Origin of the sequence: Pseudarthrobacter raffinosi (assembly GCF_023913735.1) — a bacterium.
In the GTDB taxonomy this organism is placed as follows: Bacteria; Actinomycetota; Actinomycetes; order Actinomycetales; family Micrococcaceae; genus Arthrobacter; species Arthrobacter raffinosi.
Genome location: NZ_JAMXBH010000012.1, coordinates 111,549 through 167,314 on the forward strand (window position 1 = coordinate 111,549; position 55,766 = coordinate 167,314).

General features: G+C 65.4%; 55 protein-coding genes (2 of these 55 cut by a window edge). 20 read left to right on the top strand and 35 right to left on the bottom strand.

All coding sequences use genetic code 11. The features are described 5' to 3' along the window. From NG698_RS12915 to NG698_RS12960, 10 genes are all read right to left on the bottom strand, one after another. A protein-coding gene (locus tag NG698_RS12915; protein ID WP_252610250.1) for a DsbA family oxidoreductase crosses the window boundary here: on the bottom strand, positions 1-282 show its 5' portion. 426 nt of this gene lie to the left of the window's left edge; 282 of the gene's 708 nt are visible here — the first part of the coding sequence; the start codon lies at positions 280-282; its stop codon lies beyond the left edge, outside the window. Positions 283-451: 169 nt separating this feature from the next. Next, positions 452-982: a GNAT family N-acetyltransferase gene (locus NG698_RS12920; RefSeq protein WP_252610150.1), complete on the bottom strand. Its 531-nt coding sequence runs from the start codon at positions 980-982 to the stop codon at positions 452-454. A gap of 22 nt (positions 983-1,004) precedes the next feature. Continuing rightward, positions 1,005-2,006 carry a sugar phosphate isomerase/epimerase family protein gene (locus tag NG698_RS12925; RefSeq protein WP_252610152.1) on the bottom strand — a complete coding sequence of 334 codons (1,002 nt, stop codon included), beginning with the start codon at positions 2,004-2,006 and terminating at the stop codon, positions 1,005-1,007. Positions 2,007-2,058: 52 nt separating this feature from the next. Next, complete coding sequence (locus NG698_RS12930) at positions 2,059-2,382, bottom strand: putative quinol monooxygenase (RefSeq protein ID WP_252610155.1); 324 nt, start codon at positions 2,380-2,382, stop codon at positions 2,059-2,061. A 100-nt stretch (positions 2,383-2,482) separates the two neighbouring features. Beyond that, positions 2,483-3,655: a levoglucosan dehydrogenase gene (locus tag NG698_RS12935; protein WP_252610157.1), complete on the bottom strand. Its 1,173-nt coding sequence runs from the start codon at positions 3,653-3,655 to the stop codon at positions 2,483-2,485. Between the two features lie 10 nt (positions 3,656-3,665). Next, entirely contained in the window at positions 3,666-4,502 is an 837-nt protein-coding gene (locus tag NG698_RS12940) for a sugar phosphate isomerase/epimerase family protein (RefSeq protein ID WP_252610160.1), read from the bottom strand. Continuing rightward, entirely contained in the window at positions 4,502-5,662 is a 1,161-nt protein-coding gene (locus NG698_RS12945) for a Gfo/Idh/MocA family protein (RefSeq protein ID WP_252610162.1), read from the bottom strand. The genes NG698_RS12940 and NG698_RS12945 overlap by 1 nt, the downstream gene beginning before the upstream one ends. Positions 5,663-5,670: 8 nt before the next feature. Next, a complete protein-coding gene (locus NG698_RS12950) occupies positions 5,671-6,660 on the bottom strand; it encodes an ABC transporter permease (protein ID WP_252610164.1) in 990 nt (329 codons plus the stop codon). Between the two features lie 2 nt (positions 6,661-6,662). Then, on the bottom strand, positions 6,663-8,171 hold the full coding sequence (locus tag NG698_RS12955; RefSeq protein ID WP_252610166.1) for a sugar ABC transporter ATP-binding protein: 1,509 nt from the start codon (positions 8,169-8,171) through the stop codon (positions 6,663-6,665). Positions 8,172-8,225: 54 nt separating this feature from the next. Then, entirely contained in the window at positions 8,226-9,380 is a 1,155-nt protein-coding gene (locus NG698_RS12960) for a substrate-binding domain-containing protein (RefSeq protein WP_252610168.1), read from the bottom strand. A gap of 355 nt (positions 9,381-9,735) precedes the next feature. Here NG698_RS12960 and NG698_RS12965 point away from each other — a divergent pair, with 355 nt between their 5' ends. Together NG698_RS12965 and NG698_RS12970 are read left to right on the top strand one after the other, a co-directional pair. Then, on the top strand, positions 9,736-10,827 hold the full coding sequence (locus tag NG698_RS12965) for an ROK family protein (protein WP_252610253.1): 1,092 nt from the start codon (positions 9,736-9,738) through the stop codon (positions 10,825-10,827). Then, positions 10,742-11,179, top strand: coding sequence for an ROK family protein (locus tag NG698_RS12970; protein WP_252610170.1), 438 nt, complete (start codon positions 10,742-10,744; stop codon positions 11,177-11,179). The genes NG698_RS12965 and NG698_RS12970 overlap by 86 nt, the downstream gene beginning before the upstream one ends. On the opposite strand, the gene NG698_RS12975 is transcribed toward NG698_RS12970, so the two are convergent. Further along, positions 11,176-12,144 (bottom strand): D-2-hydroxyacid dehydrogenase family protein, encoded by a 969-nt coding sequence (locus tag NG698_RS12975; RefSeq protein WP_252610172.1) that lies wholly within the window; start codon positions 12,142-12,144, stop codon positions 11,176-11,178. The genes NG698_RS12970 and NG698_RS12975 overlap by 4 nt on opposite strands. Positions 12,145-12,312: 168 nt before the next feature. Between NG698_RS12975 and NG698_RS12980 the strand changes: the two genes are divergently transcribed. Next, the gene (locus NG698_RS12980; protein ID WP_252610175.1) at positions 12,313-13,509 is read left to right on the top strand and encodes an MFS transporter; all 1,197 of its coding nucleotides are present in this window, start codon (positions 12,313-12,315) and stop codon (positions 13,507-13,509) included. A gap of 264 nt (positions 13,510-13,773) precedes the next feature. On the opposite strand, the gene aceB is transcribed toward NG698_RS12980, so the two are convergent. Both aceB and aceA read right to left on the bottom strand, forming a co-directional pair. Beyond that, on the bottom strand, positions 13,774-15,426 hold the full coding sequence (gene aceB, locus NG698_RS12985; protein ID WP_252610178.1) for a malate synthase A: 1,653 nt from the start codon (positions 15,424-15,426) through the stop codon (positions 13,774-13,776). Between the two features lie 92 nt (positions 15,427-15,518). Next, on the bottom strand, positions 15,519-16,835 hold the full coding sequence (gene aceA / locus NG698_RS12990) for an isocitrate lyase (protein ID WP_252610181.1): 1,317 nt from the start codon (positions 16,833-16,835) through the stop codon (positions 15,519-15,521). 153 nt (positions 16,836-16,988) lie between these two features. Here aceA and NG698_RS12995 point away from each other — a divergent pair, with 153 nt between their 5' ends. Next, positions 16,989-18,503 carry an XRE family transcriptional regulator gene (locus NG698_RS12995; RefSeq protein WP_252599823.1) on the top strand — a complete coding sequence of 505 codons (1,515 nt, stop codon included), beginning with the start codon at positions 16,989-16,991 and terminating at the stop codon, positions 18,501-18,503. A 165-nt stretch (positions 18,504-18,668) separates the two neighbouring features. Here the strand turns inward: NG698_RS12995 and NG698_RS13000 are convergent, their stop codons facing one another. Genes NG698_RS13000 through NG698_RS13010 form a run of 3 tightly spaced genes read right to left on the bottom strand, consistent with a single transcriptional unit; the run spans position 18,669 to position 21,839 of the window. After that, positions 18,669-19,670, bottom strand: coding sequence for a TAXI family TRAP transporter solute-binding subunit (locus NG698_RS13000; RefSeq protein ID WP_256471063.1), 1,002 nt, complete (start codon positions 19,668-19,670; stop codon positions 18,669-18,671). 34 nt (positions 19,671-19,704) lie between these two features. After that, entirely contained in the window at positions 19,705-21,174 is a 1,470-nt protein-coding gene (locus tag NG698_RS13005; protein WP_252599822.1) for a sensor histidine kinase, read from the bottom strand. Then, positions 21,171-21,839 (bottom strand): response regulator transcription factor, encoded by a 669-nt coding sequence (locus tag NG698_RS13010; RefSeq protein ID WP_252610184.1) that lies wholly within the window; start codon positions 21,837-21,839, stop codon positions 21,171-21,173. Before NG698_RS13010 ends, NG698_RS13005 begins: the two co-directional genes overlap by 4 nt. A gap of 251 nt (positions 21,840-22,090) precedes the next feature. Here NG698_RS13010 and NG698_RS13015 point away from each other — a divergent pair, with 251 nt between their 5' ends. Both NG698_RS13015 and NG698_RS13020 read left to right on the top strand, forming a co-directional pair. Next, positions 22,091-23,482, top strand: a complete 1,392-nt coding sequence (locus tag NG698_RS13015) for an MFS transporter (RefSeq protein WP_252610186.1) — start codon at positions 22,091-22,093, stop codon at positions 23,480-23,482. 304 nt (positions 23,483-23,786) lie between these two features. Beyond that, positions 23,787-25,097, top strand: coding sequence for a serpin family protein (locus tag NG698_RS13020; RefSeq protein ID WP_252610189.1), 1,311 nt, complete (start codon positions 23,787-23,789; stop codon positions 25,095-25,097). 26 nt (positions 25,098-25,123) lie between these two features. Here NG698_RS13020 and NG698_RS13025 read toward each other — a convergent pair whose 3' ends face one another. Next, complete coding sequence (locus NG698_RS13025) at positions 25,124-25,285, bottom strand: hypothetical protein (protein ID WP_252599818.1); 162 nt, start codon at positions 25,283-25,285, stop codon at positions 25,124-25,126. A gap of 249 nt (positions 25,286-25,534) precedes the next feature. On the opposite strand from NG698_RS13025, the gene NG698_RS13030 reads away from it, so the two are divergent. Continuing rightward, positions 25,535-26,071, top strand: a complete 537-nt coding sequence (locus tag NG698_RS13030) for a TetR/AcrR family transcriptional regulator (protein WP_252610191.1) — start codon at positions 25,535-25,537, stop codon at positions 26,069-26,071. Here NG698_RS13030 and NG698_RS13035 read toward each other — a convergent pair. After that, entirely contained in the window at positions 26,068-26,964 is an 897-nt protein-coding gene (locus NG698_RS13035) for a hydroxymethylpyrimidine/phosphomethylpyrimidine kinase (protein WP_252599816.1), read from the bottom strand. The genes NG698_RS13030 and NG698_RS13035 overlap by 4 nt on opposite strands. Positions 26,965-27,090: 126 nt before the next feature. On the opposite strand from NG698_RS13035, the gene NG698_RS13040 reads away from it, so the two are divergent. Beyond that, positions 27,091-27,819, top strand: a complete 729-nt coding sequence (locus NG698_RS13040; protein ID WP_252599815.1) for a queuosine precursor transporter — start codon at positions 27,091-27,093, stop codon at positions 27,817-27,819. A gap of 144 nt (positions 27,820-27,963) precedes the next feature. Here the strand turns inward: NG698_RS13040 and tgt are convergent, their stop codons facing one another. The 5 genes from tgt to NG698_RS13065 form a co-directional block, all read right to left on the bottom strand. Further along, positions 27,964-29,310, bottom strand: a complete 1,347-nt coding sequence (gene tgt, locus NG698_RS13045; RefSeq protein ID WP_252610193.1) for a tRNA guanosine(34) transglycosylase Tgt — start codon at positions 29,308-29,310, stop codon at positions 27,964-27,966. Positions 29,311-29,343: 33 nt separating this feature from the next. After that, complete coding sequence (locus NG698_RS13050; protein ID WP_252599814.1) at positions 29,344-30,069, bottom strand: SRPBCC family protein; 726 nt, start codon at positions 30,067-30,069, stop codon at positions 29,344-29,346. A 61-nt stretch (positions 30,070-30,130) separates the two neighbouring features. After that, positions 30,131-31,183: a DUF6707 family protein gene (locus tag NG698_RS13055; protein WP_252599813.1), complete on the bottom strand. Its 1,053-nt coding sequence runs from the start codon at positions 31,181-31,183 to the stop codon at positions 30,131-30,133. A gap of 86 nt (positions 31,184-31,269) precedes the next feature. Next, on the bottom strand, positions 31,270-31,809 hold the full coding sequence (locus NG698_RS13060; protein WP_056349560.1) for an NUDIX hydrolase family protein: 540 nt from the start codon (positions 31,807-31,809) through the stop codon (positions 31,270-31,272). 146 nt (positions 31,810-31,955) lie between these two features. Further along, a complete protein-coding gene (locus NG698_RS13065) occupies positions 31,956-32,723 on the bottom strand; it encodes a VOC family protein (RefSeq protein WP_252599812.1) in 768 nt (255 codons plus the stop codon). 77 nt (positions 32,724-32,800) lie between these two features. Between NG698_RS13065 and NG698_RS13070 the strand changes: the two genes are divergently transcribed. Then, positions 32,801-33,400 carry a YdeI/OmpD-associated family protein gene (locus NG698_RS13070; protein ID WP_252610196.1) on the top strand — a complete coding sequence of 200 codons (600 nt, stop codon included), beginning with the start codon at positions 32,801-32,803 and terminating at the stop codon, positions 33,398-33,400. Positions 33,401-33,444: 44 nt separating this feature from the next. Here NG698_RS13070 and NG698_RS13075 read toward each other — a convergent pair whose 3' ends face one another. From NG698_RS13075 to NG698_RS13090, 4 genes are all read right to left on the bottom strand, one after another. Then, a complete protein-coding gene (locus NG698_RS13075; protein ID WP_252610198.1) occupies positions 33,445-34,611 on the bottom strand; it encodes an ABC transporter ATP-binding protein in 1,167 nt (388 codons plus the stop codon). Then, a complete protein-coding gene (locus NG698_RS13080; RefSeq protein WP_252610255.1) occupies positions 34,608-36,146 on the bottom strand; it encodes an ABC transporter permease in 1,539 nt (512 codons plus the stop codon). The genes NG698_RS13075 and NG698_RS13080 overlap by 4 nt, the downstream gene beginning before the upstream one ends. A gap of 39 nt (positions 36,147-36,185) precedes the next feature. Continuing rightward, positions 36,186-37,238, bottom strand: coding sequence for an iron ABC transporter substrate-binding protein (locus NG698_RS13085; RefSeq protein WP_252610200.1), 1,053 nt, complete (start codon positions 37,236-37,238; stop codon positions 36,186-36,188). A 169-nt stretch (positions 37,239-37,407) separates the two neighbouring features. Further along, a complete protein-coding gene (locus NG698_RS13090; RefSeq protein ID WP_252610203.1) occupies positions 37,408-38,571 on the bottom strand; it encodes a glycoside hydrolase family 76 protein in 1,164 nt (387 codons plus the stop codon). A 103-nt stretch (positions 38,572-38,674) separates the two neighbouring features. Between NG698_RS13090 and NG698_RS13095 the strand changes: the two genes are divergently transcribed. Both NG698_RS13095 and NG698_RS13100 read left to right on the top strand, forming a co-directional pair. Then, positions 38,675-39,499 (top strand): SDR family NAD(P)-dependent oxidoreductase, encoded by an 825-nt coding sequence (locus NG698_RS13095; protein WP_252599807.1) that lies wholly within the window; start codon positions 38,675-38,677, stop codon positions 39,497-39,499. Continuing rightward, entirely contained in the window at positions 39,496-40,761 is a 1,266-nt protein-coding gene (locus NG698_RS13100) for an acyl-CoA dehydrogenase family protein (RefSeq protein ID WP_252599806.1), read from the top strand. The genes NG698_RS13095 and NG698_RS13100 overlap by 4 nt, the downstream gene beginning before the upstream one ends. Positions 40,762-40,826: 65 nt before the next feature. Here the strand turns inward: NG698_RS13100 and NG698_RS13105 are convergent, their stop codons facing one another. Then, positions 40,827-41,663 carry a DUF1684 domain-containing protein gene (locus tag NG698_RS13105; protein ID WP_252599805.1) on the bottom strand — a complete coding sequence of 279 codons (837 nt, stop codon included), beginning with the start codon at positions 41,661-41,663 and terminating at the stop codon, positions 40,827-40,829. Between the two features lie 212 nt (positions 41,664-41,875). On the opposite strand from NG698_RS13105, the gene NG698_RS13110 reads away from it, so the two are divergent. Both NG698_RS13110 and ppc read left to right on the top strand, forming a co-directional pair. Next, positions 41,876-42,595 carry an NADPH-dependent F420 reductase gene (locus NG698_RS13110; RefSeq protein ID WP_252610206.1) on the top strand — a complete coding sequence of 240 codons (720 nt, stop codon included), beginning with the start codon at positions 41,876-41,878 and terminating at the stop codon, positions 42,593-42,595. 112 nt (positions 42,596-42,707) lie between these two features. Next, the gene (gene ppc / locus NG698_RS13115) at positions 42,708-45,530 is read left to right on the top strand and encodes a phosphoenolpyruvate carboxylase (protein ID WP_252610208.1); all 2,823 of its coding nucleotides are present in this window, start codon (positions 42,708-42,710) and stop codon (positions 45,528-45,530) included. 51 nt (positions 45,531-45,581) lie between these two features. Here the strand turns inward: ppc and NG698_RS13120 are convergent, their stop codons facing one another. Continuing rightward, positions 45,582-46,088: a hypothetical protein gene (locus tag NG698_RS13120; protein ID WP_252610210.1), complete on the bottom strand. Its 507-nt coding sequence runs from the start codon at positions 46,086-46,088 to the stop codon at positions 45,582-45,584. A 202-nt stretch (positions 46,089-46,290) separates the two neighbouring features. Here NG698_RS13120 and NG698_RS13125 point away from each other — a divergent pair, with 202 nt between their 5' ends. Next, positions 46,291-46,596 (top strand): hypothetical protein, encoded by a 306-nt coding sequence (locus tag NG698_RS13125; RefSeq protein WP_252610212.1) that lies wholly within the window; start codon positions 46,291-46,293, stop codon positions 46,594-46,596. Between the two features lie 15 nt (positions 46,597-46,611). Here the strand turns inward: NG698_RS13125 and NG698_RS13130 are convergent, their stop codons facing one another. From NG698_RS13130 to NG698_RS13145, 4 genes are all read right to left on the bottom strand, one after another. Then, complete coding sequence (locus NG698_RS13130) at positions 46,612-47,229, bottom strand: DedA family protein (protein ID WP_252610214.1); 618 nt, start codon at positions 47,227-47,229, stop codon at positions 46,612-46,614. A gap of 88 nt (positions 47,230-47,317) precedes the next feature. Next, entirely contained in the window at positions 47,318-47,995 is a 678-nt protein-coding gene (locus NG698_RS13135; RefSeq protein ID WP_252610217.1) for a hypothetical protein, read from the bottom strand. A 30-nt stretch (positions 47,996-48,025) separates the two neighbouring features. After that, positions 48,026-48,739 carry an AfsR/SARP family transcriptional regulator gene (locus NG698_RS13140; RefSeq protein ID WP_252599799.1) on the bottom strand — a complete coding sequence of 238 codons (714 nt, stop codon included), beginning with the start codon at positions 48,737-48,739 and terminating at the stop codon, positions 48,026-48,028. Between the two features lie 208 nt (positions 48,740-48,947). After that, entirely contained in the window at positions 48,948-49,151 is a 204-nt protein-coding gene (locus tag NG698_RS13145; protein WP_252599798.1) for a hypothetical protein, read from the bottom strand. Between the two features lie 212 nt (positions 49,152-49,363). Between NG698_RS13145 and NG698_RS13150 the strand changes: the two genes are divergently transcribed. The 4 genes from NG698_RS13150 (at position 49,364) to NG698_RS13165 (ending at position 52,943) form a co-directional block, all read left to right on the top strand. Beyond that, positions 49,364-49,558, top strand: coding sequence for a hypothetical protein (locus NG698_RS13150; RefSeq protein WP_205630648.1), 195 nt, complete (start codon positions 49,364-49,366; stop codon positions 49,556-49,558). A gap of 60 nt (positions 49,559-49,618) precedes the next feature. Next, positions 49,619-49,819: a hypothetical protein gene (locus NG698_RS13155; RefSeq protein WP_157768951.1), complete on the top strand. Its 201-nt coding sequence runs from the start codon at positions 49,619-49,621 to the stop codon at positions 49,817-49,819. A gap of 88 nt (positions 49,820-49,907) precedes the next feature. Further along, positions 49,908-52,379 carry a MinD/ParA family ATP-binding protein gene (locus NG698_RS13160; RefSeq protein ID WP_252610219.1) on the top strand — a complete coding sequence of 824 codons (2,472 nt, stop codon included), beginning with the start codon at positions 49,908-49,910 and terminating at the stop codon, positions 52,377-52,379. A gap of 30 nt (positions 52,380-52,409) precedes the next feature. Further along, positions 52,410-52,943, top strand: coding sequence for an O-acetyl-ADP-ribose deacetylase (locus tag NG698_RS13165; RefSeq protein WP_252610221.1), 534 nt, complete (start codon positions 52,410-52,412; stop codon positions 52,941-52,943). On the opposite strand, the gene NG698_RS13170 is transcribed toward NG698_RS13165, so the two are convergent. After that, positions 52,928-53,938 carry an RluA family pseudouridine synthase gene (locus NG698_RS13170; protein ID WP_252599834.1) on the bottom strand — a complete coding sequence of 337 codons (1,011 nt, stop codon included), beginning with the start codon at positions 53,936-53,938 and terminating at the stop codon, positions 52,928-52,930. The two genes, NG698_RS13165 and NG698_RS13170, sit on opposite strands and share 16 nt — an antisense overlap. Positions 53,939-54,145: 207 nt before the next feature. Between NG698_RS13170 and NG698_RS13175 the strand changes: the two genes are divergently transcribed. Both NG698_RS13175 and NG698_RS13180 read left to right on the top strand, forming a co-directional pair. Continuing rightward, positions 54,146-54,823 carry a winged helix-turn-helix domain-containing protein gene (locus tag NG698_RS13175; RefSeq protein WP_252599795.1) on the top strand — a complete coding sequence of 226 codons (678 nt, stop codon included), beginning with the start codon at positions 54,146-54,148 and terminating at the stop codon, positions 54,821-54,823. After that, a complete protein-coding gene (locus NG698_RS13180; protein ID WP_252610223.1) occupies positions 54,816-55,508 on the top strand; it encodes an SRPBCC family protein in 693 nt (230 codons plus the stop codon). Before NG698_RS13175 ends, NG698_RS13180 begins: the two co-directional genes overlap by 8 nt. 122 nt (positions 55,509-55,630) lie before the next feature. On the opposite strand, the gene NG698_RS13185 is transcribed toward NG698_RS13180, so the two are convergent. After that, positions 55,631-55,766 carry the end of a TetR-like C-terminal domain-containing protein gene (locus tag NG698_RS13185; protein ID WP_252610226.1) on the bottom strand. 449 nt of this gene lie beyond the right edge of the window, so 136 of the gene's 585 nt are visible here — the last part of the coding sequence; its start codon lies beyond the right edge, outside the window; the stop codon is at positions 55,631-55,633.

The window sequence follows — 55,766 nt, forward strand, 5'->3', positions numbered from 1 at the left end:
CACCACCTGGTCGAACCGGTAGTTCAGGCCCTCGCCCTTGGCCTGCTCGGTGACGTGGTCAAACATCTGCAAGACCTGCGCCTGGGCCATGCCCTTGCGCGTGCTCAGATACTCCAGTTCGGTGCCGTCATAGTGCTCGGGAAGGGTGGGGTCCAGCTGGTAGCTGCGCCACTTCACCTCAACAGCGTCGCGGTGCGGGAACTCGGCCAGGGCGGCCTCGAACCGGCGCTTGCCGATGTAGCACCACGGACACGCGACGTCTGACCAGATCTCAATCTTCATGCTTGCCACAACCCCGCCTGCCCCGGGGCCATTCCGCGGCGGGGTGTCAGATTGGTCACCATTGAGCGCGAACAGACACTTGAGGCCCTCAGCCGCGCGGCCTCAAGTGTCCCTTCGCGCTGGGTATTCGCGCTGGGTGTGGGCGGTGGGTGTGTCGCGTTGGGTGGGGTCAGACGGCGCGTTCGAGGACGAAGTCGTGCTCCACGGTGGTTCCCAGCCGGAAGGACTTGCTGCCCACCTTGTGGAAGCCGGACTTTTCGTAGAACCGGATGGCCCGGGCGTTCCGGCTGTTGACCCCCAGCCATACTCCGGCCGCGCCCGCTTCTGCCGCCGCCCGGAGGCTGGCGTGCATCAGTTCGCCGGCCGCGCCCAGGCCGTGGTGTTCGGGGTGGACGTAGCATTTGCTGAGCTCCACGGAGGGCAGGACTTTCAGCGCCGCCGCGACATCCGGATCCTCTGCTGGCCGGTTCAACAGCAGGCTGTAGCCGCGGAGCGCCCCGTCCGCGTCAATGACCAGGATGGTGACATCAGGATCCGCCAGGTACTCCCGGAAGTGCCGTTCGCTGAGCGTGTTGGCCAAGTGCGCGGCAATGTCCTCGGGTGACGACGACGGCGGGCACGCCAGCGGGAAGGTGACGGCCGCCAGGTCGGCGAGCCGGCCGGCGTCGTCCGTTGTTGCCTTTCGAATCGTGTGGGTCATGCAGGGATTCTACGTGCGCTTCCTAGGGCTTCGTGCTGAAGGCGGCGTCAAAGCTGGTCTGGGAGGCGGGGAAGTCGAACTTCTTCAGCGCGGCGAGGGCTTCCGGTGCGCCGTGGAGCCGGTCCATGCCGGCGTCTTCCCATTCGACGGAGATCGGCCCGTTGTAGCCGATCGCGGCCAGGGCGCGGAAAGACGATTCCCAGGGGACATCGCCGCGGCCGGCGGAGACGAAGTCCCAGCCCCGGCGCGGGTCGCCCCACGGCAGATGCGAGCCCATGACGGTGTTCCGGCCGGTCTGGCGCAGCTTGGTGTCCTTGCAGTCCACGTGGTAGATCCGGTCCTTGAAGTCCCAGATGAACGAGACGGGGTCGATGCCCTGCCACATGAAGTGGGACGGGTCCCAGTTCAGGCCGAACGCTTCACGGTGGCCGATCGCTTCGAGGGTGCGGACGGTGGTCCAGTAGTCGTAGGCGATCTCGGAGGGGTGGACCTCGTGGGCGAAGCGGACACCGCATTCGTCGAAGACGTCCAGGATGGGGTTCCAGCGGTCGGCGAAGTCCTGGTAGCCGGCCTCGATCACGGCGGCGGGGACGGGCGGGAACATGGCCACGTACTGCCAGATGGAGGAGCCGGTGAATCCGACGACGGTGTCCACTCCGAGGGCTTTGGCCAGCCGGGCGGTGTGTTTCATTTCCTCGGCGGCGCGTTGGCGGACGCCCTCGGGGTCGCCGTCGCCCCAGACTTTCGCGCCGACGATCGCTTCGTGGCGGAAGTCGATGGGGTCATCGCACACGGCCTGGCCCTTGAGGTGGTTGGAGATGGCCCAGACCTTGAGGTTGTACTTGGCCAGGACGGCGAGCTTGGACTCCACGTAGCCGGGCTCGTCCCAGCGCCAGGCGTCCAGGTGGTCCCCGGACACGGCGATTTCCAGGCCGTCGTAGCCCCAGCCGGAGGCCAGGCGCGCGACTTCCTCGAACGGGAGGTCGGCCCACTGGCCGGTGAACAGGGTGTAGGGGCGGGGCATGTCAGGCTCCTTCGGAGGGCGGGCGTTGCCAGCTGGATGGTCTCGGATCGGCTTACGCGATGGGGCGAAGCCGGTGCACGCGCAGGGGTTCAGCCATGAACTGCGCTGCGGATTCCACGAAGTCTACGACGTGCGGTTGTTCATTGTGGGCGTCGAGGGCCTCACTGCTCGTCCATTTCTCGCAAAGCAGGAAGGTGTCGGGATCCTGCTCGTCGCCGAACACCGAGTACTCCAGGCAACCGGGATCGAGACGGCTGGCATTCTGAAGAACAGTCAGCAGCCGCTTTAACTCGTCAGCGCTGCCCTGCTCGGCGACGAAGATTGGAATCAGATGGACGGGGCCGGAGGTGGGCGACCCGGTTGTTGCAGCAGTCATCACGACGCCTTATCTTGGCACTGTCTGCCAGGGACTGGTCGGGCGAGGCAGGCGCGCAGCTTCATTTTCAGCCACACGCCTGCCCGCCCCGATGGCTGGGTTAGGCGTCGATCCTTGGTACGTCGACCCAGGCTCCGCTTTCCGCGGATTCGATGATTGCGTCGTCGATCAGGGCGATTTGATACCCGTCAGCGAAGTTCGGGCTGACGCTTCCGCCTTCAGCGATTGCCTTGAAGAAATCGTAGGCTTCAATGATCTTGGTTTCACCGTAGCCAATGCCCAGGGCCGGGATGGGCCAGAGCCCTTCTCCGTACGGGTGCGCAGGGCCGGTGTAGACAGTCCGGAACCCCCGGCGGTCACCGGGGTCGCTGGCGAAGCAAACCTGGAGTTCATCGCGCCGTTCGTAGTTGAACACGATGCTACCTTCGGTGCCGTGGATCTCGAAGGTCAGGAAGTTGTTGCGGCCGTAGGCGTTGCGGGTCGCTTCGATGGATCCGATGGCACCGTTGGCAAACTTGACCATGGTGAGCACTTCGTCATCCACATCCACAGCCCCGCGGGGACCTTCCCCACCGGAGACGTTACCCAGGCTGTCCGCGCTGCCGGACTGCAACGGCCGCTCCGGAATCCAGGTGGACATTACCGAATTGACGGATGTGAATTCGCCGACGAGGTAGCGGGCCATATCGATTACGTGGGTTCCAATGTCGCCCAATGCGCCCGAACCTGCGATGGACTTCTGGAAGCGCCAGGAGAGCGGGGAATTCGCGTCGGCGCTCCAGTCCTGCAGGTAGGTGCCGCGGAAGCTGATAACCCGGCCGATGGCACCCTCGTCAATGTACTTTTTGGCCAGGGCGACTGCCGGTGTGCGGCGGTAGTTGAACGCAACCATGTGCACGATGTCAGTGTTCTTCACCGCGTCATACATGGCCTTGGATTCCTCACCCGTCCGCGCCAGCGGCTTTTCACAGATGATGTGCTTTCCGGCCTCGGCCGCAGCGATAGCGATCTCGGCATGAAGGTGGTTCGGCGTCGCGATGTCGACCACGTGGATGTCCGGATCATCGATGATGCTTCGCCAGTCTGAAGTGGACTTTTCGAAGCCGAAGCGGCTGGCGGCCTGGGCGGCCAGCTCGTCTGTGGCTTCGGCGATCACCTTGCGTACCGGCATTGCGGGGGCTGGCCAGAAGAACATGGGCATGGCCGCGTAGGCAAGGGAGTGGGCTTTGCCCATGAAGCCGCCGCCGATGAGGCCGACGTTGAGATTCTGCATGGCGTGTTCCTTATCGTTGGATGCCGGATTCGGCGAGGATCTTGTCGAGGTACTTCTTGCTGATTTCTGCGGCAGCCCGGGGGTCGCCGTCGTACGAGTCCAGTTCCACCATCAGCCAGCTGTCATAGCCGCTTTCCTTCACCGCGCGGATGATGTCCGGGAAATCCAGGTCCCCTTCTCCCAGCGGCAGGAACTGGAAGGGATCCTTCTTGAAGTCCTTGAGGTGGACATGCCGGATACGGTCAGGGTATTTGCGGATCGCGGCCGCCGGATCGCCGCCGCCTGCGGCGAGATGCGCTGTGTCGGGGCAGAATCCTATCCGGGTCTTGGACATGAGGCGGTCAAGTTCATCCGGACTTTCCACGATGGTTGTCAAATGCGGGTGATAGCTCGCCGACAGCCCGAATTCCTCAGCGATGTCCGTGACGCGGTCCAGCGCAGTGCCCAGCCGGTCGTAGTCCTCGTCCGTTGTTCCGGCCGCCCGTCGCGCGCCACCGCCGACGACGAGACGTTCCGCCCCGAAGATGGTGGCCAGTTCCGCAGCCCGCCGGATTCGGTGGAGCTCGTCTGGGAGGATATCGGCGTAGATGAAGTTCGCACCTGTGTAAACGCTGACAAGCTCGAGTCCGGCGTTGGACAGCGTTTCACGGAGCTCATCCGGCCGGTCCGCGTATTCGACCAGGTTGCCGTCGAACATTTCGGTGCCTTCGTAGCCGGCCGCCGCGATGTCACGTACCGCAGTTTCCATGGAGCCGTTAGTGAGGTAGTAGAGGTCTTTGACGCTCGTCACCCCGACGGGGTGACCGCCGACGCCGCCCCAAGTGATCGAATGGTATCCAAGTCGCATTAGCTTTGCCTTTCAAGTGCTGGTTGGTCCGGTGTGCGTGCGCTAAGGGGGAGTCCGGCGTCGATGTCCGGAACGTCGACCCATGCGTTCGTGGCTGTGGAGTCCAAGACAGCCTGGGTTATCTGTGCCGCGCGCAGGCCGTCGCGGAACGTGGGCAGGCCATCGATGCTTTCGCCCCGGGCCGCCGCGTAGACGTCCGCGATGAAAGCGTTGAAGCTGTCCTGGTAGCCATGCGGGTGGCCGGCGGGAAGGCGGGCGTACCTCTGCGACTCCGGGTAAGAAAGCGTGTCCGGTCCGCTCGGGACGCGGATGCTGCCCCGGGATCCGCCTACCCAAAGGGTGTCGGGCTGCTCCTGATTGAAGCTGAAGGACTCCTCCGTGCCGTCGAATGAGAACCAGAGCCGGTTCTTTCGGCCAGGCGTAACTTGGCTGACCACGAGGGACCCGGTTGCGCCGCGGTCGGTTTCAAACAACAGCGCGGCGCCGTCTTCAGTACCTACGTCCCGCATGACACCTTTGCTGGCGCGCTGCGCGAACGCCCTGGACGTCCTCGCGACCAGTCGGCTGATCCTGTGTCCCGTGGCGAACTCCATGAGGTCGCACCAGTGGACTCCGATGTCACCGAATGCCCGGGACGTCCCGCCTGCTGCCGGGTCAACCCGCCAGTTGGTTGCATCCGAGCTGGCAAGCCAGTCCTGCAGATAGGAACCGTGCAATAGCCACAGATTGCCTGCTTCGCCGCGTGCGATCCGCGCACGGGCTTCCCGAACCGCCGGATAGAAACGGTAGACAAACGGTACGGCCGCCACTGTGCCCGCGCCATCTGCCAGGTCGCGGAGCTTCTGTGCATCCTCAAGCGTTGTTGCCAGTGGTTTCTCGCACACCACGTGCTTGCCCGCAGCTATGGCCCGCTTTGCAAGGGCCGCGTGCGTCGCGTTCGGCGTGCAGATGTGTACGACGTCGACCTGGTCACTGTCGATCAATGCCTCCGGCGAGGGTGCCGCTTCTAGCGCATGAAGCCTGATAGCCGCATCTGCGGCACTCTCAGGCGTGCGCCCCGAGATTTCGCTGACGATACCGCCATTGGCCCTCACAGCATGCGCGTGAACCGCCCCCATGAATCCCGTGCCGATGATGCCTGCGCGCAGTGTGCGGGTCATGCGCCCGGTCACTTCTTGCGGGCGAGCGCAACAGCGAGAATGATGATCGCTCCGCGCACCACCTGCTGCTGGCTGCTGTCCAGGCCGGCCAGGATCAGGCCGTTGTTGATCAAACCGATCAGCAGTGCACCGAACAGTGTGCCGACCACCGATCCTGCGCCTCCGAAGAGGCTTGTGCCGCCCAGAATCACTGCAGCAATGGCCGACAGCTCGTCGCCACTGCCCCACTGGAACCGGCCTGACTCGAGCCGTCCGGCGTAGAGCATTCCGGCGAAGCTGGCAACGACGCCCGAGATCAGCAGCACCTGAAATTTGATGCGCTTGGTATTGATGCCGGTGAAATCAGCAGCCGTGCGGTTGCCACCCGTCGCGAGGACCTGCCGCCCGAACTTAGTCCGGGAGAGTACGACGGCGCCGATGGCCACGAAGATGGCACTCCACACAATCAGTCCGGGAACCGGTCCAAAGTTGCCGGAGCCGAACAACAAGTTGAAGGTGTCGTTAAGGATCGGCTGCGGTGCCGAGGCTGTGATCCATTGCGCTACCCCGACGGCAATTCCGAGCATGCCAAGAGTAACGAGGAATGAGGGTATTCCGAGAAGGCTGACGAGTGCACCGTTGATGGATCCGACAACGAGTCCAACCGCGAGGCCGGCGAGGATGCCCGGAACAATTCCCCACTGGGAGAGTGCCATGGCAGTACAAACGCTGGACAGGCCGGCGACGGAACCCACACTGAGGTCGATCTCCGCACAGGCAATGACGTAGGTCATGCCGACCGCGATGACGGTGATGGTCGCTGTCTGCCGGAAGATGTTCAGAAGGTTGTTCGGGGAAAGGAACCCCTGGTCCCGCAACAGTACGGCAAAGAAGATAAAGACGACGACGAAGCCTATGTAGATGACGTAGCGGCGCCAGTCGAGCTCACGCAAGGTGCGCTTGAACTTGTCTGACGCCCCTCCCCCGGAGGCTTTCGTTGAGACGGTTGAATTGTTCATGATCAGACTCCCTGGACTGCGAGTTGTAGTGATTCTTCGTCAGCGATTTCACTTCGTTTGAGGTCACCGGTTATGGATCCGTCCCTCAGAATCAGCACTCTGTCGCTGACCGCGAGGAGTTCGGGATATTCCGACGAAATGACGATGACAGCCTTTCCTGCCTTGGCGAGTTCGCGGATCATGTCCAGAATTTCGCTTTTGGTGCCAATGTCGACCCCGGCAGTGGGCTCGTCGAGAATGAGAACATCCGGCTCGGTGCCGAGCCACTTGGCCAACACGACTTTCTGCTGGTTTCCCCCAGAGAGCAGACGCACCGGCTTGCCTGGGTGGGCAACCTTCACGGCGAACTTCTTAATCAGGGAGCTTGACAAGGACTTGCCGGCTGCCGTATCGAGCAACGGTCCGCGCCGGATCCGGTCGAGCAGCGGCAAGAGCAGGTTGTCACGAACGGAGTGGTCAAGGACGAGCCCCTGGGCCCTGCGGTCTTCGGGAATGAGCGCCAGACCCGCCTCAATGGCGCGCCGGGGGCTAGTTATGGCGGCTTTCTTGCCTCCGATCCAGATCTCCCCGCTCTCCAGTGGGTCGATGCCGAACAACACCCTGGCGAGCTCCGTTCTTCCGCTGCCCATCAGGCCGGCAAGCCCAAGAATTTCTCCGGCATGCAGCGTGAAGGACACATTACGGACGCGGTTGCCGGAACTGATGCCCTTGGCCTCAAGAACAGGAATGGCCGTAGCCGAGTAGTCGTCCCGCTGCCGATAGCTCAGCTGGCCCTCAATCTTCTTGCCGACGATGCCTTCTACGATTTGCTCCGGCGTGACGTTGGTCAGCGGCTCGGTGAGCAGGCGGCGTCCGTCGCGCAGGATCGTGATGCGGTCCGCGATGCGGTAGACCTCATCCATCCGGTGAGAAATGTAGATGATGGATATCCCGCGTTTCTTGAGCCTCGCCACCAGATCAAAGAGCGCCTCTGTCTCATGCCGGGCCAAACTCGCCGTCGGTTCATCCATGATGAGGACGCGGGCGTCCTGCGCCAGGGCCTTGGCGATTTCCGTCAACTGCCAGTAGGCGGTGCCGAGGCGGGAAACATGGGCCCGCGGGTCGACGTCGACCTCCATGTCCGCGAAAATCTCGCGAGCCTTGCGGACGGCCTCGCGGTCGTCGATCAACCCGCTGCGGCCCTGCGGCTCTGCGGCGAGAAAGATGTTCTGGGCGACAGTGAGGCTTGGGACAAGGCTGAATTCCTGGAACACCATGCCGATTCCGGCTGCCTTGGCGTCCTGGATCGAATTGATGTCGACAGGTTTTCCGGCAACGAGGATGCTGCCGGCGTCCGCATGGTAGACGCCCTGGAGAATTTTCATCAGCGTGGACTTACCGGCTCCGTTTCCGCCGGCCAGCGCATGCACCTCTCCAGTGCGCACTTCGAAGGCCACGTCATTGAGGACATTGACTCCGTTGAATCCCTTTGAGATCGAGCGCATCTCGACGGCCGGGTCTTCTGTGTTCATGGTGAGATCACTTTCACTGGGTGGGGCAGGATTTCAGCATTGCCACACTGCCGGCTATTTCTTGTATGAGTCCTGAAGGTCCTTCGGAGCGTCTTCGTGGTAGACCTGCTTCCATGCCTCAAGAACGTTGGAATGGTCTACGGGAAGCGCGCTGAGCGCCACGTAGGCCGGTGTGCTCTTTCCCAACAGGGCGAGTGCGCCGAGACGGGCCTCAGTGACGCCCTGGTCAAAAGGAACCTGGGCGCCGAGTCCGACTACAAGCTCGTTCTTGGCCATAGCAATGGCGACGTTCTTGCCGAGGTCCTGGGTTGCAATCTTCAGATCGGTACGGCCTGCAGCCCGGGCCGCAGCCATTACGCCTTCTGCCGGGACGTCCCACACAGCCCAGATGCCCGCGAGGTTAGGGTGCTTGCTTAGCATCGCGTTGGCCGCAGACTGTGCGTCGCCGGCAAAATCGGGGCCGGCGATGCCCTTTTCCTCGATGAGCTTGATCCCGGGGTATTCCTTGGTGATCGTTTCCTTGAAGCCCTGGTAGCGCTGCTTTGTGACGAAGAAGTCGGCCTCATGGAAGATGACACCGATATCACCCTTACCGCCGAGCCCCTTGGCCATCTGATGGGCGGATACGACCCCGTTGCCGAAGTTGTCTGCGGAGACGACGGAGACGTAGTCCTTGCCCGCGGTGAGCCCCTGGGGAACGTTATCCATGAATACCAGCTTGGCCCCGGTACTCGCTGCCTTCTTATATGCGGACGCTGTCGCCACCGGATCCGTGGGGATGGAGACAATGACGTCTGGGTTCTGGATCATGACGGTCTCGAGATCGGACACCTGCTTGTCCGGCTTGAAGTTGGCATCGGTGGTCGCGATGACCTTTATGCCAAGCCTGGCGAATTCGCTCTTCAGACCAGCGGTCTGGGCGTTAGCCCAGTCGTTGCCGCCGTAGTGCATGACGATGGCGGCCGTGGCGCCGAGGGCCTTGACCTTTGAGATATCCTCTTCACTGAGCTCGGCTACGGAGGCTGGTGAAGGCTCTTCGCCGTTCGGACCCTTGCTGAGCACCTGGCCCTTGATTTTTGCCAACGCTGCGTCCGCCTTCTCTGACACACCGGCGTCCTGAGTTGAGGTGGCGGTTGTGGACGAGCTGCAGCCGGTCGCTGTCAAAGCAAGCGCCGTGGCAAGAACAACAAGCGGGAGCTTGTATTTCATGACTATTCTCCAATGAATATGAGGCTGGGTACCGCTCTGGACCCTCGGCCGATGTCTAGCGACGCCACCTTGTCTTGTGTGACTCGCAACAACATAAAGTTATGCACGATACGTGCAAAAGTCAACCCCGTGGGGGATAATGGTTGCAGATCAACGAAGTTAAGGAGTCGAAAACGTGACGGGGAATATCGGAAATCCAGCGCTTCCAGGCGAGCAGGTGGATTCACTGGCTCCTATCCTGAATGCCGTCCGCTCCGGGAAAGCACTAACTCGCCCGGAGCTTGTGCGCGCAACCGGGCTCGGGAGAAACGTCGTCTCCCAGAGGGTCGATTACCTTCTCGGCTCGGGGCTATTGGTGGAAGGGGCGACCGGTCCGTCCCAAGGAGGCCGTGCTCCGCGTCAGCTGGCTTTCAGGGCCTCCGCAGGGCAGGTACTGGTAGCCGAGCTGGGAGCGTCAAGCCTGGGGGTCGCGCTGACGGATCTGGATGGCCGGGTCGCGTCAGCGTTAGAAGAACCGTGCGACATCAATGCGGGGCCGGAGTTGATTTTGGACCGGGTAGGCCAGTTGTTTGGACAGATGCTCGAGGGGGGTCGGCCGGCGGCCAGCCTCTGGGGTATAGGGGTGGGGTTGCCCGGACCCGTCGAGTTCGCCACCGGCAAGCCGGTAGTGCCGCCCATCATGCCGGGTTGGGATGGCTTTGACGTTCGGGCATTTTTCCAGGACCGGTTCTCTGCTCCGGTCTGGGTGGACAACGAAGTGAACCTGATGGCACTCGGTGAATTTCGGGACGGACTCGCTCGTGGGCACTCGGACATCGTTTACGTCAAGGTGGGAACAGGGATCGGTGCAGGACTGATTTCTCAGGGCCGGCTTCACCGGGGGGCTTTGGGGAGTGCCGGGGACATCGGCCACATCAGGATGGGACCGGACACCGTCGTGTGCCGCTGTGGCAAGCGCGGTTGCCTGGAAGCCATGGCGGGGGGAGCCGCGCTCGCCCGGCAGGGGGAGGACGCGGCGCGATCTGGAAAGAGCCGGCTGCTGGCCGCGGTCCTTGCGGAGCGCGGTTCTGTTTCTGCGCGCGACATCGCCGAAGCTGGCCGTAGGGGCGATGCCGACGCGACCGATCTGCTGCTCCATTCAGCCAGGGAAGTAGGCGAGGCCGTGTCACTGCTGGTCAATGTTTTCAATCCGTCGCTGGTACTGATCGGGGGCGGGGTCGCTGACGCTGGTGACCTTTATCTGGCCGAAGTCCGGCGGACAGTGTTGGGCAGCTCCCTGCCCCTGGCGACCCGAAACCTGAGGATCCTGGCGTCACCTACAGGAGATCAGGCAGGACTTCGGGGCGCCGCTTTCATGGTCATTGACGAGCTACTGTCAGGAAGGCTGCTCCGGGAATGGATTAACGACGGGAGCCCGGCCGGACGCGCTGAATTGGCCGGATTCTAGTCCCCACAGCGCTGGACCGGTCCTGCGGTTGCTCCATGCCGGAAATCTGCAGGCCATCCACGCCCTGCGCCAGGCCGGCCGGGATGTCGGCGACGCGCTGGCCACCGTGGTCAACCTGCTCAACCCGTCCGTCATTGTCATCGGCGGGAGCCTTGGCCAGGCAGGAGAGCATTTGATGGCCGGCGTCCGCGAAGTGGTCTACCGGCGGTCCTTGCCGCTGGCAACCAGCCACCTGCGGATCGCCCTTTCCATGGCCGGGGACCAGGCGGCGATTCTTGGTGCGAGCCAGATGGTCACGCAGTACGTGTTGTCGCCTGCAGCCATTGAGGCAACTCTCCAGGCGGCCGGTTAGCCTTTAGAGGCCGTAATCACGCGGACCGGCGTTCCCTCCAGCCAGGCCTTGACGTCCTCGAACGCGCCACCGTAGAACTGCCGGTAGCTCTCCGCTGTCACGTAGCCGAGGTGCGGGGACAGGACAGTGTTGGGGGCGCTGAGCAGCGGGTGGCCCGCGGGAAGTGGTTCCTGGTCAAAAACGTCCAGGGCCGCGCCCCGGATCCAGCCCTCGTTCAAAGCCCGCACCAGGGAATCCTGGTTCACCAGCGGACCCCGCGAGGTGTTCACCAGGATGCCTTCCGGACCCAGGAGCCGCAGTTCCTGCTCACCCACGATGTCCTCGGAACGGGGAGACAACCGCAGATGGAGGGTGACGACGTCGGAATTCCTGAAAAGGTCCTCCTTGCTGACCTTCTGGACCCCGGCCTCAGCCGCGGCCTCAGCGGTGAGATTCTGGCTCCAGGCGAGCACCTCCATGCCGAACGCCTGCCCGTAGGCCGCGATCCGCCGCCCGGTCTTGCCCAGGCCCACGATGCCCAAGGTCTTGCCGGACAGCTCCATCCCCACCGAGGTCTGCCACGTGCCGGCGCGCAGCGAGTTCTCCTCGGCCGGGAGGTTGCGGGCGATCGCGAGCAGCAAAGCCCAGGTCAGTTCGGGCGCGGCTGTGGGTGACCCGGGCGTGCCGCACACGGTGATGCCGAGTTCCGCTGCTGCGGCCACATCGATGGCGGCGTTGGCCATGCCGGTGGTCACCAGCAGCTTCAGCGCCGGGAGCCGTTCCAGCACGGTACGGGGGAACGGGGTCCGCTCACGCATCGCAATGACGATCTGGTAGTCGGCGAGCGCCGCTGCCAGGGCGTCCTCGGACTGGAAGGGCTCGCGGAAGACGGACGTTGTGACGCCTGTCGATTCCAGGGAGGACCAGTCGGCGAAGGCGTGCGCCACGTCCTGGTAGTCGTCGAGGATGGCAAGCCGTTGCTGCATGTCTGTTCCTTCGTCCGAGGGTGCGGCTTAATATCCCCGCACGTTGGGGCCCGCTGGTGTGAGCTTCATCGTATGCCAGGGCGCCATGACGTTGACTGGGGCGTGGGGGCAATGCGCCGTGATAGCAATGGAAGTGATGAAATCCTTTTTAGCCACCGCGGAATCCTCATGAGCGGACAGTTCCTGGCCAAAGTCCCCAAGGGCTGGATTCTCCTGGCCTGTATCGGACTGCTGGCGCTGAACCTGCGTGGACCTTTCGTGGCCGTTGCCCCGGTGGTTGACCTGATGCAGGCCGACCTCGGGTTTACCCCCGTGATGTTGGGCCTGCTGACGAGCATCCCGGTGCTGTGCTTCGCGCTCGCCGCGTCGCTGGCGTCACTGACCACGAGGAAGCTCGGCGCGGAGTTCGCCGTCTCCGTCACCATCCTTGGCGTCCTGGCAGGCGTGATTGTGCGCTCGGCGGGCGGCCCGGGACCGGTGGTTGTGGGCACGGTGATGATTGGCCTCGCCATCACGGTGGGCAATATCGCCGTGCCGTTGATTATCCGCCGCGACTTCTCCCCGTTGCGCCAAGGGACCGCCATGGGTGTGTACACCGCGGCTCTGAACATCGGATCATTCCTGACATCCATGGTCACGGCTCCCTTGGCCGAGCTGGCCGGTTGGCGGGTGGCCCTGGTGTCCGTGGGCATCCTGGCCGTGATTGCCATTGTTTTCTGGACCCTCGCCGTGGGCGCCCGCACCGCGTTTGTGCCCTCTCGCACCGTGGTGGCCGGCGGGCAGGAGCACCCGGCCGTCAAGGGTTCCGGCTGGATTACCGCCGGGCTCACCGCAGGCTTCGCCGGCCAGGCGTTTTCCTATTACGCGGTGACAGCGTGGCTGCCGAGCTATCTCAACGACGAGCTTGGCATGTCTGCTTCGGCGGCCGGGGCAGGCTCATCGCTGTTCCAGATCTTCGCCATTGTTGGCGGCCTGGGAGTGCCCTTCGCGGCCAAGTATTTCAGTACGACGACGACGGCAGTCACCGTGGGGTTGTTGTGGACGGTCGTGCCGGCCGGGCTGCTGCTGGCGCCGGAACTGTGGTGGCTGTGGTCCACGTTCGGCGGCATCGCGCAGGGCGGCGGGATCACGCTGATCTTCATCGCCATCATCAAGCTGGCCCGGGACCAGGTGTCCGCGGGCCGGATGTCCGCCACGGTCCAGGGGCTCGGTTACTGCTTCGGGGCGGTGGCCCCGCCGCTGGTGGGCTTCGTGCACGACGCCTCGGGTTCGTGGACCCCGGCGCTGCTGGTGATCCTGGGCTCGGTGCTGATGTTCTTCGTCTGCACAACCCTGGCCGTGCGGCTGGTGCCGAAAGGACGCTGACGCGTCCCGCCGTCGTACGTTCCCTTGTCCCCTGCATGATTTACCGACGCTCTCTCACTTAACGCAGCTTAACGACCGACGCTCTCTCACTATCTTGAGGATAGTGAGAGAGCGTCCCGGGTTTTCTTGCATTAAGTGAGAGAGCGTCCGCGGGTCACACGGGTGTTCCGTCGCCGGGCCGGCGCCCCGGATCTCGGGGGTGCCTGTTGCGAAGGGCGTGCCTGCCCGGCGGACGGAAATCTATTCAGTGAGCTTGCTGCAGCCCTAGGCCGCGGCGAGCTCCTCTTTGGTTGCCTTTTCGCGGGCCTCGGTGAGGTAGCGGGCGTAGGCGGGGAGGGTCAGGAAGGACGGGAAGTCCTGGCCGAGGGTGACTTCCTCGAAGATGTCGCGGGAGTCTTCGAAGCGGTCGCCGTCGAAGCGTTCCAGGCGTGCGAACTCTTCGTCGAGCAGTTCCTCGATCCACTGGTGTGTGATGATTTCGCCGCGGTCGGTGATGGCGCTGGCGAACATCCACTGCCAGATCTGGGAGCGGGAGATTTCCGCGGTGGCGGCGTCCTCCATGAGGTTGTGGATGGCGACGGCGCCGTTCCCGCGGAGCCAGGACTCGATGTAGCGGATACCTACCTCGATGTTGTTCCGGATGCCCTGCTCGGTGATGGTGCCTTCGGTGGCGGCCACGTTGATGAGGGCGCGGTCATCGGGGATGACGTCCTCACGGGTGCGGTCCAGCTGGTTGGGACGCTCGCCAAGGATGGCATCGAAAACTTCGCGGCAGACCGGAACCAGGTCCGGGTGGGCCACCCAGGAGCCGTCGAAGCCGTCATTGGCCTCGCGGGTCTTGTCGGCACGGACCTTCTCGAACGCGTTGGTGTTGGCGGCCTCGTCCTTGCGGTTGGGAACGGCAGCGGCCATACCGCCGATGGCCATGGCGCCGCGCTTGTGGCAGGCACGGACCAGCTGTTCGGTGTAGGCACGCATGAACGGCTGGGTCATGGTCACCTGGGCGCGGTCCGGCAGGACGAACCGGGGGCCGCGGGTACGGAAGTTCTTGATCAGGGAGAAGATGTAGTCCCAGCGGCCGGCGTTCAGGCCCGACGCGTGATCACGCAGTTCGTAGAGGATCTCCTCCATTTCGAACGCCGCGGTGATGGTCTCGATCAGCACGGTGGCGCGGATGGTGCCCTGCGGAATGCCCAGCAGGTCCTGGGCGAGGATGAAGATGTCATTCCACAGCCGTGCCTCGAGGTGGTTCTCGATCTTGGGCAGGTAAAAGTACGGGCCCTTGCCCTGGGCCAGCAGGCGGTGGGCGTTGTGGAAGAAGAACAGGCCGAAGTCCACGATGCCGCCGGCCACGGGAGCGCCGTCGATGATCATGTGCTTCTCGGGCAGGTGCCAGCCGCGGGGGCGCACCACGATGGTGGGCAGTTCGTCGGCCGGGCGGAGCTTGTATTCCTTGCCCTCGGGGGAGGTGAAATCGATCCGGCGCTCCAGCGCATCGGTGAGGTTCAGCTGGCCCTTGATGACGTTCCGCCAGGTGGGGGTGGAGGAGTCTTCCATGTCAGCAAGCCAGACCTTCGCGCCGGAGTTCAGCGCGTTGATGGTCATTTTCTTATCCACCGGTCCGGTGATTTCCACGCGGCGGTCCTCCAGGCCCGGGGCCGGGGGAGCGACGCGCCACGACGGGTCGTTGCGGATGTCCTCGGTTTCGCGGAGGAACCTCGGATCCTGGCCGCCGGCGATGTCCGCCCGGCGGGTCCTGCGTGCCTGCAGCAGTTCCTGCCGGCGCTCGGCCGTGGCCCGGTGCAGCTTGGCGACAAACTCCAGTGCATCCGGAGTAAGAACCTCGTCCTGCCGGCAAATGGGCTGCGCGGCCAAAGTGATCCCGTTGATGGTGAAGCTGTCAGTGAAGGTGTTCATTTCAATCTCCTGGAGCTGTGCCCAAACTGGGTAGCACTAAGTGTCGTTTTGAGCCTCCAAAACGACACTTAGTGCTACTTACTTGGGGAAAATTAGTGGAACTGGCCTTCTTCGGTGGATCCCACCAGTGCCAGGGTTGATGCGTTCGGGTTGAGCGCAGTTGCAATGTCGTCGAAGTAGCCGGTGCCGACTTCGCGCTGGTGCTTGGTCGCGGTGTAGCCGCGGGACTCGGAGGCGAATTCCTTTTCCTGCAGCTCGACGTAGGCGCTCATGCCTTCACGGGCGTAACCGTGGGCGAGATCGAACATCGAGTAGTTCAGGGCGTGGAAGCCGGCCAGGGTGATGAACTGGAACGTGAAGCCCATGGCGCCGAGTTCACGCTGGAACTTGGCGATCGTGGTGTCGTCCAGGTGCTTACGCCAGTTGAACGACGGCGAGCAGTTGTAGGAGAGCATCTGGTCCGGGAAGTCGGCCTTGACGGCCTCGGCGAACTTGCGGGCAAGCTCGAGGTCCGGGGTGCCCGTCTCCATCCAGATGAGGTCAGAGTACGGGGCATAGGCCTTGGCGCGGGCGATGCAGGGTTCGATGCCGTTGCGGACCTTGTAGAAACCTTCCGGCGTGCGTTCGCCGGTGACGAATTCCTTGTCGCGGGGATCGACGTCGGAGGTGATCAGCGTGGCTGCCTCGGCGTCGGTGCGGGCGATGACCACCGAGGGGGTGCCGGCGACATCGGCGGCCAGGCGGGCCGCGTTCAGGGTCCGGACGTGCTGCTGGGTGGGGATCAGCACCTTGCCACCGAGGTGACCGCACTTCTTTTCCGAGGCGAGCTGGTCTTCCCAGTGCACACCTGCCGCGCCTGCCTGGATCATGGATTTCATGAGCTCGTAGGCGTTCAGCGGGCCGCCGAAGCCGGCCTCGGCGTCGGCAACGATCGGCACCATCCAGTCCTCAACGGTCTGGATGCCTTCGGAGAACTCAATCTGGTCCGCACGCAGGAGTGCGTTGTTGATGCGGCGCACCACGGTCGGAACCGAGTTGGCCGGGTACAGCGACTGGTCCGGGTAGGTGTGGCCGGAGTTGTTGGCGTCGGCGGCAACCTGCCAGCCGGAGAGGTAGATGGCGCGGAGGCCGGCCTTGACCTGCTGCACGGCCTGGTTGCCGGTCAGGGCGCCCAGGGCGTTGGTGTACCCGCCGGTCTTGTGCTCTTCGGTCAGCTGCTTCCACAGTTTCTCGGATCCGCGGCGGGCCAGCGTGTGCTCTTCGGAGACACGGCCGCGGAGCTTGACGACGTCCGTTGCCTTGTAGTCACGGGTCACACCTTCCCAGCGGGGATTGGCGGCCCACTCGAGCTCCAGGGCTGCGGCCTGCTCTTCGGGCGTCGGCTGGGTGGGCTCAAATGCTGCAGTCATCGTTGTCTCCTTGATTGAGCTCCGGGTGGATATCTGCCGGCCGGAGCTGCTTCGTTGCAGTTCCGGCCAGCTACCCCGGTGCGGTGTTTCTTTCCGTGATTACTACTTTTCAGCACTTCACAACACTTCTCTAGGGGAAAACAATGGAAAGAAATGCATTTCTTCGCGTATGCTCAAGAAATGACGCCTGGAAGCTGGAACCGCGAAGTCGTACTGCCACTGTCGTCCGCCGCCTCCCTGGAACTGGACGTCATCAGCCTGGGCCGCCGGGTGCGGCATCTGCGCAAACAGGCCGGGCTCACGCTCGATGACCTGAGCGCCGCCGTCGGGACTGCCCCCAGCCAGTTGAGCCTGATCGAAAACGGTAAGCGGGAGCCCAAACTTTCGCTGCTGCAGGGGCTGGCCGCCGCGCTCAACGTGAGCATCGACCAGCTGCTGGGCGCCGAACCGCCAAGCCGCCGCGCGGCCCTGGAAATTGAGCTGGAACGCTACCAGCGCGGACCGCTGTACGAGTCCCTTAATCTGCCCAAAATCCGCATCAGCTCACGGCTTCCGGTCGATGTGCTGGAGGCGCAGGTGGGGCTGCTGCACGAGCTCGAACGCAAGCTTAACGAGCAGGTGGCGACGCCGGAAGAGGCCCGCCGCGCGAACGGTGAGCTGCGTGCCATGATGCGCGAGCGCGGCAACTACTTCCCGGAGTATGAGGCCGAGGCGCAGAAGGTGCTCGGGCTGGTGGGTTACACGGCCGGGCCGCTGAGCCAGCACGTCATCGCCGACATCGCCGAGAAGCTCGGATTCACCCTCCACCACGTGAGCGACCTGCCGCATTCCACTCGTTCAGTAACGGATTTGAAGAATCACAGAATTTACCTGACGCAGAGCCAGCGGCAGGACCACGACCCCCGCTCCGTCCTGCTGCAGGCGCTGGGGCACTACGTTTTGGGGCATGAGACGCCGAAAAACTACGGCGACTTCCTCGGCCAGCGGGTGGCCACGAACTACTTCGCGGCCGCGCTCCTGCTGCCGGAGCAGGCCACTGTGGACTTCCTGCAGAAAGCCAAGGCTGCCAAGGAAATCGCCGTGGAGGACATCCGGGACGCTTTTGCCGTCTCCTACGAGACCGCCGCGCACCGCTTCACCAACCTGGCCACGAAGCACCTGGGCATCACCACCCACTTCCAGAAGACCCACAAGAGCGGCATCATCTACAAGGCCTATGAGAACGACGGCGTGACGTTCCCGATGGACCACACCGGCGCCATCGAGGGCCAGCCGTCGTGCAAGGCGTGGACGTCGCGGGCAGTGTTCGATGTGCCGGACAAGTTCAGCGCGTACAGCCAGTACACCGACACTCCGTCCGGCACGTATTGGTGCACGGCCCGGACCGAGCGCTCGGCCAACGGTGAGTTCTCCCTAAGCATCGGGGTGCCGTACCAGCATGTGAAGTGGTTCCGCGGCCGGGAAACCACGGCCCGCGAAAAGTCCACGTGTCCGGACCCGAACTGCTGCAAGCGTCCACCGGCCGCGCTGGCCTCCGAGTGGGCGGGCAACGCCTGGCCGTCTGCCCGCGCCCATTCGCACCTGCTCGCCGCGATGCCACCAGGCGCGTTCCCCGGCGTGGACGAGACCGAGGTCTACTCGTTCCTGGCTGCGCACTCGCGGAGCTGACCGCGGGCGTCACGCAGAGCATGCTTATGGTTCAGTCCCGGGCAGCTTTCGGCTGGAAATCCCCTGAAATCCTCGGTTTGCAGGCCCTTTTGGTGGACGAAGCCCGCTGAAAGCGTGCTGTGCGTGACGCGGCAGCCAGCCAACGTGCCACCCGATTCGCCCCACCTACCCGTGGAGCTCCCGGTACGCCGCAACGGCGCCGGGGTGCAGGGGCAAACCCGCGGTGTTGATCAAGGATTCCGGACTCAGGAACTGGACCCCCAGGCTGGAACGCGGAATCAGTTCCTCGGCGTGGCCCACCAGCAATTCGACGGTCCGCTTGACGGTACGGTCATCAAGATCGCTCCGGCACAGCAGCAGGTTCGCCACGCCCACGGTCCACACGGCCGGAATGCCCGCGTAGGCGCCCGCCGGGATCAGCACCCGGTCGTAGAAGACGCCGTATTTCGCCCGCAGTGCCGGCAGCAGCGGCGACAGATCGAGGAAACCCAGCCCGACGTCGTCGTTCGCGGCGGCAATGGCCGCGGTAGGCACGCCGCCTGACCAGAACAACGCGTCGACCGTTCCGTCCCGCAGTGCCGCGAGGCCCTCGTTGAGGCCGAGGCTCAGCACCGTGACGCCGCCGGCGGTGCCCGCAGTGCTGCTCAGCCCGGCAGCCTCGAGCAGCCGCGGAGTGGTCAGCGACGTCCCCGAGCCGGGCTCGCCGACAGCCACGGTCCGGCCGGCAAGCCCGCTAATGTCCCGGATCCCGCTGTTGTGCCGGATGACGCAGTGGACGTAATTTTCATACACCTTTCCGACGGCGGAAAGTCCGACGGCGGGCGACTCACCCACCGCTGTGCTTCGGGCAGCCGAATCCGCGAGCGCGACGGCGAACGTGGCTTTGCCGGTCAGCAGATGTTCGAGGTTGTCCAGGCTGCCGCCGGTAGTCAGCGCCGTGGCCAAGCCGGCCACCCCGTGACGTTGGAGGGATGCCGCCAGCAGCTCGGCGAACTCCAGGTAGAAGCCGCCAGGCTCGCCGCCGGCCACGGTGACGGTGGCCGGGCGGTCCGTCGGCGTGCACGCACCCAGGCCCGGCAGGAGCAGCCCGGATAAACCGGCCGCGAGTCCGGCCTTGAGGACGGTTCGCCGCGGGGGATCAGGGGGAAGCGGGGGACTCGTGGGCAAGGCCAGCGCTCCGGCCAGGCGCCCCCCGAACAGGTCACCCACGCGGAGCCGCCTGCTCCGGCCCGGTCTGTTCCGGCCCGGCAAAACTTCCCGGCAGCTCCGCGGCCCACGGAAACTCGAGGCGCGCGATCAGGCCATGCGGCGAGGCCTCGGCAAGCACCAGCAGGCCACCGTTGGCGGCTGCCAGCTTGTCCACGATGGTCATGCCCAGCCCGGTGCCGCGGATGCTCCGGTGCGCCGGGGACCGCCAGAAGCGGCTGGTGGCCGCTGTCCGTTCGTCGGCGGAAAGCCCGGGGCCGTCGTCGGACACTTCGATGGCCACCGTGCCTTGGCGCTCGCGGGCAGCAACCGAGATGTGGGCGCCGGGAGCGTACTTGATGGCGTTGTTCAGAAGTTCGCCGACCATCTGGGCCAGCTCTGCGGCGCTGCACGCGATGTGCACGGCGGGGGCCGGCGGATCTGCCAGCAGGATCGATGCTCCGCCGCGCTGGGCGGCGGGGCCCGCCCGTTCGGTTTCTTCCTGCAGGACCGGGTACGGATCAAGCGGCGCTTGTGCCGCGGGCGACGGGGTTCCCAGCGGGCCCCGTGCGGAGTCCTCGGAGGCCCGGTGCTCGGCGGACGCCAGCCGCAAAACGCCGTCCAGGATCTCCTCCACACGTTCGAGCTCGGCCAGCACCCCTGCGGCGGCGTCGTGCTCCCGGGCGGTCTTCAGTTCCAGCTGCAGCAAATCGATCCTGAGCCGCAGCGCCCCCACGGGATTGCGTAGCTCGTGCGACGTGTCAGCTATCAGTTGCCGCTGCGAATCGAGGCTGTGGCTGACGGTCTGCGCCATGGTGGTGAATGAACGGCTCAGTTCCCGCAGTTCCGGCGGCCCGGCCTCCGGAAGCTGTCCGGTCCGGCCCGTTGCCTCAAGTTCCGTGACGGCGGCGTTCAGCCGATGCACGGGGCGCAGCACCCACTCGGTCACGCGGGCCGCACCAAGCAGTAGCACCGCAGCCAGGACCGCCGCTGCCACTGCGACGATGAGCCACCGCTCCCGAAGTTTCTGCCGGGCCGCGTCCAGTTTGACCTCGAGGACCGCCTCGCCCAGGACCTGGCTCGCGCTGCCGAAGGAGCGGGAGATCACCTCGGAGGAAGGCCCGAACGGCTGCAGCGGGCTGAGCGTGGTGTCGCTAAGGTTCAGGTTCGCCCTGGCCACCGCGTCCCGGACGTCCGGCCGGTCCTCGCTCAGGCCACCGGAGCGCAGGGTTCCCTGCTGGAGACGGATCAGGACTCCTTCGCCGTAGAGCTCGGAATACCGGTCCATCTCCGTTTGCAATTGAGCGGTTTCGCCGGCGGAAGCTGCGTCGAACGCCACCTGTGCCAGGCGGTTGAGGGAAGCGGCACGGTTGATCTGGAGTTCCTGGGTCAGTTCGCGGCCGGCGGACGTCAGGATGGCGTTGGAGGTGATGATGACAATGAGCAACGCCAGGACACTCAGGATGCCCAGGACGCGCAGTTTCACGCCGGGTCCGCCTCGACCCGGTAGCCGACGCCGCGGACGTTGATGATGAAGCCCGGTAACTGGAGCTTGGCCCGCAGCCCCGTCAGGTGCACGTCAAGGGACCGGGACGAGGCCACGAAGGCGTCGCCCCACAGCGCGTCCAGGATCTGTTCACGGGTGACCACCGAACCGGCGTGGCTGGCCAACAGGGCCAGCAGGTCAAACTCGGTGGCCGTCAGCGGGAGCACCTCGGAACGGAGGGCCGCCACGCGCCGCTCGAGGTCGATCTCAAGATCACCCAGCACCACACTCTGCTGCCGCGTACCGCGATAGCGGCCGGCACGCCGCGTGACGGCTTCGATGCGGGCGAGAAGTTCCACGAGCTTTACTGGCTTGACGAGGTAGTCGTCCGCTCCGGACCGCAGGCCGAGCACCACACTGCGTTCGTCGTCGCGCGCGGTGAGAATCAGGATGGGCACCGGCGTGACCTGGCGCAGTTTCCGCAGCACCTCCAGCCCGTCCATATCGGGAAGGCCGAGGTCCAGCAGGATCACTTCGAACTTCCGGTGGACCAGCAGGGCGTCTGCTCCGCGGGCAACCCGGGTGGGGTTGTGCCCCGCGGTCGCGACGGCGGCGGCGAGGGCGGACGCCATGGCGTCGTCGTCCTCGACGATGAGCAACTCCATGGCCTGGTTCCCTTATTCGCTGAGTGGGCAACGCAAACTGCCCGCTTTGGAGATTACCCCGTCGCCCGCCGAAACCTAAGGAAGTGTTAGGAAATGCCCTCCCACGTTGGATGTGCCTTGCATCACGCATAACTTGGATGAGGCCCTCGGCGTTTGAGGGGGGCCCGTCAACGTCGAGGAGGAACCATGGGCAACGTAGCCATGGACAGCACGAAAGTAAGAACAGCGCCGCAGTCCGGGGAGGTTCAACGATGAGCGCCCAGCACGCAGTCCAGAGCGAGGCAGCACAGACCCGCCGGGCCGTGAGCAACATCCTCAAGGGTTCAGCGGGCAACCTCGTGGAGTGGTACGACCTCTACGTTTACACAGTCTTCGCGGCGTACTTCCAGTCGCACTTCTTCAATTCCCAAGACGACCTGCAGGCCGGGCTCGAGGCCATGGCCGTCTTCTCGACGTCGTTCCTGATGCGTCCGGTGGGTGCCTGGTTCTTCGGCCGCTATGCCGACCGCAAGGGCCGCAAGGCGGCCCTGACGCTCAGCGTAACGATCATGTCCGCCGGTTCCTTCGCCATCGCCATCTTGCCGACGACCCAGCAGATAGGCGTCTGGGCGCTGATTCTGCTGATCCTTGTGCGGCTGGTCCAGGGCTTCTCCGTGGGCGGCGAATACGGCACCAGCGCCACCTACATGTCCGAGGCCGCCACATCCAAACGCCGCGGCTTCTTCTCAAGCTTCCAATACGTCACGCTGATCGGCGGCCAGATGCTGGCCCTGCTGGTGCTCGTCATCCTGCAGAACACCATGGACAAGGGCGCCCTGACTGAGTGGGGCTGGCGCATCCCCTTCGCGATCGGCGGCGTCGCCGCGCTCGTGGTCCTGTGGCTGCGGCGCTCGATGGAAGAAACCGTGTCCGCCGAGCAGGTCGAGGCCGCCAAGGTTCCGGCCGTGGCCGGCGTTGCCCAACCGGGCACCATGAAGTTGCTGTTCACCCAGCACTGGAAGCCGCTGCTGATCTGCATCGGCGTCACCCTCGGCGGCACCGTGGCGTTCTACACATACACCAACTTCATTCTGAAGTTCATGAACGATACCTCCGGGATCGCCAAGACCGACACCTCCGTGATCAACTTCTGGGCGCTGTTCATCTTCATGCTGCTCCAGCCGGTCTACGGGATCATCTCGGACAAGGTCGGGCGCCGGCCGCTGCTGCTTTGGTTCGGCATCACGGGTGTGTTGTTCACCTGGCCGCTGCTCTCCACGCTGTCCAACACCAAGGACCCGTTCACGGCATTCCTGCTGATGCTGGGCGGCCTGCTGATCGTCGGCGGCTACACCTCGATCAATGCCCTCGTGAAGGCCGAGCTGTTCCCGGCCTCCATCCGCGCCCTCGGCGTTGGCCTGGGCTACGCGATCGCGAACTCACTCTTCGGCGGCACCGTCCCGCTGCTTGGTGCGGCGTTCCAGAAGGCCCAGCGCGTGGACCTGTTCTTCACCTACGTTACCGTGGCCATTGCCATCTCACTGCTGGTCTACATCTTCGCCCTGAAGAACAAGAAAACCACGCACCTGGACCGCGAACAGGGCGATGCCTGGAACCGCCCGGCAAAGGACGACGACAAGGACAAGGACCTCATCAACGCCTAGCGCTGTGGGCAGCTCCGGTGGGCGTACGACGGCGGGTGGCCACCCGCCGTCGTACGCCCACCACCCGCGCCGCCCCCCGCACCCTGGACGCTCTCTCAGATAATGCGGCAAATCCCGGGGCGCTCTCTCACTTTCTTGAGGAAAGTGAGAGAGCGTCCCGGGATTTCTTGCGTTAAGTGAGAGAGCGTTTGGATGAGACCAAAATGAGTGCAAAGCGTGACCGTTCAGGCATCGTCTCGCGCCGCCGTCGCTGGTTCACTGGGAGCAGGCGGATTCCCGCCCTTGTGTGCCGGGGGAGGCGACAGTGGTGTTTCGTTTTCAGCGGGCGGTGGCGTTGGGTGCGGTGCTGGGACTGGCAGCATGTGCGGCCCCGGCCCCTGCGCCTCCGGAGCTCCTGACGGCCGACGGCGTGGAGCGGATTTCGGTGGACCGCGCCGCTTATGCCGCTGAACTGCGCTCCTTCCGGGCTTCCGCCCTGGGCCTTGGCGAGGCGCTGCTGGCGGACGGCGGCGACGGCGCCAACGGGAACGTCGTGTCCTCGCCCGGGAGCCTGCTGATTGCCCTCGCGATGCTTCGCTCCGGCGCGTCGGGCGAGACCGCGGCGGAGATGGACAGCGTCCTGGGACTCCCCGCAGAGAATCGCGACGAGGCCATGAACGCGGTCCTCAGCTCACTTGCGAAGTTCGACGGCGACCCCGGCGCAGTGGATGAGGACAACCCGCCGCGGAAACCGGTCATGCATGCCGCCAACGGGCTGTTCGTGGACAAGGGTGTGCCCACCGGCGAGTCCTTCCTGGAAACGCTGGCCCGGCACTACGGAACGGGCGTGTATCCCGTGGCCTTCAGCGATGAGGGTGCCACGAAGCCCGCCATCGATGCGTGGGTCAACAGGAACACGGGCGGCCGGATCAAGGAAGCCCCGGCAGAGTACGACCGCCGGAACACCTTCAGCCTCCTCAATTCCCTGTATTTTGCCTCCGCCTGGAGCGCGCCGTTTGACCCGAATGCCACCTCGGACCTCCCCTTCACAACAGCTGCCGGCGAGGAAATCGATGCGCCTGCCATGCACAACGAGGCGGAGATGAAGTACGCGGAAGGTGCAGGCTGGCAGGGCGTGGACCTTCCCTACGCCGACGGTTTCGTTATGCGGTTGGTCCTGCCGGGGGCCGGATCCGACGCGGACGCCGGGGCCGAGTCCCGCCCCGCCTCGGCTGCCTTCGGTGCGGAAACGCTAGCGGAAATCGCGGACGCCTTCGACACTGCAGCGCTGGAGACGGTGCAGATCCAGTTGCCACGTTGGGACCACAAGTGCAGCTTTGACCTGCGGAAGGTGTTTGAGTCACTGGGGCTCCAGACGACGCTCGACACCACGGAGGATTTCAACAACATCCAGCCCAAGATGACGATCACCCAGGCCGCGCAGGCTGCCAACATCACGGTCGCCGAAAAGGGCATCATCGCAGCCGCGGTGACCCAGATCAACGGAGCTGTCACCAGCGCTCCGCCGCAGCCTGAGCGGTCCATCAGCTTCGACCGGCCATTCCACTACCAGATCGTCCATGTGGAAACCGGCCTGCCGCTGTTTATGGGAACGGTGGCCGACCCGCGCTCGTGACCGTGGCCTCCCCGGGCTGAGCCTAACTAACTGGTCTTGCGGGAATTGCGGCTTCGCAGCAGGGCGCCGTACCCGGCAAAGAGCCGCGGCACCACGAGGTAGACAGCAACCGGAACCACCACGAGCGTTAGAACCAGGGCACGGAGCACCGTGTGCCAGCCCTCGGTCAGGGGTGCCACAAGCATCATGCCCACGGCCACCAGCGGAAAGATGGCCAGCCACGTGATGGCGGCGCGCGGACGTGGATGGAGGGTGCAGGCGGCACCGGTCCGTGAGCAGTGACCGGAGCCTGAGCAGGGGCGGCTGACGCGGGAGCAGTTGCTGTGGGGCTGAGGGTGCTGTTCGCGACATGGCCTGGAATACTGACCGCACCAAAGCACTGCTGCTGACCGCCGCCACCGAAGTAGTTCAGTGACAAGGGCCTTGCGGGGGCGCGCGTGGACCGCATTGCTGCCGCGGCGGGCGTGAACAAGGAACGCATCTACCAGTACTTCGGCAAGAAGGACGAGCTGTTCGACGCCGTCCTTGCCGCTGAACTGGTGCGGGTGATGTCCGAGGTCCCCATCGAAGGTTATGGCGCGGCGTCCATCGGAGAGTACGCCGGAAGGCTTTTTGACCGTCACACGAACGACGGCGCCCTGGCCCGGCTCCTGTTCTGGGAAGGCCTGGAGCGCGGGAGGAATACCGTGGACCGGGCCACACGCGCGGACCACTGCGCCACAAAAGTGGACCAGATGCTGGCAGTTCTACCCGGAATCGACCGCACGGATGCGGCCGACCTGGTCCTCACCATCGTGACCCTCTGCGACGGCTGGACGGTGCTGCCCCAGATCGACGCACTTTTGGCGGGCTCCGCTCCGGACCGCCTGGACCGCCGTCGGGCCTTTATTGTGCGGACGGCCACGCTGGTGGCCGACGCCCTGCTGGAAGTGGCCCGGCTGGAAAAGACGCCGCTGGAAGACTCAATAAACTAGCGCGCGCCGCCCTGCCAGAGGGCGTCGAACGGCGCACCGGAGGCCACACGGTTGCGGATGCCCGCGGTGACAAAGTCCTTGGCGGACCGGGCAGCCTCCAGCGGCGTGGCGCCCTTGGCCAGCTCGGCCGTCACCGCCGCGGCGAGGGAGCAGCCGGCACCGGACACGGCCACCTCGCCCACCTTCGGAGCGCTGAGGACCTCCAGGGTCTCGCCGTCGTAGTAAACGTCGACGGCGTCCGGGCCTGCCAGCCGCACCCCGCCCTTGGCCAGGACCGCGGCGCCGCTGAGCTCGTGGATGCGGACTGCTGCGGCTTTCAGGGACTCGACGTCGATGATCGCCAGGCCGGACAGCGATTCGGCTTCGAAGTGGTTGGGTGTGACAAATGTGGCCAGCGGCAGGATCTGCGCCTTCAGGGCCTGGTCCGTGTCCAGTGCGTGGCCCGGCTCCTGGCCCTTGCAGATCAGCACCGGATCCAGCACTACATTGCGGAACCGGCCCGTTTCCAGCGCCGCGGCGACCGTGCTGATGGTGGCCGGGCTGCCCAGCATGCCGATCTTCACGGTGTCCAGGACCGGACGGCCTGGAGCTGACGGCTCTCCCGACGCCCTCTCGAAGGCGGCGCCCGACGCCGGGCCGTAGGCCGCCGCCGTGGCTTCCAACTGGTCCGCAATGACCTGCTGGTCCACCGGCACAAAGCGGTGGTTCCAGTTGTCGCTCGGATCGAAGGACACGATGCAGGTCAGGTTGGCGATGCCAAACACGCCCAGCTCCTGGAACGTCTTCAGGTCGGCCTGGGCTCCGGCGCCACCCGTGGCTTCGGATCCCGCGATGGTCAGGACGACGGCGGGAGCGGAAACGGGGGACTGGAGGGCAGCTGAAGCTAAAGTCATGGCACTATCCTGCCATCCGGCGTCGGGCCCTATTGTTCAGTGGGAGAATGTCGTGACAGTGCTAATACAGCCGGCGTCCCGCGCAACTTTCGTTGCGCGAGCCGTACGCCGAGCGAACCACTACGAATGGAATCCCCCAAGTCTTCCCCCTCAGGCCGTGACGCCCAGCCCATCGCCGACTCCGCCCGGACGGCGCCGAGATTCGCATCAATCGGTTCGCCGTACTTCGGTATCATGCTGGCGTTTATGGCCGTGGTGCTGATCCTGTCCAACATCGGGGCGTCCAAGGGCGTCGCGATCGGTCCGATCATCACGGACGGCGGGTTTTTCCTGTTCCCGCTCGCCTACATCCTGGGCGACGTCATCAGCGAGGTCTACGGTTTCAAGGTGGCGCGCAAGGCCATTTTCACCACCTTCGCACTGTCCGTCTTCGCCTCTGTTTGCTACTGGGTGATCATCGCCCTGCCCGGCTTCGATGACGAGTTCGGCACGTCCAAGCAGGCCGCCCTTGAGGGGGCCCTTGGTCCGGTGCCGCAGATTGTGCTCGCCTCGCTGTTGGCATTCCTGGCCGGCCAGACCATTAACTCGTGGATCCTGGTGAAGATGAAGGCCCGCTCCGGGGAGAAGTCACTCTGGGCGCGGCTGATGGGTTCCTCAGGCGCGGGCGAGTTCGTGGACACCCTGATTTTCTGCAGCATCGCCGCCTCCGTCATCGGCATCACGGACTTCGGCACGTTCCTGAACTACGTGGTGGTGGGCTTTGTTTACAAGACACTCGTGGAGTTCCTGTTTGTGCCGGTGACGTCCCTCGTGATCGGCTGGATCAAGAAGCGCGAACCGAGCTACGGGGTCTGAGCGGCCATCCCCGGGCCGCCATTTCGACGGTTCCCTGCGCAGACGATGTTCGCAGCCATCGAGTGCGCAGGGAACCATCGAAACGGCGTGGAGGACGACGGCGGGACGCAGGGAAGGCGGGCGGGCAGCGAGCCGTGACACGCGCTAGCGGTAGTACTGCGCCAGGGTCTCGGCCTTGAACTCGAAGAAAGTCCCGGCTTCGATGGCCAGCCGGGCGTCGTCCACCATCTTCACCACAAAGCGTTCGTTGTGGATGGAGATCAGGGTGGCGGAGAGCATTTCCTTGGCCTTGAACAGGTGGTGGATGTAGGCCCGCGAGTAGTTGGCGCAGGCGTAGCAGTCGCAGCCCTCCTGGAGCGGGCCGAAGTCGCGTTTGTACTTGGCACCGGAGAGGTTGAAGCGGCCGGCTGGCGTATAGAACGCGGAGTTGCGGGCCACTCGGGTGGGGGACACACAGTCGAAGGTGTCCGCGCCGTTCTCGATGGCCGTGAAGATGTCGTCCGGCTCGGAGATGCCCAGCAGGTGCCGCGGCTTGTCCTCCGGCAGTTCCTCGTTGCACCAGCGCACAATCGTGCCCAGGTTTTCCTTCTCCAGCGCCCCGCCGATGCCGTAGCCGTCGAAGTCCATGGCGCCAAGGTCCCGGCAGGCCTTCCGGCGCAGGTCCTCGTACTGCGCACCCTGGATCACGCCGAAAAGTGCCTGGTACGGCTTCCCCACACGGGACGTGGTCAGCCGGAAATGCTCCTCCAGGCATCGCAGGGCCCACAATCGCGTGCGCTCCAGCGATTCCTCCTGGTAGCCGCGGGAGTTCTGCAGCGTGGTCAGCTCATCGAACGCGAACATGATGTCCGCGCCGATCTGGTGCTGGACCTGCATGGAAATTTCGGGGGAGAAACGGTGGCGGTCGCCGTTGAGATGCGATTTGAACCAGACGCCGTCGTCGTCAATATGCGCCAGGCGTTCCTTGCCCGGAGCCACGGCGTCGTCCGGTCCGGAGGTGTCCACCGACTTCATGTCGATGACCTTCTTGAACCCGGACCCCAGGCTCATCACCTGGAACCCGCCGGAGTCCGTGAACGTGGGCCCGGACCAGTTCATGAACGCGCCCAGCCCGCCGGCCTCGTCCAGGATGTCCGCGCCCGGCTGGAGGTACAGGTGGTAGGCGTTGGCAAGGAGCGCCTGTGCACCGAGGTCCGCCATGGATTCCGGCAGGACGGACTTAACCGTCGCCTTGGTCCCGACGGCGATGAACGCCGGGGTGCGGATTTCGCCATGGGGCGTGGTGACGGTCCCCGTGCGGCCCAGGAATTTTCCGCCGTTGGCAGCTGCCTGCCCAGCCGACGGCGCACAGCTGTCAGCCAGGCGGGTGCCAACGGTGAAGGAGAACTGCGACTGGTCGGCTGCAGCGGCCGAGCCGGCCGCCGCTGCTACGGGATCAGCTGGGACTGCCGATGCGGAGACGGATGGCGCGGGGGCGGGGTTGGCTGGCACGGTTCCAGTGTGCCAGCAAGCGCCGCCGATCCCTCAGCCTGCCGCTTCCGATGTGGGGTAGTTCTCAGCCCGCCAACTGTCCCAGAGCGAATGGATGGACTCCATTTTGTGGGCACCCAGATCGAAGGTCGAGGCGATCACCATGGCGCCGCCGTGGGGCCTTACGCCTTCAATGACGGGCTGGTCCGCCACGATCAGCAAGCCGTCGCCGTGCTCCGCGTAGCTGTGGACGGTAAGCCCTACCTGATGGTTGCTGCGGAACCAGACCTTGCCGGTGATTTCCTCCCCTGTGGACAGCGTCAGCCCATACGTCTCACCCGGCGCAGGCACGTCCGACAAGCCCAGCTTCTCGATGGCGGAAGCCGGCTCGCCGGGAAATTCGAAGAACATCGTATGCCGCTTGCCGTGCGGGTGGTGTTCCAGCGCGAAGCGGAGTTGCTGCAGGAACGTCAGCCAGCCTTGCGTGATGTCCTCGTCCCAGGCCGCCCACTCAGAGTTGTGGTCCAGGGCTGCCCGCGTGACACTGACCAGCGTCCCGGCGGACACCGGTTTCAGGTCGAAGACGTCGCCGCCATTGGTGGTTAGGCTGGTGTGGTCCGGGGCTTCAACCACGTTGCTGCTGAAGTAGATCCCGTCAATCTCATCGGCCAGTTCGTCAGCCTCCCAGCCGTGCCACTGGGCAACTTTGGCCGGTTCACGCAGCATGGTCCAGACCTGCGGCGCATCAGCATTTATCACCACGCTCAGATTGTTCGTCATAGCCCGAATCTACAACGCGGGCGCAGCCCCGGGTAGGGGGCAATTCCCCCACCCCGACGGCTTAGGCCCGGACGGCCTCGAGTTCGTTGCTGATCCGGCGCTGGAGTTCGCCCACGCCGATCGTCTCAGACCCGCCGTGTGCGCGCAGGAACAGCAGGGATTCGAGGCGCAGCAGCCGCCACTCCCGCTCGGCCTCGTGGTTGGAGTTGTCGATCGAGCGGAAGATCTCTTTGTCGTACAGGTTGGGTTCGTTCAGCGAACGCTGGCGCACCTTGGCGTTCATCCGCGCCTTGAACGGGTCCGTTTCCTGGGTTTCCGGCAAACGCAGCAGCTTTTCATAGACTTCGGCGCGCTCCTCCTGCCGGTCCTGGCGGCAGATGAAGCTGGACAACGCCAGCGACGCCTCCACGGACGCCCACCGGCCCGGGTTGCCGTCGAACGGGAGGACGTTGAGCAGGTCCGCCACGGTGAGCGCCCCGTCCGGATCCTTGAGCGTGATGAACAGCTCGTGGGCCAGGTCGCTGAGGTCCTTGAGGCAGCTGCCGGACTTGAAGTTGATGCCCTTGGCCAGCTTGTCCGCCAGCAGCAGCACGCCAACGGCGTCCGGGTGGGCTTCCGCGGCAGCCTCCACCACCGCTTCGGGTGTGCCCTGCGGCGCCGGAATCCGCGCCAGTTCTTCCGCGGACGGGCCGCTCATCGCGGGCGGGATGGCCGGCGGGGGAGGTACGACGACGGCGGGAGCCGCCGGGGCTGCCCCCGCTTCGCCGGTGTGCTGGGGCTGTTCGGCAGGGTGTTGCGCCGCGACCGTAAGCTGCGTGACGGCGTCGGGCGTCGTGTCCTGAACGGGGGTGCCCCGAACGGTGGTGTCCGGAACCGTGATGACCCTGACTGTTGTGTCCAGGATCTTTACGGTGGAGCCGGCCGCGATGCGGAGGGTGCCGCCGCCGGTGAGGTTTGCCAGGACCACCGCAGGGGTCCCGAAATCGTCCGGTTCAAACTCCACGTGCTGGATTTCGGCGGTGCGTTCACCGTCGGGGAGGAGGAGCTGATCGCCGGTGGTCAGAGATCCAGCCTGCTGTTCGCTGTAGTGCCTGGCGGCTGGGTTTTCGGTCATGGGAGTCCTTAAGTTCTCTTGCGGTCCGCCCTACAGTCTACAAAGCGGGGCGCCGGAAGTCGGGGACGCCGGGGAACCCGCGGGCGTCAGTGACCCACGCCCGCAAAGGCCAGCGCCTGGCGGACCAGGGCGCCGCGGCCGCCGCTGAATTCGAGCTGGACGTCGGGGCTTAGCACTTCCGCCGGGGTCATCCAGGTCAGTTCCAGGGCATCCTGGCGGGGTTCGCATTCGCCGGTCACGGGGATGACATACGCCAACGATACGGCGTGTTGGCGGTCGTCGGTGAAGCCGGTCTGGGACGGGGCCGGGAAGTATTCGGCCACCGTGAAGGGGACCGGGCTGATGGGGAGCTGCGGAAACGCGAGCGGCCCCAGGTCCTTTTCCATATGGCGCAGGAGTGCGGCGCGGATTGTCTCGCGGTAGATCACGCGGCCCGAAACCAGCGACCGGATCATGTTCCCGTCCTCGTCGGCCTGGAGCAGCGTACCGACCTCGTTCACAAAACCCAGCGGATCCAGCCTCACCGGCACGGCCTCCACATAGATCATGGGGAGCCTCCCGCGGGCCTCAAAGAGGTCTTCTTCGGAGAGCCAGCCGGGATTGGGGTCAGGAGTGCGAACGTTCATGGTTAAGTTTTACCCCATTGGGCGGCCTCGGACCGCTGAGGGGTGAGCTATCAGCGTAAAGCGGCGCCCAAAGCGCCGGAATCTCACCCCTCGGCGGGCTTATCCGCAGAGACAGCCCCGGGCACCCCGGTCCGGATTGGAGCGGATCACGGCGCGGCGAGGCGCTGCGAGATCCAGAGCGTGGGCGGGACATGCGGGGCGGTTGTGGCTGCGGCTGTGTCGGCGGTACCTGCGCTGCCCGCGGCGTCGGGGTTGGCCACGTGCAGGGTCCGGCCGAAGGCTTCCTCGGTTTCGCTGACGTCCAGCCCGGCGGCGGTGAGCCGGTCCCGCAAGGCGCCCAGATCGCCGTCGTACTCAAATCCCAGGCCGGACCGCGGCGGCCCGGATGCCGGCCGCACCATCAGCACCCCGCCGTTCTTGGCGGTAAAGTCGGCGGTTTCGTCGGCGTCCGGGACGGGGCGGAACCTGGCGCCGATGTCCTGCAGCGTCACGGCGGCGGCGCCGGGATCCTCCGTAAACCAGACCCCGACGACGGTCAGCGCCGGATCAGCGTCAGCCGCGTTCGTCTCCCGGGCGCCTTTGTCCGCCAGGAAGCTGAAGCCGTCCCGGCCGGTGATGCGGCACGACTCGCCGTGATCGGCGGCGATGAGCTCGGCGACCGTGTTCCCGGATTCCTCCGCGGCCAGGGCGGTGCGCCGCCCGAATTCCGCCAGATCGCCCACCTCCACGCCCAAGGCAGTGGTGCCGTCGTCCGTGCCGCCGGCGTCGGCCACGTGCAGGGCCAGCCGGCCGGAACCGGCGTCGAACTCCCGCCATGGGCCGTCATCGACGGTCTTGGCCAGGCCCAGGGCAGCCAGGAGCTGTTCCCAACTGTCCGGCCGGGAGGTGAAATGGACGGGTCTGACACGCAGCATGGGTTCCTCCTCGAAACCAGGACAGGTCGGCTACCGCCATCATGCCACTTCCAGCAGAAGGCGGGCAGAATAGGGCCATGGCCATTGAACTCGAGGAACTGCTGGTAGCGGACGCGGCGGAGTGGCGGCTGTGGCTGGAACAGCACCACGCCACCAGCCCCGGCGTCTGGCTGGTGCTGCATAAGAAGGGCGGCAACGCCACTGAACTGGACTACGAAGCAGCGTTGCAGGAGGCACTGTGCTTTGGCTGGATCGACGGTCAGGGCAAAAGGCGCGACGACGACAGTTCCTTCCAGCGGATGACCCGCCGCGGCCCGAAGAGCGTCTGGTCGGCGCGGAATGTGGACCGCATCGGGAAGCTCGAGGCTGACGGCCGGATGACTGCGGCCGGCCGCGCCGCGGTCGACGCCGCCAAGGCGGACGGGCGCTGGGAAGCGGCCTATGTGGGGCAGGCGACGGCGGAAGTTCCGCCGGATCTGGCCGCCGCCATCGCTGCCGTCCCCGCTGCCCAGGCCATGTTCGACGTCCTTACCTCGGTGAACCGGTATGCCCTGATTTACCGGACGAATTCCGTGAAGCAGGCGTCCACGCGGGAACGGAAAATCGCCGGCTTTGTGGAGATGCTGGCCCGGGGCGAGGCGCCGTATCCGCAGAAGAAGAAGCCGGCCGGAGGTTAGTAGCGGCGGATTTCGACGGGCTCAATCACCGGTGCGCGACGGGCTCAATCACAAGCGGGGTCGAGCGGGAAGGCGACGGCTTCGCCCACCACGCGCAGGCAGAGTTCCATTCCCGGCCGGGCAATGGGGGCGTTCCAGTGCCGGATGGTGATGACTTCGCCGCCGCCGGGGTAGCGGTGGTCGGCGCGGTCGGCCAGTTCGGGTGGCACAGAGAGTTTGAGGCGCACGGTGGTTTCCGGGCCGAAGTAGTCGGTGTCCACCACCACGCCGCGGATGGGGCCATCCTCGGCAATGCGGATCTGCTCAGGACGCAGCATCAGCTGCACGCGGCCCTGGGCCGGCGGGCGGCGGACAGGGATTCCGCCCAGCGAGCAGGTGGCCAGCGAGCCTTCCATCCAGGCGTCCAGGATGACGGCGTCGCCCAGGAATTCCGCGGTGGCGCGGTCGGCGGGGCGGGTATAAACCACAAACGGGTTGCCGATCTGGGCCAGCTTGCCGCCGCGCATCACGGCCACCTGGTCCGCGAAGGACAGGGCCTCGGCCTGGTCGTGGGTGACCAGGACGGTGGTGACGCCGGCTTTGTTGAGGACCTTGGCCACGGCCCGCCGGGTTGCCACGCGCAGGCCGGCGTCCAGGGCTGAAAAGGGCTCGTCCAGCAGCATCAGTTCGGGTTCGCGGGCTAGTGCACGGGCCAGGGCCACACGCTGCTGTTGCCCGCCGGAGAGCTGGTGCGGCCGCCGCTTGGCCATGGAGGCGTCCAGGGAGACCATGTCCAGCAGCTCGCTGATGCGGCCCGCGGCCCCGCGGCGGCCACCCGCGAGCTTGGCCGTGTCCAGGCCGAACGCGATGTTCTGGCCCACCGTCAGGTGCGGGAAAAGCGCCCCGTCCTGAGCCACGTACCCCACCTGGCGCTTATGCGCAGGCAACCACACGCCGTCGCCCGCCACCTTGCTGCCGTTGAGCGAGATGCTGCCGGTGGCGGGGTGTTCAAAGCCGGCGATCAGCCGCAGGAGGGTGGTCTTTCCCGAGCCGGAGGGTCCCACGATGGCAGTGGTCCCGCCCTTGGCCACGGATAGGTTGACGCCTTTGAGGACGGCCTGGGAACCGAAGTTCTTGGTGACGTCGGTGATCTGCAGATGGCTGTTGGTGGTGGGTGCCACCGACGGCGCGATCCGCGGTTCCGGAAGCCTGGCGGGGGATTGTTCGGTCACTGTCCGGCCACTTTCTTGGACTGCTGGAAGAGAAGGTAGGTCATGGGTGCCGAGAGCAGGATCATCAGCAGGGCATACGGGGCTGCGCCGGCGTAGTCGATTTCGCTGCTCTTGCTCCAGAACGCGCTGGCCAGGGTTCTGGTCCCATTGGGGGAGAGCAGCAGCGTGGCGGTCAGTTCGGTCACGACGGCGAGGAACACCAGCGCTGCGCCGCCGGCGGCCGCGGGCGCCGTGAGGCGCAACGTGATCTTCAGGAAGGCATTGAACGGAGACCTGCCCAGGGCGCGGGCCGCTTCGTCCAGTTCCTTGGGGGCCTGTGCCAGCCCGGCGCGGATGTTCACCAACGCGCGCGGAATGAACAGCAGCACGTATGCGGCCACCAGCAGCCCGGTGGTCTGGTAGATGTCCGGGGCAACGTTGATGGCCACGGTGACGAAGGCCAGACCCACTACGATGCCGGGCATGGAACTGGTGACGTAGTTGGAGAGCTCCAGGGACTTGCTGAACCACCCTGGATGCCGGACGGCCAGGTACGCCATGGGGAAGGCGACAACAGTCGCGGCCACTGCGCCGGCAAGGCCCAGCCCCAGGGTCTGCAGCAGTGCGGGGACAAACTCGTCCACATCCCAGATCTCGGCGCCGCCGGCCACGATCCAGCGGATCACAAACCACAGCGGCAGGCCGAACGCCAGGCCAGTGAGCGCCATCAGTCCCAGCTGGGCGGGAACCTGGTAGCGGTGCAGGGGGAGCCGCAGGGGCTTGGACTGGGCGCCGGAGCCGATCCGCGCGTAGCGGGCCGTGCCGCGGCTGCGGACCTCCAGCACCAGGAGGATCAGGCAGAAGAACACCAGGACGCTGGCCAGCATATTTCCCGCCGTGCCGTTGAACGTGGAAGCGTACTGCTGCATGATCGCCGTCGTAAACGTCTCAAAGCGGATCATCGCGAAGGCGCCGTACTCGGCCAGCAGGTGCAGGCCCACCAGCAGGCCACCGCCGGTGACGGCGATGCGCAGCTGGGGCAGCACCACGCGGAAGAAGACCTGCCACGGGCCCAGGCCCAGGGACGCCGCGGACTGCTCGATGGCCGGATCCAGCCGGCTGAGCGTGGCCGCGGCCGGAATGTAGACCAGCGGGAAGTAGGACAGAGTGGCGATCAGCGCGCCTGACCAGACGCCTTCCAGGGAAGGGATGGCGGACACCCAGGCGTAGCTGTTCACAAACGCGGGAATGGCCAGCGGCGCCGCCAGGAGCACGGCCCACCACTTGTGGCCCTGCAGCTTGGTGCGTTCCACCAGCCACGCGCCGCCCACGCCCGCCACCAGAGTTGCGGGCACCACGATGAGCATCAGCAGGAGGGTGTTGACCAGCAGTTCGCCCACCCGGGGGCGGAAGATCAGCTCAATGCTGGCATCCCAGCCAGTGACCGCCGTCATGTAGATGACATAGCCCAGCGGGATGAGGGCGAACAGGGCCAGCAGTGTGGCCAGGAGCGCAACCGCCAATGGCGGGCGAGGGCTGTTGCCCTTGCCCGCCATCGCCGCTTTGGCGGTTAGTTCTGGGGTTGAAACCAAAAGCTAGAGCAGACCGGCCTTGGTCATCAGCTCCGTGACCTTCTTGGAGTTCAGCTTGGAGGAGTCAACCGTCGGTGCCTGCAGTTCGGCCAGCGGAACCAACTTGTCGTTGGATGCCACGCCGGCGCCCACGGTGTACTCGAAGTCCTTGCCCGTCTGCAGCTGCTCCTGGCCCTTCTTGCCCGTGATGAAGGCGAGGAACGCGTCGGCAGCAGCCTTGTTCTTGGAGGACTTCAGCACGCCACCGCCGGATACGGAGACAAATGCGCCCGGATCCTGGTTCTTGAAGTAGTGGCTGGCCACGTTCTTGGAGTTCTCGCCGGTCTTGGCCTGGTCACCGAAGTAGTAGTAGTGGTAAATAACGCCACCTTCGATTTCACCGGCGTTGACAGCCTTCATGACCGCACCGTTGCCCTGGTAGCCCTTGAAGTTTTCCTTCATGGCCGTGAGCCACTTCTCGGTTTCGGCCTCGCCCTTGAGTTCAAGGTAGGCGGATACGATCGCCTGGAAGTCGGCGCCGGACGGCGATGCGCCCCAGCGGCCCTTCCACTCCGGACCGGCCAGGTCAGAGAGGGACTTGGGCAGCTTATCTTCGGTGAGCTTTTCCTTGTTGTACACGAACACGGTGGAGCGGGCTGCGACGCCGGTCCACTTGTTGGTGGACGGGCGGTACTCGGCCGGAACCTGCTTCTTGACCTCGTCGGTGAGATCGGCGAACAGGCCTGCGTTTTCCACCTGGGTCATGGCGGGGGAGTTCTCGGTGATGAAGACGTCAGCCGGGGACTTGTCGCCCTCCTGGATGATCTGGTTGGACATCTCGGTGTCCTTGCCCTGGCGCAGGGTCACCTTGACGCCGGTCTCCTCGGTGAACTCTTCCACCCAGGCCTTGGTCATGGATTCGTGCTGTGCGTTGTAGACCGTGATCTCGCCGGACACCTTGGCGTCTGCAGAGGCGGAACCGGTGGCTGCCGGGGTGGTGCCGCCGCAGGCGGTCAGTCCCAAGGCTGCGGTGGCGGCGAGTGCGATGCCGGCCAGAGCGCTGTTGCGGATCTTCATTGAGTGCTACTTTCTGGGGAAAAGTGTGTGGACCGACGGTCCTGGTGAGCTGGGGATAAAGGGGTGGCTCACCCGAGAAACTGTAGGTTAGCCAAACCTAAGACACCAAGCGGCATAGCCCTTAAGTGATCAGGATCACATGCATTACGGAACTGTTGCGTGCCCTAATTCATTCACGGCTTTTGTGGATGGCCGCTGCGGCCTCCAGCGCCATCCAGGCCTGCAGCTGGGTGGAAAGTTCGACGGCGGCACCTGGCGGATAGGTTGTGTCCGCCGGTTGTGCCGCGTGGATGGAGAACAGGACGTTCCCAGCCGTGGCTGATGCCGCTCCGCGGCCGGCCGGCCGGCGGCCCGCCCAGAAGGCTTCGGCAGTAGCTGTCACGAGCTCCTGCGCGGTGTTCCGGGCGGACTCCGGGAGCCGGGCATCGACGGCCGCGAGTGCCAGGTATCGGCAGAGAATCCCGGTGAAGAGTCCGCCGTCGCCCGTTCCATCGCAGCGGAGGATGCGCTGCCCCGGTACGGTGAGCCGCTGTGCGACCGCGGCCACCAGTGCCGCGGCCCTGGCGAGGTTGGCGTCGCCGCCGAGCTCCAGCAAGGCTCCCAGTACGGGGCCTTGGTTGTAGGTGTAGAGGTTGTTCTCCACTAGCACTTCGCCAGCCGGGCTGAGCCGCGCCCCGTCAACATAGAGGCCCCGGGCCTGATCAAACAGCACGGCATTGAGCCAGTCCACCAACCGCTGCGCCTTGGCCTCCTGGCCTGTCCGGGCGTAGTAGAGCGCTACGGGGGCGGTGGCCGGAGTGTTCTTGAAGTCGCGCTTTTTGCTCCAGAAGGTCCCGCCGCCGAGGTCGTCGGTGGAGGCGGAATCGAACTGCAGGGTCAGCGTCTTGCGGACCCTGGCGTTCCGGCGGCGACCGGGCTGCCGCGTCTCCTCGGCCAGGCTTTGCAGACGGTGCGTCGCCAGCGCCAGCCAGGCCATGTCGTCGTAGTAGTTGTTGACGAAGGTGAAGGCGTTGCGCAGCCGGATGCCCGTGACCAGCCTGGACGCGAGCCTGCCGGCACTGGGGTGGTGCGCGCCGTTGAACCTTGCCGCGGGGGTGGCTCCGTTGCCCAGTTCGCGGCGCCCGGCATCCACCAGGCAGTCCACGTAGTGCGCCTGCCACCAGTAGTGCCAGGGGTGGAGGAGGTTCTTCAGGTGTTTTGACGGCCATTGCACGGCGGCCAGGTGGGTTCCCGGCAGGAACAGCAGCCGCCGGCCGAAGAGTCCGGTGACGGAGCGGGCCGCCACGTTGGCCCGGTCCTGCCAGTGGGCAGGTTCGGCATCCGGCATGGTCATCCGTTCAGCCTAGTGGGTGCGGCCCACAGGATTTTCAGTTAACATGCACTAACTAATGTTCCGCGCCGGTCTTATGGTGTTGGGGCCGCATCAAGGAGGATGTATGGACGTCTTGGGTACTGTCGCGCTGATTACGGGTGGGGCTTCCGGGCTGGGCGCTGCCACAGCGAAGCGCCTGTTCGACGCCGGCGCCTCGGTGGTGCTGATCGACCTGCCGTCCTCTGCCGGTGCAGCCTACGCCGCCGAGCTCAACGCCTCAGCGCTGAACGTGGCAGCGCTGAACGCCGCCGGCGGTTCGGGGGCACAAGCGGCCTTTGTCCCCGCGGACGTCACCAATGAGGCTGAGGTGCAGGCCGCCGTCGACACTGCCGTGGCGCTGGGACCCCTGCGCATTGTTGTCAACTGCGCCGGCGTCGCCACGCCGGGCAAGGTCCTGGGCCGGGACGGCGTCCTTCCGCTGGACACGTTCAACCGCGTCATCCAGGTCAACCTCATCGGGACGTTCAACGTGCTGCGCCTGGCCGCCGCGGCCATGGTATCCACCGAACCGATCAGTACTGAGCTCGGCGGCCCCGAGCGCGGCGTCATCATCAACACCGCCTCCGTGGCAGCTTTCGACGGGCAGATCGGCCAGCCCGCCTACGCCGCTTCCAAGGGCGCAGTCGCCGCCATGACGCTGCCGCTGGCCCGTGAGCTGGCCCGCTCCCTGTTGCGGGTGGTGACCATCGCCCCGGGCATCTTTGAAACACCCATGATGGCAACGCTCCCGCAGGACACGCAGGATTCGCTGGGCCGGCAGGTCCCGCATCCGTCGCGCCTTGGCCGGCCCGCCGAATACGCGAGTCTGGTGGCCCACATCGTGGAAAATGCGATGATCAACGGCGAAACCATCCGGCTCGACGGTGCCATCCGAATGGGGCCGAAATGAGCCTGCCGGGCACGTCCGAGCCCTCCACCACCGAGCCCTCCACCACTGAACGGGCGATCGACGAGCTGCCCACCGCCGATTTTTTCGCGTTCGAGTCACTCCTCAGCTCGAAGGAGCGGGCCAAGCTGGCCGAGCTGCGGGAGTTTCTGGCCACGGAGATCGCCCCCTACGCGTCGGACTGGTGGAACAAGGCGGAGTTCCCGGCGCACATCCTGCCCAAGCTCGCCGCGCTGGAGCTGAGCACACCGGCGCAGCGCGGCTACAGCAACCTGTTCGCCGGACTGGTCATCGCAGAGATGACGCGCGTCGATACCTCGATCGCAACATTTTTCCTGGTCCACCACGACCTTTTTGTGGAATCGCTCTACGGTTTCGGTTCGGCCGGCCAGAAAGAGCGGCTGCTTGCGGACGCCTCAAGCCTGCGTATCACGGGCGCCTTCGCGCTCACCGAACCCGACCACGGTTCGGACGTTGCCGGCGGGATGGAAACGAGTGCCCGGCGCATCTCCAGCGCAACGGGAGAGCCCGACGACGACGGCGACGCGTGGGTGCTCAACGGCGCCAAGCGCTGGATCGGGAACGGGACGTTCTGCGACTACATGCTCGTGTGGGCCAAGGACGAGGCCGTGGCTGCCAACGGGCAGGGCGCGGTCCGAGGGTTCATCGTTGATGCTTCCTTGCCGGGCGTGAGCCGGAGCCGGATCGAGAACAAGATTGCGCTCCGGACCGTGCAGAACGCGGACATTGTGCTTAAGGATGTCCAGGTCGCCGAGGCCGACCGATTCGCCGGCATCAGCAGTTTCGAGGACACCAACCAGCTCCTGCGTGGCTCGCGGATCATGGTGGGATGGCAGGGGGTGGGGCAGCAGCTGGCGGCGTTCGACGTCGCCCGGCAGTACGCCGTCGAACGCCACCAGTTCGGCCGGCCGCTGGCGAAATTCCAGCTCATCCAGCAGCAGCTGGTCACCATGCTGGGCAACGCCGTAGCCAGCATGGCCATGATGGCGCGTATTGCCCAGCTGCAGGACGACGGCGTGGCGGACATGCCGCAGGTGGCCCTCGCCAAGTCCTACACCAGCGCCCGGATGCGCGAGACAGTGGCGCTGGGCCGGTCCCTCCTGGGCGGCAACGGCATCGTGACCGACTACCGGATGGCCAAAATCTTCGCCGACGCCGAGGCTATCTACACCTACGAGGGCTCGTTCGAAATCAACACGCTCATTGTGGGCCGGGCGGTCACCGGCGTCTCAGCGATCGTCTGACCCACCATTTAGCGCGAAAGGACATTTGAGGCCCCGTTCCGCTGGGCTTAAGTGTCCTTTCGCGCTCAATCAGCGAGGAGAGGCTGCTTTTCGCCGGCTTCAATCTTCGCGTCGAGGCTGTTGTTCTTCACGGGCATGGGGCAGGTGCCAAACGGGGTGAAGGCGCTGGGGTAGTTGATGGCGCGGTTGAAGTCCAGGACCACCGTGGCCTTCCCGGCCGCGTCAATGCGTGGCCGGGGCGTGGAGACTTTCCGCCACTCATCCGTTGATTCACCGTTGGTCCCGTCATGGAACGTGATGGTCAGTGCGCCCAGTTTTTCCTCCTCGGCGTGCAGACGGTACTGGTGCTCGATGCCCGGCAGCCGGAAAACCACCTCGCCCACTGAATAATGGACGCCGTCCACCAGCGGATTGGCCGTTCCGATCGGGACCGCCACCGGTTCCGGATACGCCTCGTAGGCGGCCTCAATCACGAGGTCCGGGTTGTAGTCGAACGTGGGAACGCCGTCGAACTCCGTCAGCACCGGCGAGCCGGAATCGCGGGTCCGGATGGCGTACCGGTCTGCGCGCATGGCGAGTTCCACCACTACCTGCTGCCCGTCCGCGCCGCCGAACTGCACCCACATCAGGGATTCCTCGTTGGCGAGGGAGACGGTGATGGTCCCGTCAATGGGCTCGCCCGTTTCCACCAGCGTCAGGCCGTCGTGCGCCACAGCGGTGAGTGTCGCCGTCGTGCCGTCCGTTGACCAGAGGCCGGGGGCGACGTCGATGGCGGCGGGCCGGGATTCCAGCCACTGGAAGGAGGTGAGCGTCAGCCAGCCGTGGCGGGTGGCGAGGGCCTTGTTCCGGTTCGTGCGGAAACGCTGCCAGCGTTCCAGCTGCGCGGTTGCGGTGGTGTCCATGGTTCCTCCAAAAGGGGTTCTGATTCCCCGGCTACGACGTCAGGGTTTACAACCCGGCGCGGACGCAGTCCATTCCACCACGGACCGCCGCGGAGCACCACGGACCTCGCGCCGCGTTGCTGCCGCGGCCCTTGTCTTGCAGGCGGCGGAGAGTAACGTCGAAAGCGGCGGAGCTTCGTTTCCGGACTCCCACGGCTGACCTTGGAGGAACCATGAAAATCGCGGTCCTTGGCACGGGTTTCGCAGGCCGGACCCTCGCGGGCGCGCTGTCCGCGCTGGGACACGACGTGGTGGTGGGTACTCGCGACCCGGGGGAGGCTCTCGCCCGCAGCGCGCCGGACGCCATGGGCACGCCGCCCTTCAGCGAATGGCACGCAGCGAACCAGCACATAGCCCTGGAAACGTTCGCGGAGGCCGCAGCCGCGGCGGAACTGATAGTCAATGCAACGAACGGAGCGGGCGCCCTCAGTGCCCTCAGTGCCGCGCGTTCGGCCAACCTGTCGGGGAAAGTGGTGGTGGACGTTTCCAACCCGCTCGACTTCTCCCAGGGCATGCCGCCGGTGCTGAACCCGGTCAACACGGACAGCAACGCCGAACGGATCCAGCACGCGTTTCCGGAGGCGCGGGTGGTCAAAACCCTGAACACGATGAACGCAGGGCTGATGGTTGACCCCGGACGGCTGGGCGGCGGGGACCACTCGGTGTTTGTCTCCGGCGACGACGCCGGTGCCAAGAACACCGTGACGGCGCTCCGCCAGGAGCTGGGCCACCGCGATATTATTGACCTCGGAGACATCACCACCGCTCGGGGAGCGGAGATGATGCTCCCGGTGTGGCTGCGCCTGTGGTCGGTGCTGGGGACGCCGGATTTCAATTTCAAGATCGCCGCTGAAGTCCGGCGCGGCAGGGGCGGAGACCGGCGCAATATCTGAGACGGATTCCACCTTCGCCATCCCGTGCAGGTAGCATCGATAGCTAGTAACGTGGCTCACAGTATCCAGCGCAGTGTACGAGCCAAGTCCGAACCCTCGAAAGACAGTTTCCATGGCTAACACTGCAATGAATTCCGCAACCGACCTCGCCTCTGAACTGAGGGCCGATGTCCGGCGAGTCTCCACACTGCTGGGTGAATCCCTGGTCCGCCAGCACGGCCCCGAACTCCTCAATCTGGTGGAGCAGGTCCGCCTCCTCACCAAGGAGTCCAAGGAAGCCGCCCGCGGCGGTGCCGATGCCACCGGCCCATGGAGCGCGCACGACGTCGTTGAACAGGTCCGAGAACTGCTCGGCTCCCTGCCGATCGAGCAGGCCACCGACCTGGTCCGTGCATTCGCGTTCTACTTCCACCTGGCCAACGCGGCCGAGCAGGTCCACCGGGTCCGCGGCCTGCGGACACGGAAGGAAAAGGACGGGTGGCTGGCCAAGGCCGTCACCGAAATCGCCGCCCAAGCGGGGCCCGAAGTCCTGCAGGAAGTGGTCAACGGGCTGGACGTCCGCCCCATCTTCACCGCCCACCCCACCGAGGCTTCGCGCCGTTCCGTGCTGGACAAGATCCGCAAGCTCTCTGATGTCCTGGCCGAGCCCACGAAGGAAGGCACCTCCGCGCGCCGCCGGCAGGACCGCCAGCTTTCCGAAGTCATCGACCAGATGTGGCAGACCGACGAACTGCGCCAGGTACGCCCCACCCCGGTGGACGAGGCCCGCAACGCGATCTACTACCTCGGCGGCATCCTGACCGATGCCATGCCCGAGATGCTTTCGGACTTCTCGGAACTGCTCGGTGAGCACGGCGTCAGCCTTTCGTCCCAGGACGCACCCATCCGGTTTGGGTCCTGGATCGGCGGCGACCGGGACGGCAACCCCAACGTCACGGCTGCGGTCACCCGGGAAATCCTGCAGATCCAGAACCAGCACGCCGTCCGCATCAGCATCGCGATGATGGATGAGCTGATCTCCATCCTGTCCAACTCCACCGCCTTGTCCGGCGCGGACCAGACCCTGCTGGACTCCATCGACGCGGACCTGAAGAAGCTGCCGGGCCTGGACCGGCGCGTCCTGGAGCTCAACGCCCAGGAGCCGTACCGCCTCAAGCTCACCTGCATCAAAGCCAAGCTCATCAACACGGGCAAGCGGGTGGCCGCGGACTCCACGCACGAGCACGGCCGTGACTACAGCTCCACCGAGGAACTCCTCAACGACCTCGAGCTGCTGGAGCTGTCCCTCCGCAACCACTCGGCGTCGCTCGCTGCCGACGGCGCGCTGGCCCGTGTCCGCCGCGCCGTCGCGTCCTTCGGCCTGCACCTGGCCACCCTGGACATCCGCGAGCACGCGGACCACCACCACGACGCCGTTGGCCAGCTGATGGACCGGCTGGGCGGCCCCGGCATCCGCTATGCCGAACTGAGCCGTGAGGAACGCTTCGAGGTGCTCGGCTCGGAGCTCGCCTCACGCCGGCCGCTGTCCGGCCACCCGATTAAGCTCGACGGCGTCGCTGACGGCACGTACGACGTCTTCCGTGAGATCCGCCGCGCCCTGCGCACGTACGGTCCGGACGTCATCGAGACCTACATCATTTCCATGACCCGCGGCGCGGACGACGTCCTGGCCGCGGCCGTGCTGGCCCGCGAGGCAGGCCTGATCAACCTGTTCGGCGACGCCCCCTACGCCAAGATCGGGTTCGCGCCGCTTCTGGAGACCGTGGAGGAGCTGCGTGCCTCGGCGGAGATCGTGGACCAGCTGCTGTCCGTTCCGTCCTACCGCGACCTGGTCCGGCTGCGCGGCGACGTCCAGGAAATCATGCTGGGCTACTCGGACTCAAACAAGGAATCCGGCGTGATGACCAGCCAGTGGGAGATCCACAAGACCCAGCGCAACCTGCGCGACGTTGCGGCCAAGCACGGCGTCCGTGTCCGGTTGTTCCACGGCCGCGGCGGTTCCGTGGGCCGCGGCGGCGGACCCACCTACGACGCCATCATGGCCCAGCCCAACGGCGTGCTGGAAGGCGAGATCAAGTTCACCGAACAGGGCGAGGTCATCTCGGACAAATACTCGCTGCCGGAGCTGGCCCGGGAAAACCTGGAGCTGTCCCTCGCGGCAGTGCTCCAGGGCTCGGCCCTGCACCGGGATCCGCGCACGTCGGACGACCAGCGCGAACGGTACGGGCACGTTATGGAAATCATCTCCGACGGCGCCTTCGACCGGTACCGGAACCTGATCGACCATCCTGACCTGCCAGCGTACTTCCTGGCGTCCACTCCGGTGGAGCAGCTGGGCTCGCTGAACATCGGCTCACGCCCGTCCAAACGCCCGGATTCCGGGGCGGGGCTTGGCGGCCTGCGTGCCATCCCCTGGGTGTTCGGCTGGACCCAGTCCCGGCAGATCGTCCCGGGCTGGTTCGGTGTGGGCTCGGGCCTGAAGGCTGCCCGCGAGGCCGGAAACTCCCCGCAGCTCGTGGAGATGATGGAGAACTGGCACTTCTTCCGGTCCGTTGTCTCCAACGTGGAGATGACGCTGGCCAAGACGGACATGGACATCGCCGGGTACTACGTGGCCACCCTGGTTCCCGAGGACCTGCACCACATTTTCCGCGCCATCCGTGAAGAGTACGAACTCACGGTCACCGAGATCCAGAACCTGACCGGCGAGAACGTGCTCCTGGACGCGCAGCCGACGCTCAAGCGGTCGCTGGAGATCCGGGACCAGTACCTGGACCCCATCAGCTACCTGCAGGTGGAGTTGCTCCGCCGCGTGCGGGCTGCCCAGAACGCCGAAGGCGGGAGCATCAGCGGCGCCGAGATCGACGAACGGCTCCAGCGGGCCATGCTGATCACCGTCAACGGGGTGGCGGCCGGCCTGCGCAACACCGGGTAGGACCCATGTTGCACAGCCAGCGGCCCGCTGACCTCGCCGAACGGATCGCTCTTACGGTTCGGGGCAGTGAACATTCGGGTTGTAGGTTGCCAGGACGCCGTCCGGATTACCTTGCCACAGGTATGCATGGAGGTCGTAGTGGATCGGCATGCCGGGAGCGTGCCCGAGCATTGGTCCGTCGAATGCCTTGCCGAACATGCTCGGCCGGTCTGTGTCGGTCGCCAGGTCCTGGTCGGCGTCGACCTTAAACCACTCCGCTGCGACCAGTCTGAGCTGGCCCGTTTTGTTCGCTGCATACGTCAGTGCGTCCGGGACCAATGGATTCATCTGACCGAACTGACTGAAGTTGACGTAGTGAAAGCCCATGCCTGGAACGCACTCACCCACGGGCTGGTAGCCCGCGGCAATGGCCGCACTAACGTCGTGATATTGGGTTGTGGCCTGTCGCACTTCGGCCAGGTCACTCCGGCTGCCGGCGGAGGCGACGCCGATCCCTAACATTGATGCCAACATGCCTGCCGATACCGCCGCAATCACTCGCATTGTGGTCCGTCTCATGTTCGGTCTTCTTTCTTGATGATTGTCAGGTGTGACTATGAGACCGAGGCCACAGTCTAGTCCTGTCCCGCGCGGAAAACCATGGTGGTGCGGTTCCTGACGGACCTCGGCAGCTGCTTGAGGTTATTTGCCTGACGCCGGCGCCGTCCAGCTGTCCCACCACAGGGAAGGGACCAGGAACACGCCGTATTAGGGTTGAGGCATGCCTTCGTTCCAGACCCGCCTGAAAATCACCGGACTGAAGCCTGGCAACCCGCCGGAAGCCGTGATGGCCGCAGCGGTCGAGGCGTTGGAGACCCGTCACCATGTGGAATCCAACCAGATCGAACTTGCCGCCGGCGTCCCCCAACTGAACCTCCGCTTCCTCGTGGAGGCGACCAAATACAGCGGTGAGAACCAGCAGGCGCGCGAATCGGCAGCGATGATGCGCGACGCCGTCGAACGCGTTGCACTCACCGGCTCACTGACGGTGCTCCGCCGTAACCGCGGCCGCTGGGCGCCCGTTTAGCTCAGCCGTCCCAGCTCACTCGCCGGGGGCGGGCTCGTCCACGGGTGAGCGGGTGCCGCGCCGGCGGGTGACAATGACGCCGACGGCGGCCCCGATCACCAGGCCCAGCAACACGCCGATCAGCGAACTCGCCCAGAACGGCAGGTTGGTTGCCGATCCCGTGAAGTAGCCCAGGCCCACCAGCCAACTGGCCCAGAGGACCGCGCCGAGGCCGGCGCACAGGCTGAACCCCGGGGCCGAAACGTCGGCGATGCCCGAAGCCGCCGACGTCGCCAGCCGCCCGCCCGGGATGAAACGGGCGCCGATGATGGTTCCGTAGGTGGAGGAGCGGCCGGCCTTGGCGATGGCCGCGTGGATGCCCGTATGGACCTTGCGGCCCCAGCGCCAGCGGTCCAGGACATGGCTGAGCCGGCGTTTAAAGAGCTGGAACACCACCATGTCGCCGACCCAGGAGGCCACCGCGGACAGTGCCCCCACCAGGAAGACGTTGGCCCGGCCGTCGGCCGAGAGGGCGCCGCCGGTAATCACCACCATCTCTGAGGGGATGGGCGGGAAGATGGCATCGCCGAGGACCACGGGGATGATCCAGAAGTAAATCGCCGCCCCCCAGCTGTCGGCGTTGCCAAAGTCCATGGCCACAAAGTACCGCACATTTGCGCGGCAGCACGGCCTGAGCCGGCCAGCGGCACGGACTTGCCGGGCGTTGGGTTCAGCGAGTGCCTCAGTACCCGGTGCCGATGTTCCGACGGCGTGGACGTGGGGCTCCGCCAGGAACTTCCCTGGGGACGTGGCTGAGGTGCCGGGCCGCGAGGAAATACCAGTACGGCCAGGCGACCCACGCTGTGGCGCCAAAGGCTATTCCCGCCCCGCCGATGCCCCAGCGGATCCAGGCCGGCGCCTGTTCCACCGCGGTCAGCGCCGCCAGGGGCAACGCCACCAACAAGGCGCCGCCAATGAACTGTCCCAGCTTCGCGAGATCCCGGGGATAGCTGCCCCTCTTGAGCAGTGCCCGGTGGGCCAGCAGGAACCAGCCGGCCTGGACCATCATTGCCCCCACCGAGATGCCAGTGGACACCGTGAAATCGAGCTTCTTCGCGACCAGGAGGAACGAGCTTGCTGATCCTGCGCCACTGGCCGCGATCACCAGCCATTTGGCGGCCTCGGAGCCGGGTGTGCGGCGCAGGCGCCGGTGAACCTGGACGATCACCGGGATGATCACCAACTGGAAGACGCCGCCGGTGGCATCGTTGATGGTGCCGAAGACGTAGGGTCCGTTCTTTGGCACTTCGATGGCGTACATGGCGCCCAGTGATGCCACGCCTACTACGCCCAGGCCGGCGGCCGCGTAGGCGAACTTGGCCGCCGTGCGGTCTCCGGGGATTTCGATGAGGGTATCCATGATGATTCCTCGCTCAGTGCAGATGCTCGCTCAGTGCGGATGGAACGCAGAGACAAGCTCGCTCAGCTGGCTTGAGGGAAGGACGCCGAGTTCGCCCTCCAGGCGGCTGGCAAACATCGTGTAGGCGCGGACTGCGGCGGCTCGGTTCCCGGCGGCCAGATGGGCCTGGACCAGCAGCAGATGCGCGGATTCCCTCAGTGGTTCGATGCTTGCCGCGGACAACGCCGCGATAACAGCTTTGCCGGGTTCACCGGCCGCCAGATGTTGCCGGGCCATGAGCTCCAGCGCGCTGAGGCGCAACTGCCGCAGCCGCTCCTGTTCAAATATCACCCAGTCGTCGTACCAGCCGGGCAGCAGGTCAGCCCGGCTCAGGTCGTCGAGATAGCCGTCAGGAATCCGGGCTTCAGGCTGGGACTGCAGGGTGGCGACGTGGCGCTGCAGCGCCGTGACATCGACCCTGACCGCTTCGTGAAGCTCCAGCGTGTCCGCGCCCGTCAGGAGAAGGTGCGGGAACGCGTGGGAGATGCACCAGACGGTGGTGCGCAGGTTCCCGGCAGCCTGCGTTTCGCTGCTTTTTGGCCACAGCAGGCCAGCCAGGAAACTCCGGTGCCTGCAGCCCAGGAGTCCCACACACGCGATGAGCCGCTGTTCCCGGCTGGCCACCGTCACGGTATTGGTGCCGCGGCGCAACCGCCAGGCCCCCAGCAGGCTTAGATGCCAATCCTGTGCGAGAGCCACCGTCATGCCTATCCCCTTCAAGCGACCGGACAACACGCGATACCCCAGATAACCATCGTGGCACTGGGGCGCATCATGTCAAGGCAATTTAGTAACAGGGGTTTTTGAGGTTTATATACCGGCAATAAGTCCACATACTGGTCAATCAGTATGGCGCCGGTTGTCATTCAATAAGGGCTTGCCGGAATCGACTCAGCCGATAAGGAATCTACGGTTATGCGCTGGCAGTGGTTTCTGATGCCTTCAGCACATCGAGCCAACGCTGCACAGCCAAAATGACTTCTTCTGCATCGCCGGCCGTCTCCACAATTTCCTGGTCCTGGCCCGGATGGCTGGAGATCAGGCGTGCCCGTACACGATGGTTCTGGGCAGGCTCCGCCCACGCGCGGATGACCATGGTGCCTTCAATGTCCGCCATGAATCGGCGCCTGCTTTCCTTGTCTGCAATTTACGTCGTCCAGGAACATTACTGTCCAGTATGACCATCTTAGGCAAAGATTATTCGGCGCCCAAGTCATAACTGTCACCACATTAGTCTTATGCGACAACGGAAAAATAACAGCCCAGTAACGAAGCCACAACGGGGCTACGCGTTGACTGATCGCGGGACGTCGAAAGGGGGTGATTGACATGATGAAGGAACTTACCGTTCACGAACTGGAAAGCCAGAAAGTGGAGCTGTTGCCTTCGCGGGAGACCCTGTTTCTGGACACGAATTGGGCGGGTGTTTACGCAAGCAACTCGTCTGTGGCTCTGAACGCTGCGTCGTTCTTTGCGGTAGCACACAGCACTGCGCTTCAGAACATCGCCGTAGTCCAGGGTTAAGTCCGTCTATCATCCGATATCTGGACCCTGGGATTGCCCGGGGGAGAGAGGTGAGGTGCTATGACGGCATCAACCGCGCTATTACCGGTGGATCTCGACGCCGAGGTTGCAGAACTGCTTCCAATGAGGGAAACGCTGTTCTTCAACATCAACGTTGCTCCCGTGATCGCCGTGAACCTTTCGATCGCCATCAATGCGGCCTCGATCGGTTCAATCGCGAACTCGGCCGCCTGGCAGGAAGTGATCGTCCTGCAGCAGTAGGTCCGCAGGATCAACAGGAAACCCGGAGGGCATGCTTCAGCGTCGGAGCATGCCCGCCGTTCTTAGTGGCTCAACCTAGGTGGGGACCGTGACCACAGCACCCGAAGCTGACTTTGTCCGGCATTGGTCGCCGTCACCCGGGCTTGTTTTCCTGGGACCGGTTGAGGGGTCTGGTCTCAAGGACCGCAGCTACCTGCTGCAGCGCGGAGACGGGCAGATTGTCCAGCTGTCGGAGCTTCTCCAGCTGGTCATGGCCACCGTCTCGCCGGAGAAATCCGCTGATGAGCTGGCGCGCGATGTCAGCGACGCCTACGGCCGCGAACTCGGTGTGAGCGGACTCCTCCACCTCATCGACACCAGGCTGGCGCCGATGGGCCTCGTTCACGACGCCGATGCGAACTTAGCCGAGGCCGGGCCGCCGCCGCGGGCAAACCCGTTGCTGGCCCTGCGGCTGAGGGGAACGCTGCTGCCGGAAAAGGCAGTCAACACGCTAGCCCTGATCCTGGCCCCGCTGTATTGGAGTCCGGTGGTGGCCACCGTCCTGGTCGGGCTGGCCGCCGTCGACATCCTGGTGCTGGCCAGGGGCGACTTCCTGGCTTCCCTGGCGCAGGTACTTCTCACGCCGGCGCTGCTCCTTGGCATCTTCGCGATGCTGACGGCGGGAGCCGTGATCCACGAACTGGGGCATGCCACCGCGTGCCGGTACGGCGGCGCCAGGCCGGGAGTGATCGGCGTCGGCGTCTATCTGGTCTTCCCGGCATTCTTCACCAACGTCACCGACTCCTACCGATTGGGCCGGGCGGGCAGGATCCGCACCGACCTTGGCGGGCTGTACTTCAACTGCCTGTGCCTGATCGGCCTGGGCGGCGCCTACCTGCTGACAGGGCAGGGCTTTTTCCTGCTGGCGGCGGCACTGATGCATTTCGAGATGATCCAGCAGCTGGTGCCGACGCTGCGCTTCGACGGCTACTTCGTCCTGGCCGACATCGCCGGTGTCCCCGACTTGTTCAACCGAATCCGCCCGGTTCTGCTCAGCCTCATTCCCGGACGCGCGGTGGATCCGCGGGTTGCCGAGCTCCGGACGTTCGCGCGCCGCATCGTCACCATCTGGGTAGTCACGGTGGTGCCGCTCCTGTGCCTGGCGCTGGGCTGGATGTTGCTGAACCTCCCCATGATCATCGAGCAGACCGCTAACGCCATCCGGCAGCACGCGGGGCTCGCCAGCGAGGCCATCGCCGCCGGCGACCCGGCGGCCGCTGCGCTCTCCATCCTGTCCATCCTGATGCTGTCGCTGCCGGTGATCGGCCTGGCCATTCTGCTGTACCGGTTGCTGTCGGTCCTCCTCGACCTGCTTGGCCGCCTCGGCAGGCGCCTGTGGCGAATGGCGGCGGAGCCGGAGTCCGTCGTGCCACGGCACCTCCGGGCAGTGAAGCCGCAGACAGTGAAGCCATTACAGATGGGGCAGCCGTTACAGATAGGGAAGCCACTACAGAAAGGAAGGTCCGCCATGGCTATCGCAGTCCCTCCCGCGGCCATGCCCGACGAGGTCCCCCCGGCGCCATTGCGTGCTCCCGCCCATTTTCAAGCCCGCGCGGCCCTCCCGGCCGCAGCCATTCCCGACGACGTTCCCACCCTCCAGGATTTCCTCGCCGACAGGCCCACCCAGCCCGCCCCGCCGCTCGCCGAATTGGGCTGGCAGGGCGCTGTCCGGCGGCTCAGCCGCAATTCCCTGAGCCTCGGTCCCGGCAGGCGGGAACTCGCCCACCTGGACGCCGTCGAAGAGGTTCAGCGGCGCCTGGACGGCCCCCGGACCGTCGTCGTGGTTAACCCCAAGGGCGGCGCCCACAAGACCACGGCAACCCTGCTTCTGGCCGCGACGCTGGGCATCCAGCGCGGCGGGTACACGCTTGCCTGGGACAACAATGAAACGCGCGGAACCATGGGGTGGCGGGCGCCTCTGGCCGGGCACGCCGGCACTGCCGTTGACCTGATGCGGGAAGTGGACCGCTTCGAAGACCCTGTCCTTGGCCGGATCGGGGACCTGGACCGCTATGTGCGCTACCAGGGATCCTCGCAGTTTGATGTGCTGGCCTCGGACGAGGACGCGGCCGGGGCCGCCACCATCGGCAGCCGTGAATTCGACCGGCTGCACTCGGCGCTGCGCCGCTTCTACCGGATCATCATGGTGGACACCGGCAACAACATGCGGTCCTCGAACTGGGAAGCCGCTGTGGCGGCGGCGGACGAGTTGGTCATCGTTTCCACGGTCCGCGAAGACACGGTGGCCAGTGCGGTCTGGCTCGTGGACGGGCTGCGTGAACGCGGCTACCAGGACAAAGTCAGCAACGCCGTAACCCTGCTGGCCGCGCCGTCACTGCACACCGATCTGCAGCTTCATGACAGGACCCGGACCCACTTCGAGACGCTGACAAGGGAAGTCCTCGACGTTCCCCATGACAAGTCCCTCGTCTCCGGCGGGCCGCTCAACTACCAGGCGCTGATGCCGGCCACCCGCGAGGCCTGGTTGCGTGCCTCGGCTGCGGTGATGCGGGGCCTATGAGCCGCACCCCGTAGGTGGGAAACTGGCGGCATGCGGATCATCATCCTCCAAGGCGATATCACCACACGCACGGTTGACGCGATCGTGAACGCGGCCAACTCCAGTTTGCTGGGCGGTGGCGGTGTGGACGGGGCCATCCACCGGGCCGCCGGGCCGGAACTGCTGGCCGCCTGCCGCGAACTGCGCGAAACGGACCTGCCGCACGGGCTGGCGCCCGGAGCGGCCGTCGCCACTCCTGGATTCCGTCTGCCGGCACGCTGGGTAATCCACACTGTTGGGCCCAACCGGCACGTGGGGCAGACCAACCCGGCGCTACTGGTTTCGTGCTTCAGCGAAAGCCTGCGGCTGGCGGACTCGCTGGGTGCGGCTTCCATCGCAGTCCCGGCGGTGGGCGGGGGAGTGTACGGCTGGCACGGGCGCCAGGTGGCGGAGGCCGCGTACGACGCCGTCACAGGGTTTGGTGCCTCACTTCCGGCCAGCGCGCTCGAGTTGGCGGAGTTTGTGCTGTTCAGCCCCGAGATGGAGCAGGCCTTCAAGACGGTGTTCGATCAGCGCGGTGTTTGAGTAGCCTTGCTGAGGTGGAGCCCGCTGCGGTACTCCACGGGCTTTTTGCTGATGGGGTCGACAAAGCGGATGCCGCGGGCCAGAAGCTGCAGCGGCTTGGAGTAGTCGTCCGGGGCCTTGTCGAGCAGATCGGGGTAAAACGCGTCATTCACGATTCCCAGCCCCAGCGAGGCCATGTGGACCCTGAGCTGGTGCGTTTTTCCGGAGTGCGGCTCCAGTCGGTACCGCGCCAGGCGGGCGGAGTGGGTTTCGGCGAGGTTGGTGCCAGCCGCAGGGGTGCCAGGCGCGCGTGTGCCAGCGGCACCTGCTGAAGTGCCGCCGTCGAACGTTTCAAGCCGTTCGATCCGGGTCTCCGCGTTCGGCTCGCCGTCGATCACTTCGGCCAGCAGGTAGCTGCGCGACTTGGTCATCCGGTTCCGGACCACCACGGGGAAGTCGACGGCGGGGTGTCCGGCGGCGGGCTCCGCGGCGGAGACGCACTCGTATTCCTTCTGCACCTGCCGCTTCTCGAAGAGCACCTGGTAATTTCCGCGGGTTTCGGGGTTGGTGGACAGCAGCAGCACGCCGGCGGTCATCCGGTCCAGGCGGTGCATGGGGATCAGGTCCGGCAGGTTGAGCTGGTTCCGGAGCCGGACCAGGGCCGATTCCTGGATGTAGGTACCGCCGGGGGTGGTGGGCAGGAAGTGCGGCTTGTCCACCACGAGGAGGTGGTCGTCCTGGTGCAGGATGCTGATTTCCACCGGGATGCGGGTCTCCGGCGGCAATGAGCGGTAGTACCAGATGAAGGTGTGGTCCTCGAGCCTGGTGGCCCGGTCCAGGGCGACGCCGCCCTCGCCCACGATCTCGCCGGCGTCGAACCTGTCCTCGATGCCCTGCGGATCGATGTGGCCCCACCGGTGCATCATGTAGTCCATCGCGGTGGTCCACGGCCCCTCGTCCGGCAGGCGCAGGCGGGTGGCGTTGACGCCTTCGCGCACGGGGAGGGGGGATTGCATCACCGGTCCATTCTACTTTGCCGGGTCCCTTGGCCCCGCCCCGAGCCCGCCCCAGCCCGCGCCCGTTTAGACGGTTCCCTGCGCACTCGATGGTTGGACCCATCGATCGGGCAGGGAACCATCGAATCGGAGTGTTCCCGGCGACCCTGACAACCGACGGTAAAAAAGTTCTTGACAATAAAAGTTGTCGGTTGGCAAGATGGACGCATGTTGGACATCGAAGTGATCGAGGACCCGGCCGCGGCGGAAGCGTCGTTGGACCCGATCCGGACGCGCATCCTCCAGGAACTCGCGGAGCCGGGGTCGGCCACGCAGCTTGCCGCCAAGGTGGGCCTGCCGCGGCAGAAGGTCAACTACCACCTCAAGGCCCTCGAGCGGCACGGACTCGTGGAACTCGTGGAGGAGCGGCGCAAGGGGAACGTCACCGAGCGCGTCCTCCAGGCGACGGCAGCCTCCTACCTGATTTCCCCGGTGGCCCTCGCGTCGGTGGCACCGGATCCGCACCGGTTCTCGGACAGGTTTTCGGCCTTCTGGCTGCTGGCGCTCGCCGGGCGGATGGTCCAGGAGGTGGGTAAGTTGATCGCCGGCGCGGCCGCGGCCAGGCAGAAACTGGCAACGTTCGCCATCGACGGCGAGATCACCTTCCGGACGGCCGCGGACCGGGCAGCGTTTGCCGAGGAACTCGGTGTCGCCGTGACCCGCCTGGTGGAGAAGTATCACGACGGCGGCGCGGTCGCCGGCCCGGGCGGCGCCCCGGCAGGCGGCTCGCCCCCAAGTGGCACTTCGGCGGGGGGCGGACGAAAGCACCGGCTCGTCGTCGCTCTTCACCCCGTTCTCAAAACCCCCATCAAACCCCTCTCAGCGAAGGAGCAGGACAATGACTGACAACCGTGAATTTGAGATCGTGTACGACACCGAACTGCCCGGCACGCCCGAGCGTGTCTGGGAAGCCGTGACAAGTGGAACGCCGGCGTGGATGTTCCCCACGGACCAGTGGCCGGACGTCAAGACCGTGCAGGAGCATCCCACGCATCTCGTCTCCCGGATGGACGGCCCGGATGGCTGGTTCAACCAGCTGGAGCACGTGCTGGAACCGCTCGACGGCGGCCGCGCCCGGCTGCACTATGTCCACAGCGGGATCTTCGCCGACCAATGGGACGAGCAGTACGACGGCGCCAGCAAGCACACGGCGTTCTACCTGCACACGCTGGGCCAGTACCTGCAGTACTTCGACGGCAAGCCGGCGGTATTTACGGACATCCAGTCTCCGACAGCGTCGCAGACCCCGGACGGTTTCGACCGCCTGAAGAAAGCTATGGGCGTGGATTCTGCGGCGCGGGGTTCCGCCGTTGAGCTGGAGCTCGACGGCGTGGGGCGGCTGTCCGGGGAAGTGGACTTCTCCAACGAGAACTTCCTGGGCCTGCGGACGTCGGATGCGATGTACCGGTTCTTCGGCCGCAACGCCTTCGGTGCTCCGGTGGGTATGACTGTGCACGACTTCAGCGGCAGTGGTGACTCTTCAGCGACCACCGAGGCCTGGAGCGGCTTCCTCGAAAAGGTCTACGCGTAGGTTGGCCTGAGGCCGGCGCACGGTTATCGACTCGCACATTATCTGGCGCACCGGGAAATCCACCTGCGTCAGATAATTTGCGCGTCGCGGGCGGATCGGCGCGTCGGGAAAGTCCGGTCGCGTCAGGCGGCCCAGCCGCGGGCGACCGCGTCGAGGGAGGCGCTGTAGGCCGCGGCCCAGTCTGCGTCCGGCGGGCCCACCTGGGCCAGTTCCAGGCTTACAAGGCCGTGGACCTGCCCCCAGATTGCGACGGCGACC

Bases quoted from the DNA above. Each gene is read 5' to 3' on its own strand.
- NG698_RS13180 (WP_252610223.1), top strand. From the start codon at position 54,816: ATGACTGACAACCGTGAATTTGAGATCGTGTACGACACCGAACTGCCC.
- NG698_RS13035 (WP_252599816.1), bottom strand. From the start codon at position 26,964: ATGACTTTAGCTTCAGCTGCCCTCCAGTCCCCCGTTTCCGCTCCCGCC.
- ppc (WP_252610208.1), top strand. From the start codon at position 42,708: ATGGCTAACACTGCAATGAATTCCGCAACCGACCTCGCCTCTGAACTG.
- aceA (WP_252610181.1), bottom strand. From the start codon at position 16,835: ATGACTGCAGCATTTGAGCCCACCCAGCCGACGCCCGAAGAGCAGGCC.
- NG698_RS12930 (WP_252610155.1), bottom strand. From the start codon at position 2,382: ATGACTGCTGCAACAACCGGGTCGCCCACCTCCGGCCCCGTCCATCTG.
- NG698_RS13110 (WP_252610206.1), top strand. From the start codon at position 41,876: ATGAAAATCGCGGTCCTTGGCACGGGTTTCGCAGGCCGGACCCTCGCG.
- NG698_RS12980 (WP_252610175.1), top strand. From the start codon at position 12,313: ATGAGCGGACAGTTCCTGGCCAAAGTCCCCAAGGGCTGGATTCTCCTG.
- NG698_RS13100 (WP_252599806.1), top strand. From the start codon at position 39,496: ATGAGCCTGCCGGGCACGTCCGAGCCCTCCACCACCGAGCCCTCCACC.
- NG698_RS12945 (WP_252610162.1), bottom strand. From the start codon at position 5,662: ATGACCCGCACACTGCGCGCAGGCATCATCGGCACGGGATTCATGGGG.
- NG698_RS13070 (WP_252610196.1), top strand. From the start codon at position 32,801: ATGGCCATTGAACTCGAGGAACTGCTGGTAGCGGACGCGGCGGAGTGG.
- NG698_RS13040 (WP_252599815.1), top strand. From the start codon at position 27,091: ATGGAATCCCCCAAGTCTTCCCCCTCAGGCCGTGACGCCCAGCCCATC.
- NG698_RS13055 (WP_252599813.1), bottom strand. From the start codon at position 31,183: ATGACCGAAAACCCAGCCGCCAGGCACTACAGCGAACAGCAGGCTGGA.
- NG698_RS13145 (WP_252599798.1), bottom strand. From the start codon at position 49,151: ATGGCGGACATTGAAGGCACCATGGTCATCCGCGCGTGGGCGGAGCCT.
- NG698_RS12940 (WP_252610160.1), bottom strand. From the start codon at position 4,502: ATGCGACTTGGATACCATTCGATCACTTGGGGCGGCGTCGGCGGTCAC.
- NG698_RS13155 (WP_157768951.1), top strand. From the start codon at position 49,619: ATGACGGCATCAACCGCGCTATTACCGGTGGATCTCGACGCCGAGGTT.
- NG698_RS13010 (WP_252610184.1), bottom strand. From the start codon at position 21,839: ATGGAGTTGCTCATCGTCGAGGACGACGACGCCATGGCGTCCGCCCTC.
- NG698_RS13085 (WP_252610200.1), bottom strand. From the start codon at position 37,238: ATGAAGATCCGCAACAGCGCTCTGGCCGGCATCGCACTCGCCGCCACC.
- NG698_RS13050 (WP_252599814.1), bottom strand. From the start codon at position 30,069: ATGACGAACAATCTGAGCGTGGTGATAAATGCTGATGCGCCGCAGGTC.
- NG698_RS13135 (WP_252610217.1), bottom strand. From the start codon at position 47,995: ATGGATACCCTCATCGAAATCCCCGGAGACCGCACGGCGGCCAAGTTC.
- NG698_RS12960 (WP_252610168.1), bottom strand. From the start codon at position 9,380: ATGAAATACAAGCTCCCGCTTGTTGTTCTTGCCACGGCGCTTGCTTTG.
- NG698_RS12935 (WP_252610157.1), bottom strand. From the start codon at position 3,655: ATGCAGAATCTCAACGTCGGCCTCATCGGCGGCGGCTTCATGGGCAAA.
- NG698_RS13015 (WP_252610186.1), top strand. From the start codon at position 22,091: ATGAGCGCCCAGCACGCAGTCCAGAGCGAGGCAGCACAGACCCGCCGG.
- NG698_RS12975 (WP_252610172.1), bottom strand. From the start codon at position 12,144: ATGCAGCAACGGCTTGCCATCCTCGACGACTACCAGGACGTGGCGCAC.
- NG698_RS13095 (WP_252599807.1), top strand. From the start codon at position 38,675: ATGGACGTCTTGGGTACTGTCGCGCTGATTACGGGTGGGGCTTCCGGG.
- NG698_RS12955 (WP_252610166.1), bottom strand. From the start codon at position 8,171: ATGAACACAGAAGACCCGGCCGTCGAGATGCGCTCGATCTCAAAGGGA.
- NG698_RS13090 (WP_252610203.1), bottom strand. From the start codon at position 38,571: ATGACCATGCCGGATGCCGAACCTGCCCACTGGCAGGACCGGGCCAAC.
- NG698_RS12925 (WP_252610152.1), bottom strand. From the start codon at position 2,006: ATGCCCCGCCCCTACACCCTGTTCACCGGCCAGTGGGCCGACCTCCCG.
- NG698_RS13025 (WP_252599818.1), bottom strand. From the start codon at position 25,285: ATGATGCTTGTGGCACCCCTGACCGAGGGCTGGCACACGGTGCTCCGT.
- NG698_RS13170 (WP_252599834.1), bottom strand. From the start codon at position 53,938: ATGCAATCCCCCCTCCCCGTGCGCGAAGGCGTCAACGCCACCCGCCTG.
- NG698_RS13165 (WP_252610221.1), top strand. From the start codon at position 52,410: ATGCGGATCATCATCCTCCAAGGCGATATCACCACACGCACGGTTGAC.
- aceB (WP_252610178.1), bottom strand. From the start codon at position 15,426: ATGAACACCTTCACTGACAGCTTCACCATCAACGGGATCACTTTGGCC.
- NG698_RS13130 (WP_252610214.1), bottom strand. From the start codon at position 47,229: ATGGACTTTGGCAACGCCGACAGCTGGGGGGCGGCGATTTACTTCTGG.
- NG698_RS13150 (WP_205630648.1), top strand. From the start codon at position 49,364: ATGATGAAGGAACTTACCGTTCACGAACTGGAAAGCCAGAAAGTGGAG.
- NG698_RS13125 (WP_252610212.1), top strand. From the start codon at position 46,291: ATGCCTTCGTTCCAGACCCGCCTGAAAATCACCGGACTGAAGCCTGGC.
- NG698_RS13060 (WP_056349560.1), bottom strand. From the start codon at position 31,809: ATGAACGTTCGCACTCCTGACCCCAATCCCGGCTGGCTCTCCGAAGAA.
- NG698_RS13140 (WP_252599799.1), bottom strand. From the start codon at position 48,739: ATGACGGTGGCTCTCGCACAGGATTGGCATCTAAGCCTGCTGGGGGCC.
- NG698_RS13105 (WP_252599805.1), bottom strand. From the start codon at position 41,663: ATGGACACCACCGCAACCGCGCAGCTGGAACGCTGGCAGCGTTTCCGC.
- NG698_RS13175 (WP_252599795.1), top strand. From the start codon at position 54,146: ATGTTGGACATCGAAGTGATCGAGGACCCGGCCGCGGCGGAAGCGTCG.
- NG698_RS13120 (WP_252610210.1), bottom strand. From the start codon at position 46,088: ATGAGACGGACCACAATGCGAGTGATTGCGGCGGTATCGGCAGGCATG.
- NG698_RS12995 (WP_252599823.1), top strand. From the start codon at position 16,989: ATGCATTTCTTCGCGTATGCTCAAGAAATGACGCCTGGAAGCTGGAAC.
- NG698_RS13080 (WP_252610255.1), bottom strand. From the start codon at position 36,146: ATGGCGGGCAAGGGCAACAGCCCTCGCCCGCCATTGGCGGTTGCGCTC.
- NG698_RS13065 (WP_252599812.1), bottom strand. From the start codon at position 32,723: ATGCTGCGTGTCAGACCCGTCCATTTCACCTCCCGGCCGGACAGTTGG.
- NG698_RS12950 (WP_252610164.1), bottom strand. From the start codon at position 6,660: ATGAACAATTCAACCGTCTCAACGAAAGCCTCCGGGGGAGGGGCGTCA.
- NG698_RS12920 (WP_252610150.1), bottom strand. From the start codon at position 982: ATGACCCACACGATTCGAAAGGCAACAACGGACGACGCCGGCCGGCTC.